Origin of the sequence: Agrobacterium sp. NPDC089420, from assembly GCF_044900305.1 — a bacterium.
Classification (GTDB): domain Bacteria; phylum Pseudomonadota; class Alphaproteobacteria; order Rhizobiales; family Rhizobiaceae; genus Agrobacterium.
Genome location: NZ_JBJDMY010000001.1, coordinates 394,463 through 452,133 on the forward strand (window position 1 = coordinate 394,463; position 57,671 = coordinate 452,133).

At 57.9% G+C, this 57,671-nt stretch carries 52 protein-coding genes and 1 tRNA gene (2 of these 53 running past the window's edge); 21 read left to right on the top strand and 32 right to left on the bottom strand.

Going from position 1 to position 57,671, the window contains the following annotated elements:
* The 3 genes in view from ACI2KA_RS01955 to tssI are tightly spaced (at most 14 nt apart) and all read right to left on the bottom strand, a layout consistent with a single transcriptional unit that may run on beyond the window.
* Positions 1-977 carry the 5' portion of a polymorphic toxin type 15 domain-containing protein gene (locus ACI2KA_RS01955; protein WP_404498711.1) on the bottom strand. 604 nt of this gene lie to the left of the window's left edge, so only the first 977 of its 1,581 coding nucleotides appear in the window; its start codon is at positions 975-977; the stop codon falls past the left edge of the window.
* The gene (locus ACI2KA_RS01960) at positions 974-2,083 is read right to left on the bottom strand and encodes a DUF2169 domain-containing protein (RefSeq protein ID WP_404498713.1); all 1,110 of its coding nucleotides are present in this window, start codon (positions 2,081-2,083) and stop codon (positions 974-976) included. Before ACI2KA_RS01960 ends, ACI2KA_RS01955 begins: the two co-directional genes overlap by 4 nt.
* 14 nt (positions 2,084-2,097) lie before the next feature.
* Positions 2,098-4,365, bottom strand: coding sequence for a type VI secretion system tip protein TssI/VgrG (gene tssI / locus ACI2KA_RS01965; protein WP_404498715.1), 2,268 nt, complete (start codon positions 4,363-4,365; stop codon positions 2,098-2,100).
* A gap of 154 nt (positions 4,366-4,519) precedes the next feature.
* Here tssI and ACI2KA_RS01970 point away from each other — a divergent pair, with 154 nt between their 5' ends.
* Both ACI2KA_RS01970 and ACI2KA_RS01975 read left to right on the top strand, forming a co-directional pair.
* Positions 4,520-5,464, top strand: coding sequence for a hypothetical protein (locus ACI2KA_RS01970; RefSeq protein ID WP_404498717.1), 945 nt, complete (start codon positions 4,520-4,522; stop codon positions 5,462-5,464).
* A gap of 278 nt (positions 5,465-5,742) precedes the next feature.
* Positions 5,743-5,919, top strand: coding sequence for a YegP family protein (locus ACI2KA_RS01975; protein ID WP_080707349.1), 177 nt, complete (start codon positions 5,743-5,745; stop codon positions 5,917-5,919).
* A 1,094-nt stretch (positions 5,920-7,013) separates the two neighbouring features.
* Here ACI2KA_RS01975 and ACI2KA_RS01980 read toward each other — a convergent pair.
* From ACI2KA_RS01980 to ACI2KA_RS01990, 3 genes are all read right to left on the bottom strand, one after another.
* Entirely contained in the window at positions 7,014-7,265 is a 252-nt protein-coding gene (locus tag ACI2KA_RS01980; protein ID WP_404498719.1) for a hypothetical protein, read from the bottom strand.
* Between the two features lie 929 nt (positions 7,266-8,194).
* On the bottom strand, positions 8,195-8,863 hold the full coding sequence (locus tag ACI2KA_RS01985; RefSeq protein WP_404498721.1) for a hypothetical protein: 669 nt from the start codon (positions 8,861-8,863) through the stop codon (positions 8,195-8,197).
* 107 nt (positions 8,864-8,970) lie between these two features.
* Positions 8,971-9,621: a LysE family translocator gene (locus ACI2KA_RS01990; protein ID WP_404498722.1), complete on the bottom strand. Its 651-nt coding sequence runs from the start codon at positions 9,619-9,621 to the stop codon at positions 8,971-8,973.
* Between the two features lie 382 nt (positions 9,622-10,003).
* Here ACI2KA_RS01990 and ACI2KA_RS01995 point away from each other — a divergent pair, with 382 nt between their 5' ends.
* Positions 10,004-10,486, top strand: coding sequence for a hypothetical protein (locus ACI2KA_RS01995; protein WP_404498724.1), 483 nt, complete (start codon positions 10,004-10,006; stop codon positions 10,484-10,486).
* A 35-nt stretch (positions 10,487-10,521) separates the two neighbouring features.
* Here the strand turns inward: ACI2KA_RS01995 and ACI2KA_RS02000 are convergent, their stop codons facing one another.
* On the bottom strand, positions 10,522-11,100 hold the full coding sequence (locus tag ACI2KA_RS02000) for a recombinase family protein (RefSeq protein WP_404498726.1): 579 nt from the start codon (positions 11,098-11,100) through the stop codon (positions 10,522-10,524).
* A gap of 170 nt (positions 11,101-11,270) precedes the next feature.
* On the opposite strand from ACI2KA_RS02000, the gene ACI2KA_RS02005 reads away from it, so the two are divergent.
* On the top strand, positions 11,271-11,927 hold the full coding sequence (locus ACI2KA_RS02005) for an AsnC family protein (RefSeq protein ID WP_404498728.1): 657 nt from the start codon (positions 11,271-11,273) through the stop codon (positions 11,925-11,927).
* Between the two features lie 48 nt (positions 11,928-11,975).
* Here the strand turns inward: ACI2KA_RS02005 and ACI2KA_RS02010 are convergent, their stop codons facing one another.
* From ACI2KA_RS02010 to ACI2KA_RS02030, 5 genes are all read right to left on the bottom strand, one after another.
* Entirely contained in the window at positions 11,976-12,239 is a 264-nt protein-coding gene (locus ACI2KA_RS02010) for a hypothetical protein (protein WP_404498730.1), read from the bottom strand.
* A gap of 148 nt (positions 12,240-12,387) precedes the next feature.
* Positions 12,388-12,834, bottom strand: a complete 447-nt coding sequence (locus ACI2KA_RS02015; RefSeq protein ID WP_404498732.1) for a hypothetical protein — start codon at positions 12,832-12,834, stop codon at positions 12,388-12,390.
* Between the two features lie 84 nt (positions 12,835-12,918).
* Positions 12,919-13,677, bottom strand: a complete 759-nt coding sequence (locus ACI2KA_RS02020; protein ID WP_404498734.1) for a hypothetical protein — start codon at positions 13,675-13,677, stop codon at positions 12,919-12,921.
* 103 nt (positions 13,678-13,780) lie between these two features.
* Complete coding sequence (locus ACI2KA_RS02025) at positions 13,781-14,602, bottom strand: hypothetical protein (RefSeq protein ID WP_404498736.1); 822 nt, start codon at positions 14,600-14,602, stop codon at positions 13,781-13,783.
* Positions 14,572-15,060 carry a hypothetical protein gene (locus ACI2KA_RS02030; RefSeq protein WP_404498738.1) on the bottom strand — a complete coding sequence of 163 codons (489 nt, stop codon included), beginning with the start codon at positions 15,058-15,060 and terminating at the stop codon, positions 14,572-14,574. The genes ACI2KA_RS02025 and ACI2KA_RS02030 overlap by 31 nt, the downstream gene beginning before the upstream one ends.
* A 240-nt stretch (positions 15,061-15,300) precedes the next feature.
* On the opposite strand from ACI2KA_RS02030, the gene ACI2KA_RS02035 reads away from it, so the two are divergent.
* Entirely contained in the window at positions 15,301-15,981 is a 681-nt protein-coding gene (locus ACI2KA_RS02035) for a helix-turn-helix transcriptional regulator (RefSeq protein WP_404498740.1), read from the top strand.
* 113 nt (positions 15,982-16,094) lie between these two features.
* Here the strand turns inward: ACI2KA_RS02035 and ACI2KA_RS02040 are convergent, their stop codons facing one another.
* The 4 genes from ACI2KA_RS02040 to ACI2KA_RS02055 form a co-directional block, all read right to left on the bottom strand.
* Positions 16,095-17,936: a DUF3732 domain-containing protein gene (locus tag ACI2KA_RS02040; protein ID WP_404498742.1), complete on the bottom strand. Its 1,842-nt coding sequence runs from the start codon at positions 17,934-17,936 to the stop codon at positions 16,095-16,097.
* On the bottom strand, positions 17,933-18,379 hold the full coding sequence (locus ACI2KA_RS02045) for a three component ABC system middle component (RefSeq protein WP_404498744.1): 447 nt from the start codon (positions 18,377-18,379) through the stop codon (positions 17,933-17,935). Before ACI2KA_RS02045 ends, ACI2KA_RS02040 begins: the two co-directional genes overlap by 4 nt.
* The gene (locus ACI2KA_RS02050; RefSeq protein WP_404498746.1) at positions 18,376-19,590 is read right to left on the bottom strand and encodes a hypothetical protein; all 1,215 of its coding nucleotides are present in this window, start codon (positions 19,588-19,590) and stop codon (positions 18,376-18,378) included. The genes ACI2KA_RS02045 and ACI2KA_RS02050 overlap by 4 nt, the downstream gene beginning before the upstream one ends.
* Positions 19,591-20,294: 704 nt before the next feature.
* Positions 20,295-20,370 (bottom strand) — tRNA-Ile (locus ACI2KA_RS02055).
* 180 nt (positions 20,371-20,550) lie between these two features.
* Between ACI2KA_RS02055 and ACI2KA_RS02060 the strand changes: the two genes are divergently transcribed.
* Positions 20,551-21,294, top strand: coding sequence for an SIMPL domain-containing protein (locus tag ACI2KA_RS02060; RefSeq protein WP_404498748.1), 744 nt, complete (start codon positions 20,551-20,553; stop codon positions 21,292-21,294).
* A 170-nt stretch (positions 21,295-21,464) separates the two neighbouring features.
* On the opposite strand, the gene ACI2KA_RS02065 is transcribed toward ACI2KA_RS02060, so the two are convergent.
* Together ACI2KA_RS02065 and ACI2KA_RS02070 are read right to left on the bottom strand one after the other, a co-directional pair.
* On the bottom strand, positions 21,465-21,806 hold the full coding sequence (locus ACI2KA_RS02065; RefSeq protein WP_404498750.1) for a hypothetical protein: 342 nt from the start codon (positions 21,804-21,806) through the stop codon (positions 21,465-21,467).
* A gap of 147 nt (positions 21,807-21,953) precedes the next feature.
* A complete protein-coding gene (locus ACI2KA_RS02070) occupies positions 21,954-22,376 on the bottom strand; it encodes a secondary thiamine-phosphate synthase enzyme YjbQ (RefSeq protein ID WP_404498752.1) in 423 nt (140 codons plus the stop codon).
* A gap of 255 nt (positions 22,377-22,631) precedes the next feature.
* Here ACI2KA_RS02070 and ACI2KA_RS02075 point away from each other — a divergent pair, with 255 nt between their 5' ends.
* Positions 22,632-25,184, top strand: coding sequence for an HWE histidine kinase domain-containing protein (locus ACI2KA_RS02075; protein ID WP_404498754.1), 2,553 nt, complete (start codon positions 22,632-22,634; stop codon positions 25,182-25,184).
* A gap of 131 nt (positions 25,185-25,315) precedes the next feature.
* Here the strand turns inward: ACI2KA_RS02075 and ACI2KA_RS02080 are convergent, their stop codons facing one another.
* The 3 genes from ACI2KA_RS02080 to dnaG form a co-directional block, all read right to left on the bottom strand.
* Positions 25,316-26,233: a DUF930 domain-containing protein gene (locus ACI2KA_RS02080; RefSeq protein WP_404498756.1), complete on the bottom strand. Its 918-nt coding sequence runs from the start codon at positions 26,231-26,233 to the stop codon at positions 25,316-25,318.
* Between the two features lie 186 nt (positions 26,234-26,419).
* Positions 26,420-28,474: an RNA polymerase sigma factor RpoD gene (gene rpoD / locus ACI2KA_RS02085; protein WP_404498758.1), complete on the bottom strand. Its 2,055-nt coding sequence runs from the start codon at positions 28,472-28,474 to the stop codon at positions 26,420-26,422.
* Between the two features lie 393 nt (positions 28,475-28,867).
* Complete coding sequence (gene dnaG, locus ACI2KA_RS02090) at positions 28,868-30,853, bottom strand: DNA primase (protein ID WP_404498760.1); 1,986 nt, start codon at positions 30,851-30,853, stop codon at positions 28,868-28,870.
* Positions 30,854-31,026: 173 nt separating this feature from the next.
* Between dnaG and ACI2KA_RS02095 the strand changes: the two genes are divergently transcribed.
* Both ACI2KA_RS02095 and ACI2KA_RS02100 read left to right on the top strand, forming a co-directional pair.
* On the top strand, positions 31,027-31,320 hold the full coding sequence (locus ACI2KA_RS02095) for a BrnT family toxin (protein WP_404498761.1): 294 nt from the start codon (positions 31,027-31,029) through the stop codon (positions 31,318-31,320).
* Complete coding sequence (locus tag ACI2KA_RS02100) at positions 31,283-31,612, top strand: BrnA antitoxin family protein (protein WP_404498763.1); 330 nt, start codon at positions 31,283-31,285, stop codon at positions 31,610-31,612. The genes ACI2KA_RS02095 and ACI2KA_RS02100 overlap by 38 nt, the downstream gene beginning before the upstream one ends.
* A 346-nt stretch (positions 31,613-31,958) precedes the next feature.
* On the opposite strand, the gene ACI2KA_RS02105 is transcribed toward ACI2KA_RS02100, so the two are convergent.
* A complete protein-coding gene (locus ACI2KA_RS02105; protein ID WP_404498764.1) occupies positions 31,959-32,411 on the bottom strand; it encodes a GatB/YqeY domain-containing protein in 453 nt (150 codons plus the stop codon).
* A gap of 323 nt (positions 32,412-32,734) precedes the next feature.
* Between ACI2KA_RS02105 and carA the strand changes: the two genes are divergently transcribed.
* Positions 32,735-33,940: a glutamine-hydrolyzing carbamoyl-phosphate synthase small subunit gene (gene carA / locus ACI2KA_RS02110; RefSeq protein WP_404498766.1), complete on the top strand. Its 1,206-nt coding sequence runs from the start codon at positions 32,735-32,737 to the stop codon at positions 33,938-33,940.
* A gap of 134 nt (positions 33,941-34,074) precedes the next feature.
* Here carA and ACI2KA_RS02115 read toward each other — a convergent pair whose 3' ends face one another.
* Positions 34,075-35,472, bottom strand: a complete 1,398-nt coding sequence (locus tag ACI2KA_RS02115) for an MATE family efflux transporter (protein ID WP_404498768.1) — start codon at positions 35,470-35,472, stop codon at positions 34,075-34,077.
* Positions 35,473-35,629: 157 nt separating this feature from the next.
* Positions 35,630-36,040 (bottom strand): GNAT family N-acetyltransferase, encoded by a 411-nt coding sequence (locus ACI2KA_RS02120; RefSeq protein ID WP_404498770.1) that lies wholly within the window; start codon positions 36,038-36,040, stop codon positions 35,630-35,632.
* Positions 36,041-36,313: 273 nt separating this feature from the next.
* Here ACI2KA_RS02120 and ACI2KA_RS02125 point away from each other — a divergent pair, with 273 nt between their 5' ends.
* Together ACI2KA_RS02125 and ACI2KA_RS02130 are read left to right on the top strand one after the other, a co-directional pair.
* Positions 36,314-38,404: a methyl-accepting chemotaxis protein gene (locus ACI2KA_RS02125; protein ID WP_404498772.1), complete on the top strand. Its 2,091-nt coding sequence runs from the start codon at positions 36,314-36,316 to the stop codon at positions 38,402-38,404.
* Positions 38,405-38,687: 283 nt separating this feature from the next.
* Entirely contained in the window at positions 38,688-39,167 is a 480-nt protein-coding gene (locus tag ACI2KA_RS02130) for a DUF2938 domain-containing protein (protein WP_404498774.1), read from the top strand.
* 31 nt (positions 39,168-39,198) lie between these two features.
* Here ACI2KA_RS02130 and ACI2KA_RS02135 read toward each other — a convergent pair whose 3' ends face one another.
* Together ACI2KA_RS02135 and ACI2KA_RS02140 are read right to left on the bottom strand one after the other, a co-directional pair.
* The gene (locus ACI2KA_RS02135; protein ID WP_404498776.1) at positions 39,199-40,128 is read right to left on the bottom strand and encodes a neutral zinc metallopeptidase; all 930 of its coding nucleotides are present in this window, start codon (positions 40,126-40,128) and stop codon (positions 39,199-39,201) included.
* Positions 40,129-40,226: 98 nt separating this feature from the next.
* The gene (locus ACI2KA_RS02140; protein WP_404498777.1) at positions 40,227-40,715 is read right to left on the bottom strand and encodes a DUF2306 domain-containing protein; all 489 of its coding nucleotides are present in this window, start codon (positions 40,713-40,715) and stop codon (positions 40,227-40,229) included.
* An 85-nt stretch (positions 40,716-40,800) separates the two neighbouring features.
* Here ACI2KA_RS02140 and ACI2KA_RS02145 point away from each other — a divergent pair, with 85 nt between their 5' ends.
* The 3 genes from ACI2KA_RS02145 to ACI2KA_RS02155 all read left to right on the top strand — a co-directional run bounded on the left by ACI2KA_RS02145 (position 40,801) and on the right by ACI2KA_RS02155 (position 45,895).
* Entirely contained in the window at positions 40,801-41,619 is an 819-nt protein-coding gene (locus ACI2KA_RS02145) for a LytTR family DNA-binding domain-containing protein (protein ID WP_404498778.1), read from the top strand.
* A 157-nt stretch (positions 41,620-41,776) separates the two neighbouring features.
* On the top strand, positions 41,777-45,265 hold the full coding sequence (carB, locus tag ACI2KA_RS02150) for a carbamoyl-phosphate synthase large subunit (RefSeq protein ID WP_404498780.1): 3,489 nt from the start codon (positions 41,777-41,779) through the stop codon (positions 45,263-45,265).
* 165 nt (positions 45,266-45,430) lie between these two features.
* Positions 45,431-45,895, top strand: a complete 465-nt coding sequence (locus tag ACI2KA_RS02155) for a hypothetical protein (protein WP_404498782.1) — start codon at positions 45,431-45,433, stop codon at positions 45,893-45,895.
* A 99-nt stretch (positions 45,896-45,994) separates the two neighbouring features.
* Here ACI2KA_RS02155 and ACI2KA_RS02160 read toward each other — a convergent pair whose 3' ends face one another.
* From ACI2KA_RS02160 to ACI2KA_RS02170, 3 genes are all read right to left on the bottom strand, one after another.
* Positions 45,995-47,134: a GGDEF domain-containing protein gene (locus ACI2KA_RS02160; RefSeq protein ID WP_404498784.1), complete on the bottom strand. Its 1,140-nt coding sequence runs from the start codon at positions 47,132-47,134 to the stop codon at positions 45,995-45,997.
* A gap of 147 nt (positions 47,135-47,281) precedes the next feature.
* Entirely contained in the window at positions 47,282-48,733 is a 1,452-nt protein-coding gene (locus ACI2KA_RS02165) for a UdgX family uracil-DNA binding protein (protein ID WP_404498785.1), read from the bottom strand.
* Positions 48,733-49,965: a putative DNA modification/repair radical SAM protein gene (locus ACI2KA_RS02170; protein WP_404498787.1), complete on the bottom strand. Its 1,233-nt coding sequence runs from the start codon at positions 49,963-49,965 to the stop codon at positions 48,733-48,735. The genes ACI2KA_RS02165 and ACI2KA_RS02170 overlap by 1 nt, the downstream gene beginning before the upstream one ends.
* Before the next feature lie 221 nt (positions 49,966-50,186).
* Between ACI2KA_RS02170 and greA the strand changes: the two genes are divergently transcribed.
* Both greA and ACI2KA_RS02180 read left to right on the top strand, forming a co-directional pair.
* On the top strand, positions 50,187-50,663 hold the full coding sequence (gene greA, locus ACI2KA_RS02175; protein WP_003522847.1) for a transcription elongation factor GreA: 477 nt from the start codon (positions 50,187-50,189) through the stop codon (positions 50,661-50,663).
* A gap of 88 nt (positions 50,664-50,751) precedes the next feature.
* The gene (locus ACI2KA_RS02180; protein ID WP_404498789.1) at positions 50,752-51,807 is read left to right on the top strand and encodes a glycosyltransferase family 4 protein; all 1,056 of its coding nucleotides are present in this window, start codon (positions 50,752-50,754) and stop codon (positions 51,805-51,807) included.
* A 44-nt stretch (positions 51,808-51,851) separates the two neighbouring features.
* Here the strand turns inward: ACI2KA_RS02180 and ACI2KA_RS02185 are convergent, their stop codons facing one another.
* A complete protein-coding gene (locus ACI2KA_RS02185; protein ID WP_003494724.1) occupies positions 51,852-52,319 on the bottom strand; it encodes an Lrp/AsnC family transcriptional regulator in 468 nt (155 codons plus the stop codon).
* 250 nt (positions 52,320-52,569) lie between these two features.
* Here ACI2KA_RS02185 and trxB point away from each other — a divergent pair, with 250 nt between their 5' ends.
* The 4 genes from trxB to ACI2KA_RS02205 all read left to right on the top strand — a co-directional run bounded on the left by trxB (position 52,570) and on the right by ACI2KA_RS02205 (position 56,591).
* Positions 52,570-53,544: a thioredoxin-disulfide reductase gene (trxB, locus tag ACI2KA_RS02190; protein WP_404498791.1), complete on the top strand. Its 975-nt coding sequence runs from the start codon at positions 52,570-52,572 to the stop codon at positions 53,542-53,544.
* Between the two features lie 24 nt (positions 53,545-53,568).
* Positions 53,569-54,465, top strand: coding sequence for a LysR family transcriptional regulator VtlR (locus ACI2KA_RS02195; protein ID WP_020011327.1), 897 nt, complete (start codon positions 53,569-53,571; stop codon positions 54,463-54,465).
* Between the two features lie 597 nt (positions 54,466-55,062).
* Positions 55,063-55,353, top strand: a complete 291-nt coding sequence (locus ACI2KA_RS02200; RefSeq protein WP_404498930.1) for an ArsR/SmtB family transcription factor — start codon at positions 55,063-55,065, stop codon at positions 55,351-55,353.
* A gap of 125 nt (positions 55,354-55,478) precedes the next feature.
* Complete coding sequence (locus ACI2KA_RS02205) at positions 55,479-56,591, top strand: alkene reductase (protein ID WP_404498793.1); 1,113 nt, start codon at positions 55,479-55,481, stop codon at positions 56,589-56,591.
* Between the two features lie 52 nt (positions 56,592-56,643).
* On the opposite strand, the gene ACI2KA_RS02210 is transcribed toward ACI2KA_RS02205, so the two are convergent.
* Entirely contained in the window at positions 56,644-57,027 is a 384-nt protein-coding gene (locus ACI2KA_RS02210; RefSeq protein WP_404498795.1) for a DUF6220 domain-containing protein, read from the bottom strand.
* On the bottom strand, positions 57,027-57,671 hold the 3' portion of the coding sequence (locus ACI2KA_RS02215) for an NAD-dependent epimerase/dehydratase family protein (RefSeq protein WP_404498797.1). 393 nt of this gene lie beyond the right edge of the window; only the last 645 of its 1,038 coding nucleotides appear in the window; the start codon falls outside the window, past its right edge — the gene reads right to left on this strand; it ends in the stop codon at positions 57,027-57,029. Before ACI2KA_RS02215 ends, ACI2KA_RS02210 begins: the two co-directional genes overlap by 1 nt.

Here is a 57,671-nt window from a genome sequence, read left to right on the forward strand (position 1 = left end):
GATCCAGGTGGCGGCACCGGAACAGGCGTAGGCTCCGGGTCCTGCGTTGGTTTATTTTTCTTTCTGTGCTCCTGAATTTTCGCAAACGTCTCAGTTCGGATGTCAGCACCACTGTCCCAGAATGGAAGTTCGTTCATTCTGCGTTGCGCATCTAAAAGCAATTTCTGTTCAAAATCGTCCTGCGGGACGGTATCGGAAAAATTCATTTTGTTGGTCGGAATAAGCACACCGGCGGCGAATATTCCGATCCCCGCCAATATCGTTCCCAAACTGACACCTCCCGCGGCGGCGGCAGCCCCTCCAGCACCGGAAGTTGCTGCACCGGCAGCGGTACTTGCTCCTCCAGCCGCGGCTCCACCCGCACCTTGAACGAGTGGAGCAAATCCTGGCGTGACGAGGAAACCTAGAGCAGCGCCACCGGAAGGAGCAGCGTCAGATGAACGGTTCTGCTTTTCTGAAGCATCGGCGACTTCAATTGCACGAAGCGATCCTCGCACCGGATCATCGTCCTTGGGAGGGTTATATGTCTGCGTGCTGCGGACAAAGATCGCCTCACCCTCGGTATTCTTGCTGTTCATATGAAAACGGTCGAGGTGGCGGATGACGTGCGAACCCTCTGCACGCACCTGATCGGCATGGCCGATCGGTTCGCATACGCTCTCCACCGTTCCAGATTTCACACCTTTTCGGACACCGGGTGCATCGCCATGGACATGTGTTGTGCACGAACGCATGACCATGGCCTTCTTGCCCGTGAACCGGACGGTGGGCGTGTAGTTTTTGTCGTGGCCACAAAAATCCACGACCGGATAGGGAACGGGCACCACCGATGACCCAACAGGTGTCAGACACACGTCCGGTGCCAGGGAAACGATCCGCGCTTCATCGATATCTCTCAAGCCCTCGCGCGGCGTCTTCGTCGTCCATGTATCGGGATATTGTGGCTCGCCGATATAGTTGTCGCGAGGGATACTCATGCTGTCTCCCTTGCAGCCGCTTCGGTTTCAGGAGCCTTCAGGCGAACCCGGGTCAGGATAAGTTTTGTTTCACCAGCATCGGGAAGCGGAAACCTGACGCGCCAGGTCAGAAGCACCCGTCCGTCATCGCGCCAGTCGAATTGCACCCCATCGAGTTTCAACACATGCCACTCGTCGCGATCTTCGCGAGAGCAATGAACACCGAGGGTGAGGCCGGGCAACGAGCCTTTCGCGACTGGATGATCAGAACTCAGGTTAATAAGCTCGTAGCCCTCGTCACCCTTGAGGTGAGGCGTAGCGACGAGATCAGGATGGGCGGCCTGCCAGAAGCGCGGATCGAAATCGCGGGGTAAAAGCGGATGCCGTTCCTCAACCCAAGCATCGTCATAGGTTCCGGTATATTGCTGACGAGGCTGCCACCAGGGCGACACAAGGCCAAATCCCTGTGGCTCCGGCGTCTCCTTCCAGTCCAGTCGTTCGCCAGGCGACGTGATCTGGGGCGCGCGTACGGGAGGCGTGTCTGCGGCCATGTCGAGATTGACGATGCCGCACCCCAGAGGATTGCGGTACTCAACATCGGCAGGCGTGTCGGTTTCGGTATCACCTGTGCCTGGAATGATGCCACCAAAAGCATTCGTCCAGCAGACAGTGACCTGACGGGTCAGTTCGGGATCGCTCAGCACCCAATCGCTGATGACCCGCTTCGGCTCCCTTGCGGAGAAACCCGCCCACTTTTCCTTGATGACGGGTTTCCAGAATCGTTGACCGCATACTTCGATCTCCTTGGAAACATCCCCGACACGAATGGAGGCGCGCCAGGATTTCTGTGGCTCCTGCGACGGTGACCAGGCATCTCCCAGGAAGCTGATATCCGTGCCGGGCTTGTCAGGGGTCAGATCACTTTGGCGAAGAAGGATGGTCTGATGTGGATCGCCCTCATAGGCATCCTCCCACTGGAAACTCTCCTGCTCCCGAGCGATCTCCATTATTCCGTCCTGCACATGCGTGAAGGTGGCGCGTACGGAAACAATGCAGTCAAGCTCGCCTTCGGCATCGAATTGACGGAAAGCCATGGCAGGGAAAGGCAGGCGGTTCTCAAGCTTCAAGACCCGATCCTCCCTCAGTTCAGATCGATCGGCTTGCCACGAAGCTGGAAATGATCCGTTGCCACGAAGTTGAAGGTCTTGCCAAGAATGATGACCTCGCCATTCGCCTTCATGATGAATTTGGAATCGCCACACTCGATGACGAACTCTTCACCGACGGCAATTTTCTTGAACTTTCCGACGCTCTCCAGCGACGTCTGACCGACGTTGGTGACCTTGCTCACCCCGATCTGTTCAGCCCGCGCTACACCGACGCTGTCGGATTTGAACGTACTGACAATCGTGTTCATGATGCCCGGCAGCGGAAACAATCCCGAAGCATCGGAGCCGACACCCGTGCCCGATCCTGCGAGCGCCGTACCCGCATCCGCACGCGGGCTTGGACCGGAGACAACGCCCTCGCGCGATGAAAGACCGCCCGCACCGAGAAAGCCGAGTGCGGATGAAGCCAGCGTAGTGGCAAAGGCCGCGACACCCGGGCCACCACCGCCGGCGATCTGGGCGGCCTGCGAAAGCAGCCCTGCCGTCTGTCCGGATAGAGCCTGCACGCCTGCCATGGCCATCATCGCCATCGGTCCCGTGCCGCCAACGACGGTGTTTACCGAGCCGCCGATCTCGTGTTTCTGGTTACCGGAGACCTCAACGGCGCGGTTGCCGCCAACCGAGGCGACCTCGTGCCGGTCGATGCGCTTGGTGCGGTCATTCAACACCCGCGTCGTCTGATCCTTCTGGGCATGGAAGAACTGGTTCTCCTTGCCGGCCTCGTCCTCGAAGGTGATTTCGTTGAAACCGTCGCCCTTGTGACTGTTGGAGCGCAGCACCATGCGCGTCTTGTTGGCGGGCAGGTCGTAAGGCACGGAATTGGCCGGATTGTTGACCACGCCGATGACGAGCGGTTTGTCCGGGTCGCCATCGATAAAAGCAACCATCACCTCCATGCCGATGCGCGGGATTACCTGCGCACCCCATGTGCCGCCGCCCCATGCCTGGCTGACCCGCACCCAGCACGTATCGGTTCCATCCTTCTTCGCCTTGCGGTCCCATGGGAACCACAGCTTGATGCGGCCATATTGATCCGGATGGATTTCCTCACCTTCAGGGCCAGCGACGATTGCCACCTGCGTGCCCTCGATGCGCGGCCGCTTCGTCGCACGGTGCGGCGTCAGCGGCACCCGCGCAGGGATCGCCTCGAAACTGTTGCGATATTCCGGCTCGTTGCCATTCGTCTCATAGGAACGGTCGACGATGCTGTGGCTTGCCCTGATGATCACATGCTCCTCATAGGCATGTTCGGGATGGGCAACCTCATAGGGCGTGAAGCGGCGGCCGGCTTCCAGAATGCGCGAGGTGGACGAGCCGAACACACGGTCATGATCCGCTTCGATCGACTGGGTGCGCAGTTTCTGCGCCCGCTCGGCTTCTTCGACTGTCCTGATGCGGGCCGGATATTCGTAGAGCTCGCGTTTTGTCGCATCCGGCATCTGCACCAGCGACGGCGTCATCGTGCCCGGCACCATGCCCGGCGTCTCGAAGTTCCAGTCCGCGCCCGCCCGCTGGCCCGACACATAGGAAAAACGCCGTGCCCAGTCATTGATGTGGTTGCGGTCCGAAGACCCCTGCGCCAGACGCACCCTGCCTTCGCCCTGCGCCGAAGACGACGGGGCAAGCCAGCCGCTGGCGCTGTCGGCCACATGCAGCTTGTGGGAACCATCCTCATGGCTGAACCAGTAGAACAGCCCGTCCTCCTCGAAACGGCGCAGAAGATAGGAGAGGTCATCTTCATTCCATTGAACGCTGTAATGCTGCGCCGGCGGCGGCGAAATAATGCCTGACGTATCGGGGGCGGGAATGCCATGTTCGGAAAACAGCGTCTCGACGATCTCGACTGCCGTCTTGTCCATCCAGATGCGGCAATCGGAACGCCGCGACAGAAGCCACATCTGCGGGCGGATCGTCAGCGCATAGGAGCGCAGCCCGCGGGTGATCGGCGGGCCCTCATGCAGTTCCGTCACCAGACCATTGAAGGGGCGGCGGATGCCGCTACCTTCCTCGCCATCACCTTGCTCAACCTCGACGGAGACATCGATCAAGCGTCCGATCAGTTCCTCGGGCTTGACCGCGTCCTTCTTGGCCCGCACGTTCAGGTGAATCTCGAAGAGCCGCGAAACACCCTCGTCAACCGCAAGTCGTTCCGGCAGAAGCTGGTCTTCCCCTAACGGAGACTTGACCTTGAGCACACGGCTCGCCTGGAGAAAGTCCGAAGATGCAGGCTGGTCGGTCATGGCGAACCTCGATGGAAGATCGGAAAAATATCAATCAACTGCCAAAATCTCGACAGAATGCAATCAAACATTGTGGCGAAACCATGGACTCACCATGAATTCTGCAACCCGGATAGGGCAAAATACTACCCATTAAATTTGACAGGGGGTGGACGTGACGGTTGGAGCAAGGTCGAAACAGACAAAGCATGACGCCGATCACTATGGGCTGCGACGGGAAGAAGCCGCCGGGGCACACCGCGGTGCCGGCTGGTGGGTCAGCCTCAGACGGCGCGGCCACAGGATCGTCAGGCTGTTCAAGGACAGTGTCTACGGTTCGGGCGATGCAGCCTATCGTCAGGCGCGTGCCTACCGCGACGCCATCATTCTTGCCATTCCGCCCGCTACCAACCACGAGCAGGCCGTGCTTCTGCGCAAAAACAACCGAAGCGGCATTTCCGGTGTGAGGCGCGTCGAGACAGCGGATGGCGATGTCTGGCAGGCAACTTTGATGACCAAGGAGGGGCAAAAAAGAGAAAACTTCTCCATCGCCAAGCTAGGCGAGGAAGCGGCAAAATCGATGGCGATCACACAGCGCCGCAAATGGCTGAGAGCACTACCGGTGACGCATCTAGCTTATGCCCACCACGCTGCCGAGGTTGCGCGCGCGCAATTTGGTGACGGGCTTGCGCCGGCGGATGATGTTTTGCCAGAGGTGCGTCTGGCCGATGCTGACATCGAGGCGCGTATCAAAGAAATTAACGACCAGTTTGATGCGTCTCGCCCGAAGCGACTGCGGGTTCGGGTAAAAAGCTATTCAACAGACAGGGTATCCATCGCAGTTTCCGATGCAGAAAGCCCCGCGCAGAAAAAGCTCATGCATATAAACAGAAGGGGCAAGACAGGTATCGAAATCATAGACGCGATCAACAGATGTGTCCGGGAAACCGTAACGGCAATTCACGATGAGAGTATCGCGTGCTGGTTCACCTCTACCTATGGGAACAAACTGCTCAATCCGCAGACATTCAACATTGATGAGGGTTTCAACCTGCTTGTTATGGTGCCCCAGGAGTCGTCGATTTCTCCCGGAACACGCAGGCTCGACCGATCTCAGTAAGTTACCCCTCCAACTCCCGTAGGAAGAGCGCCGCCACGTTTCTCTTAGCCATCGCGAAAAGTCCGCCGAATATGATCGCGAAGTACGTCGAGAGTCATCCAGGATTAACCCCCAACATTACATCGCCCAAAAAGGACATAGGTAGTCGCAGTAATAAAACCTGACGAAATGTCCCGCAGCCTGCGTCGGAAAAGATTGCGCGCAATGAACTTGCGGCTGCGTTTTACGAATGGCACGCTTGAATTGTTCGAATCATTTCCAACACGGAGGAAAGCAAGATGGCGCATAAGTTTGAAATTTATAAAGATAAGGCTGGCGAATTCCGCGTTCGCTTCAAATATAACAGTGAAGTGATCTTTGCGACCGAAGGCTACTCCTCCAAGGCGAGTGCGCAGAACGCAATCGCCTCGATCAAGAAGTATGGCCCAGACGCACCTACCGAGGACAACAGCTAAGGCTGTACAGCGGCCTGCCCAATTGGGTGCGCCGCTTTTTCAATAAAACACAAACGCCCCACTCCCTGTTTCGGGGAGACGACTTTCTTTGCGGGAAAGGCGAATGGCGGAAAGTGGCGACCGGTCAGTTGGGATCATAACTGCCGAGGGTAATGCCCCCACCCTCCGCGATATATTAGTTATGCGTCATAATGTTAAATAGCAAGAATAAAAGCCCTGCCGTATGACTTGATCTGATTGACGCTCACGACCTGTCAGGAAATACCAAACTTCCTCTGCAGATAAGTGCCATCCGCATGGATGTGCTTGGGCAAACTCCTTTGCTGTCGGGCCGCTGTGGGGTATCGCAATCGCCTACGTCTTCCAACGCAATACTTCGCTTCATGCCGCTGCCGCACTCACGATCTCTGTCTTTGCATGGGCCGTTGCTTCGTATGCGCTGCTGGACGTTCTAGGCCTCGGCGTGTTGCCGACCGAACCAAGCTGGGGAAATATGTTCGTCGCTCAAAGTCAATCGTGGGGTGCCCTAGCTGCATCGGCTCTTAGTTTTTTGATGATTGCGACCTTCGCCTTCAGTTCCAGCGATATCATCTCGCGAAAAACTTGAAACCATTTACGCCTTGAGCTTTGAGGTGGTCTGTCGGGTTACGTGACAATTTACCCGAGGTATACACCACTACCTCACTGACTTGAGGCGATATTGATGACGGCGGACGAGCCGACCTGGACAAAAGAATACTCGACCGCACCTCGTTTCCACCAAGCTGTCGTACTTTCGATCGCGTCATTCTTGTCGAGATTATCCGGTGCACCAAGCCGCTCCGACAAGGCATCCAGAAAACCGGCAGGCCTTGCCGTGGAATAGGCGCATGCCTTGTGCCCGTTTGGACCAGTGGCAACTGCATGGTGGACTCTTCACAGATATTGAGAAGGCGTTCCGCCGTCATGTCTGCCGGCATTGCCGTGGCCACCCCGAAACTCAAAAATGCAGAACAAAAGCTGCCGATGGTCATACCGCAAGATACCGAAGCGGACTTGCTCGCTCTGCGTTCCTCATTTTCTTCTCCAGTTCGTCATCGTCTATAAAATTCTCGTCACACGCTACTTCGTTTCAGCCAACTCTTGGCAGAGGCTTTCAGAATTGCGCCGACCGCAATAGATGAGAGGATCAGGACGGTAAGGAACAAGAGCAGGCCGAAAGTCGCCGCCGCGTGTGTAACGGTTTCAAAAAGTAGCCATCCGACTAAAGATAGCCCCGCGACGATCAAAACGCCCCAGCGGAACATATCCAATCCATCCATTTCGCTTAGCTCTTCAATAACTCTCACTCTAAAAGACTTATGCATGGAAATCTCCTTCTTCGCTAACCTGAAAATGGTTCTCCGGATGCTTGCGTCTGTCAACAGCTTTTCATTCCGAGTAAGGGGCAACAGCAATAGGCTCCTCACCCGCCCTCAGAGGACACAGCTTTAGGGGAGAAAGGATCGCCCCATATCTCCTGTATACCACAACTGGTATGAGCCTGAGCGAACGGAATAAGTCATTAAAAACATTACGCAAGAATCTTGGAATCAATTATTCTATGCATGGATGCATCAAGGAAGGATGCCTCTTCCAACGCACCAGCCAATTTCGTTTGAGGCGCGGACTATACGCTCTATCGGGAGAACGGCTGACTAAGCCTTTGGACAGTTGTCCAGTCGAACTCTTATGGATTTTGGTGCCAGAATAGCTTGCTTTGCATAGCTTCATTGCTGTGCAAAACAGATTATAAAACTGCTGGGACAGCAATTTCTCGAATCTGCCAACAAGGTACGAGGTTCATGGGGAGCGGTGACTTTGAACGAACAGGATAGAGTGGATTTTCTGTCTGCTATGGGGCAGGAGTTTGGCGGAGCTCTATGTCCGCCCCTCCCAGTAGATGCGGCATCCCCTATGGAATGCTGCGAGGTGATTTTTAAGGTGTTCGGGGATCAAGTTGATCCCGGGATGCTGTCAGAAATCACAAGGGACGATATCAGCGCGCTAGCAACACATTTTGGCAGGTACTTCGAGTCAGATGCACCATCGGAGGAGCAGATAAATTCAGCTATTCAACGAACGTTGCTGCGGTGGCCTGTAGAGTGATTGTCATGATTTGTAATAGCTTGTCGCTGGCGTCGCTGCGGCTGCTTTCCTCATGTCGCCTCTCGTTTGTCGCCAATAGGTCAGGCCGCCGCGTCGGAGAAAAAACCTCGCGAGAAGCATACTTCCACAGAGTGTCATGTCCCGGCGTTCATATCGGGCGCAACAGGCTTCCTGTCGTTCGCAAACGCTCTTCCAGCAATTCCACAAGCTGCTCCTCTCGAATACGGCCCTGCCCCAAACCGAGCTTCATGGCCAACTCCCGCCAACCATATGTCGGCCGTATTTGGGGTGCGCCATAGGCGTTAGCAAACCAAGCGAGAGCGACTGCATACCCGTATCCGTATTCCATCTCGACGGAGCCACCGACAGATACCCAGATATCGGCACCGATAAAAATCGGTGCTCTGAAATCACCACCTACTACCATCGACGAGTCTTCCCTTGACGCGAAAACCCAATCTCTGACGATGGCATCTCCGGTCACGAAGATAATGCTGGCCCAGTCATTATCGATGCTGCCGCAGTTCAGATCGCCGAAAACAACGAGGGTAACATGTCCATCGCCGCCTTCGATGCGTGTTGAAACCTTGCCGCTGACATGCAGGTTTCCGTCGATCACAGTAATCCATGAAGATGGGGCGAAATCCCCGTCAATCTCCAGATCACCGCGATGAACGCACGCGTCCGCGGTTTCGTTTTGGGGCCCGCCGGGAACCAGCTGAAACCTCAACAGGGCCTCGGCCACGGCGGGGTCGGAAAGTTCTTTCGACCTGTTGGTTACAAATTCCTGCCACTCTGCTGACGTTACACTGTTCAAGGACGTCCATGCTCCTCATTTCGCTGAATACACCCGAACGGCAGAATGCCACCGGATTTGACCCAAGCGGAGTCCGGGGCGTGCGATTGCAGGGGAGAGATGGCGACCTACTTCTTCTGATTGCCCGCAAAAGCTGCCGTCAGGCCAAGGCCGATGTAAACGAAGCCGCTAACCCAGCGTTCGGCCTTCAGATAGGCGGGACTGCGCTTCAGCCAGTTGCCGACCGTGCCGGCAGCAAGTGCATAGGTGCAATCCGTCAGAACACCAATCACCGTGTAGAGAATTCCGAGAAAGGCGATCTGCATTGCCATATGGCCACGATCGACCTCAACGAACTGCGGCAGGAAAGCCAGAAAGAACAATGCGGTCTTCGGATTGAGGAGATTGACGATGAAGCCCTCACGAAAGATGCGCATGCTGCTTCGCTTCGGTAAACCGCCCTCGACGTCGGGAATGTCCGACGACCCGAGGAGCTTCTTGAGGCCAAGCCAGATCAGGTAGGCCGCGCCCGCATATTTCACCACGCTGAAGGCAAGCGCTGACGATGCCAAAAGCGCCGAGAGCCCAACAGCGGCGGCGACGACGTGAACAAGTGTGGCGGTATGAATGCCAAGGATTGAAACGAGGCCGGCAGAACGGCCCTGCTCGACCGAACGCGCAAAGATGTAAAGGACCGCCGGTCCTGGCACAAGAAGCAGCACCAGCGTGGCGCTGACGAACAGGCCGAGATTGGCTGCGCTGGGAATTACCAAATCCATGATTGTTTTGTCCCGGTTACCATCACAGCGACACTAGCATTGAGCTGCATCCAATGCGAAGTTTTCTTCTGCTGATACACGTGCTTTCTGATGTGAACCCAACAGTGAGTACGAAGTGGATACGGAATACCCCTCAAGCTACACCGTCAATCTCTCGGCAAACTGACATAGATGTCAATCAGAGCCTGATAGGCCCCTCAGAAAAATCGAAATGCACTTCGGCTAGATCAAAAATTTCGAGAAACCGAATTTCCCGCCTTCGCCCGGATTGAAGTCCTTCACTACGGAATAGCTAACCTTGTGACGCAATCGTCAAAAAGAAAACGCTAATGCAACCATATGATGATTTTATCTCCATCACATGTCAGATGTGAGGTCATCCATGAAGCCAGGAATGGTTACATCATACGAATTGAAATGCGCTTTCGCCTTATGCACAGTGCCCGTTGCAATCTGCTTATGGGTTGCGATCGGTGTCGATAGTTCCGCTAGGTTCTGGCACACAACCGCCGTCCCGGTCCTCGGATACGCAATCATATCGTTTGCCGCTGTCGGCCCTCTCATATCGGTGATTGCAATTTGGGGACGCAACCCGATCCTCCAATCGATCTTCGTCGCTTATTACGCCGTTCTTCTTGTGATTGTGGACTTCCAACCGAAACCCTTGAAAGATGCCTCATTCGGCGATCAGTTCGTCAATGTTTTTCGAACGGCATATTACAGCTTGCTGGTTCTCTTTTTGCTGGCTCTCTTCGTTGCTATCGCAAAAAGGTGGGGAGATAGGAGCGCAATGAAGTCGATCATTCTCGCTGTGTTTATTGTCCTATCATCTGCACTCGCGCTCGTATTGCCACAGGTGCTCTAATCCCGGAGAAATCAGACAGGAAGACTATCTCAGCTTCACGCCAACCGGCGTATCCCCCGGACGACCGTCCGAGGATGAACGTTGTACTTTCGAGCGACCTCCAGCACCGATGCGCCTGCATTCAACACAATACGGATTTCCCTGCATTGCATCTCGGTCAGCGCAGGCCGCCGCCCAGGTAATTTACCTCGTGCTTTCGCGGCAGCAATGCCGGCGATGGTCCGCTCCCGGATTAACGACTTCTCGAATTCGGCAAGGGCTGCTAGAATATGGAATATCAATTGGCCACCTGCCGATGACGTATCAATGCTTTCCGTCAGCGATATGAAGCCTATCCCCCGGCGCTTCAGGTTTTCAACTAGGGAAATCAGATGAACGATCGATCTTCCGAGACGATCAAGTCTCCAGACAACCAGAATATCGCCGCGTCGAAGAGCCTTTAGCATCGTAGACAAGCCACCCCTTTGCTGGTGGCTTCCTGAGACGCCATGGTCTTCGAATACACGTTCGCACCCCGCCTGACGGAGGGCATTTCTCTGCAAATCGAGATGTTGGTCGACTGTCGAAACACGTGCGTAACCGATCCTCGCCATGGTGCCGATAAAGCCTCTCATTTCACTCCCTGCAATCACGACTTGACAGAAACGAACGGTTTCGCGGGAGGGGCATTCAGTCTCTCGTTCAAGTCTTAAATTCAACAATGAGAGGCAATTACGCGTAGAACGACAACCTCCGGTCCGTCGTGACAAAACCGTTCGTTTCTGTCCGTTTTGACGGACATCCATTGAAGCCGAATATCTCATTTCCCGATCTGGTGAGGCGATTGACCGATGCATGGCTGGAGAATTCTGGCCAATCGGTCACTCCAGACATAATCTTCCGTTCGGTGAAAGACCTCCTCAAAATCAACATGGTATTGACTATCGTTGACATGGCGAACGCGCCGCCCGACTGGCGCATGGATTTCGTCCACCAATATGGGATTCCCACGAGCCTGATAGACTCCAAAGGCCTTCAAAAGATCGGCAGCCTCCGTAATTTTTCGAGGGGAGCGCTCCCTGAGCAGCACATCATCGAAGTCTGCCAAAAAGCGATTGCCGACGGCCGCCCGATCATCGGCAAAATCGATCAGGTCATTCAGAATGCGAGGGTCGTCATCAGCGGCATTGTTGTACCCGATCCGTCAGCAAGAAAGACCTGGTGCGTCATTCTCGGCGAGGTGCATTCTATCTCGGCCGTCGTTCGTGACGTCCGTTTCGACGACATCGATCTGTCTATTGTGCAGCTACTGCGTGAGGGATTGTTCGCGCGCGAAATCGGCCACGTGATCGAACTCTCACCGCGAACGGTGGAACACCGCATTGAGAAGATGAAGGCGCGTGCTGGCGTAAAATCGATAGTTCCGCTGTTGATCGCCAAAAACCTAGACTCGGCTTCGTAGGTCACTCAACTTGGGAAGCCCACAATTCCGTATCCGGGATGTTGCAGGCTAATGTAACGAAGAGGGCGGCAATGGAATGGCGTCATGAGTTTCCAGAGGAACGACGCGTCCGAGCGTATTCAGGTATGCAATTATATCGCCGAAGAGATGATCACGCGGTCCGAAATCCTCCAGAATGGCGTGGACACGAGCCGACACCTCTTCGTCATCCAGCGGATCAACCAATGTATAGCCGACAGTGCCGATCGCACGAATGTCACAACCGACCTCGATCAGTTTGTCCACCAGCTCAGCGACAGGGTTCCTGTTCATAGTCGTCTCCTTCTGTAGAGCAGGACGGAGTATAGCTGCCGCATCAAGACGAGAGAAGACCGATTTATCGCTACGCCTACCTCCGACAAACAGTACGTTGCGATCGTGGATGCCCGAGCCAGCCAAGGGCAGTTCATGGTAGATGCAATCACGTGGCTGGCGACAGACGGTAGATGCCGTAGCTGCTGCCCTCAAACTCAATCTTCGCATAAAGGCTCAGTACAACAGTCGAGGGGCCTTCGCCGTCGGTAACCGCTGACACATCAATCGTATGGCCGTCACCAAGCGTCGTCGAGAGCGACATGGCACCCACGGCAGTCAAAAGCGTCCGCGCGATGTCCAGCTCGAAATGACCGTCAGTCATAAGCTCGTAGCGCTGCAGGCCTTCCGCGCTGATCATTTGTTCCGGATACATCGCGAGTTCGCTTGTGACGCAAATCTTGTTTTGTGCGGCAGTGCGGAGGGCGATTGGCCCTCCGACCTCGAAGCCGATGATAGCGGTCAAGGTCTCTGGATCGAACTTGACGGCGGCTTTTTGTTCGACGATTTGAAAAAGCGTTTCATAGAAGTGGTTTGGGCTGCGAGAATCAATCATCTGAACGGTTTACCTGCGTGCCGGCGTAAAATCGATAGTTCCACTGCTGACCATGGGAACGTGTTACCTCCATCTTGCAACAGATCAGTCGCCCCAACTACTGAACTTGAGTGTGGAGTTTCCAGTTTCCTTGTAGTCGACAATTCTACACCCGCTTTTCTCCCGCACAGGGGTCGCCCCTTTTAAAACAAGGGTATGCCATCCTTCCTGGTGTCCAGAAACCCTATATGGGGCGGGATCGCAGCCATTCTTGAAGACATAAGCGGTTCCGCGGATCACGGCACTATCATTGTACGGGTCCCAAGGCGCGTTGGCTTTGAAGAGCAAAGTACCTGACTTGACGGTGTCAGCGATCGATTTCTTGGGATCGCGATAGATGATGGTGCCCTTACTGGGTGACACGATCATTGCCGATCCGTTGTGATCGAAAATTTCACGGTTATCGACCAAGGTTTGCGCGTCGGGGGTAAAATACTGATCGGTCGGTTGGGGACCGCAATTCGGCAACATCGTGCCGGATGAATAGAGGCGGCCGTCTTCTTGCCGCGTCAGATAGAAATAGTAATTGCCGTTAGGGTCTCGCGCCACAGGGCCACCGAACCCTTTGTCAAAGATCGCATCGACCGACCAGCTACACGCAATGCCTTTTCCTTCCATGGAAAAGGTGATCTCCACTTTCGTCTTCGATTTCATGTCATCGATATCAAGATGACAAGTTTGGCCATCGCCGCAGTCGCGCGACCAGCGCCCATGGAATTCCTCGCGGCTGGCTGCCGCCGATACGGTGCTCGCCGATGCGGTAACGAAAGCCAATGCCATGGATGTCGCAACAAGCGGTTTCATGAAATAGAACCTCATTTATGTCATGTCCTACGGTCGTTCTTCGAGTAAGCGGAAAACACGGAACCACTCGATCCGCGCCTGTCTGCCGATCCATCGCTTGCCGCTAGAGTTCCGGAGCGGGAGCCGCCTTGCTCGTGTTTTTTGTCTTGGCCGCGTCGATCCTCTTCCTCGCATCTTGATTGTCGGTATCGAAATCCTGAGCCAGGTCGAGATAATTGATCATGGCCATATCGAGCCCCGTCGCGAGGCCCGTCTGGTTGCCTTTGACCGAAAACTCGATGTAAAGGCCGCAGACATCCATCGCTTTCTTGGCCTTTCCGACGGTGTGCTCGTCCAGCCCCACAGGGAAGTCGCTCTTCGTGATGCAGTCCAGCGAGGAATCGAGTTTCTCTGCATGGGCACCAACGGAGCTGAACTTCCACGCGGCCCAAACGCTGGTGCCGTCGTTGCTCAGATATGACGGCTCGCCATATTTCTTCACGGCAGCGGCGTAGACGGATTCCGTAGAAGGCCGCGCTGACGGTTTGAATTGTAATTTTCGGCGCGTAGCGAACAACTTGTTGCCGCTTCCCAGTCCCGTGAACGCAAATTCGTAACGCTCGTGTTCCATGTCATCGGGATTTGCCAGATCATTGTAAAGCGTTCGGCCGTTGGCGACCCATTCCGAGCCGTCAGGAAGGCTCCATTTCGTGAAGAGGTGTTGTCCTTCGGGACGTAGCGCCTGATACCGGGCGAGAACCTGATCGGCGTTTATGCCCAGTTTCATGCCGTTGATGTCGAATTCCGCAGCCTGTGCCGTTGCGGTTGCCGTGCAAAGTAATACGGCCGAGATGATGGAAATTTTCAATTGAGTCTCCGGGATTTTTATGAACTGAGAGCTTCCGGCCAGTGAAATCAGCGGCTGCGTCCGGACCAGACCTGCCATGCACTGCCGACCAAGAGCAGGCTGAGTGCGAATGCGCCGCTTGCTACGGAGAGGCCACCCATCGACGAGAACTGCCGGGCATTCGCAGAGCCGAGCATCTGCGTCATCTGCCTGTTCGCGTTATTCATCTCGTTCATGCCATTCAGCAACGTCACGATGGCGTAGAGTACAATTCCTCCAACGATGACCAATCCGACGATTTCGACGATGCGAACATAGGGCTGCGCCTGAGGCGCAAACCGCGCGGCAAGTCTGGCCAGAAATACGAGCGGCAGGAGATATGCAATGCCGCCGAGAAGATGCGGCGAAACAAGCGTCAGGCCACCACTGAAACCCATTGCCTTGATATTGATGATCGGCAGCGCGATCGCGGCGACCGAGAGCGCCGCCAAGACTGCCGAAAGTGCAACTTTGTTCCTGCCTGCGGACGGAATCGGGTTTTCATGAGTATGTGTCAAAGCCAGCCCCTATGTAGATAATACGATGGGGCCGAAATCGCCCCGTGGCTGACAATCGGAGAACTGTCTTACCTGTGGGAGAATTTCGGAGGGGGAATTTACCCTGCCGTGGAATTCAGGACCTCGTTTTACGGCGCATCGTCAACAACAGCCTGATGGCACAGGGTAAAAATACCCTGTGCCAGACCCTGGAATCCTACTATTGGCAGACATCAATTGCTGGATTTCATATTTTCGACAATGGCAAAAGAGACACCGTTCAGTGCGGTTACGCGCACGATGATAGACAACTGGCTGCAGACTAGCCCTGAAGATGCCGCCAAACCCCAGACGGTCTACAACGACATCCTCGGCCATCTTTCGATAAAGATGCGGCTGACGTTGTTTACGGTAACAAGCGACAATCCCAAGAAATGGCACATGAAAGCCATCAGGCATTCAGGCTTCACGTCTCGTATTCTGAACATCAACAAGATTTTCGCCGACTGTTATGTCGAGGATTTCAAAGACCAGAAATACATGGAGGACGCGGTCATTCCGAGACTTCGCCAGGTCATGGAATCGCAGCAGCCATTCATGGAACTGGTGAAAACACGGCTATTCGGTGTGAACCTCGGTTATGATCGCATTCTGATACCGCAGAAAAACACGAGGAGGCCGCAATGGGTCATCTCATCGTCCTACGCCCAGTTCCTGCTGAGCCCGCCTCAACAACACGAGAAGCTGGATGTCGCCGACGAAGCCATAGTTCAATTGCTGATAGAAGGCGCGACGGCCAAGGAAATCGCGGAAACGCTCGGCGTATCACCGCGAACGGTAGAGCACCGTATTGAACGTTTGAAGATCAGGTATGGTGCCCGAAATACCGTGCATCTGATTGCGATGCTTGTGACGTCGCATGCGGAGAAGATGGCGGAGTGAATAGCCACATATGCCAGTCCTCTGTCGTTTTTTGCTTAAAGCCTAGAGCGGTTATTTATCACGCATGCAATCAAAATGGTGAATACGCTTAATCCTCCAACGGACAGGTAGAGCTATTCCCCCGTCACTCCTGGAATTAAGGCATTCCCGTCCCGGAAGGTTTCGACGAGATGAACATTTTTGAGCCCTTCCCAATACGGAGGGTTGATGTGCTCGAAAAGAATGATCTGGAACTCCTTGCCCATATCCGTCGCCGTGGTGATGAACTGATTGAGGAGCTTCAAGGCGAGCTTCACTTTGGTCGCGTCGCTTTGGTTGATTTCCTGCTGGACACCGTCATCGCCCCAGTACGGGCGCGAAAATTGATCGATGATTAGGAACGGAGCAACATGGATGCCCTCGTTGCGCATGATCACGTCATGAAGTCCCAGAAACATGAAGAGATGGAGGAACATGTGGTTCGAGCTGCTACCGACATTCTCGACCAGGGAAGACTTGGGCTTCCGCAGATGGGGTTTTTTCTCCGAGTAGCTGAAAGCCGAACGATATTCGCCGTAGTTGCCAAGGGCAACCTTGGTTAGAGCGATGTAGTCTTGGATAGTCTCATCCAAAACCTTAGTAAATTGCTCCTGTCGCTCATTCGCCGGCGGGACAGTTAGATCAGCGATCTGGTTTTCCAGTGTAGCGATCTCTGAACTGTAATCAGTAATTTCTCCTTTTTCGGTATTGGTGAACAGCTCCAGCTTTGCTTTTGTTTCACCGACGAAAATGTATTTTTCTTTATTGGTCTCAAAGCTATCGGCTTCAGACGGGAGTGATTCGAGCTCGCCCTGTAGCTTCTGTCGATCCGCTTCGAGGCTCTTTACGAGTTCTGCGACATTGCTGTCCAGCGGCGTCATTTTCGCGGTCGCCGACTTGATCTGACTGAGCCCGTCGGACAGGTTTCTGACGATATCTTCGAAGACAGATGTCCGTACGGTTTCCTCGTAGTTCGCCAGTAGGTAATCGATTGGCTTCAGACTGTCTGCAGTTGTCGAGAGATTGGCCTTGTGGCTCGCGTACTCCGAGGTGAATCGCTTGAGGCCCCTGATCTTCCGAGAAATCTGGTACAATTCGGATGAAATCTCATCATGTCTCGTCGCAACGTTCGCGTCGGACGGGCCTTGCTGCTCAGCCACCATCCGTTTCAGCGCATCGAGAAACGCTCCATCATCCAGCCCCTCCGGCACAAGGCCATATGCTTGGGCTTGTGTAAGGGTATCTGTCAGCTGCGAGTGAAACTCCTCCCGCTTCTCCTGCGTTTTGGCTGAAAGTTTCTCAAGCCTGCTGAGACGTCTTTCCAGCTCCGCCTGCTTTTCTCGCTTTAAGATATTTTCAACGGTGTCAATTCCGACAGCGATGTCGAATATCCGAGGTAAGGCTTCTCGGTAACGGGCCTTGTTCTGCTTGTCGAAAAACTGGTCGCTATGCTGGATTATGTTCTGCGAGATCGTGTTGAAAAGCAGGAAGTATCGCAGGGAAATCCGGGACCCGGCGCGTAAAACGTCGCCGCCGAAGGGGATTTTCACATCTTGGTCAATGCCGAAATCCGCGCTCAGGAGCTTTTTTAGGCTACCTTCCTGGATGTTGGCAGTGGGCACGTTGGGAACATCACCGACAGCAGAAAAAAAATACTCCTGCGAAACGTTTGTGCCGGTGGGAGAGCGTCGCGCAAGCGTATAAAATTTGTCGTTCACTTGGATACGCAAGCCGTACCAGTGCACATTCTCGTTGATGATGCTTTCCGATATACTGTGTTCGCTGGCAAAGAGGCAGTAGTCGACAATGTCGAGAATCGCTGTCTTGCCCGTGTGACTGTCACCAGTGATGATGTTCACCTTGTTCGGGAGAAAGGTCAGCGACCGTGTCTGCCCGTTGCTAAGCCACAGGTGGAGGCTGTCGATATAAAATTTCAAAGGTCGATCCTCGCATTGAGGTAGAAGATTTCGGCGCTCCCGGATACCAGTGCCGCAATGTTGGTCGAGGCACGGTTTATCCGCTCAGCGCGTTTACCCATGGCCTTGTTGAACGCCAGTTCAGACAAGATGACCGCACCGTCGTCCTTCAATTGGATGACGCCAAGTTCAATCAAAAACTGGAGCGAGTTGACGGTAGCAGTGATGGACGCAGTGTAACGGTCATTGAAATTCGAGAAGAACCCAATGTTATCGATGAGGTACTGTTCGAAGCTGACAACCCGAAATTTGGCGTGAGCCAACTGCCTCACCATTTGACCGTGAGCGACTACCGGGAGGATCAACGCGATCTGGGCCTGCGATAGGAAAACGGCCTTGTTCAGGACCGACGAGATCGCGAAGGCGTTTATGCCGAGGTTGTTGTAAAATGCGCTATACTTCAATTGTATCGATCTTTCCAATCGCTCAGCCAACCGATTATCGGTCGGTCAGACAGATCGTAGAAACCACCATTGCTGACGGAGATCGGTAGCTCGACGGAAGCGAGCGTGAGTTTCTTCTGCCGCAAGTCGGCAACAATCTCTCTGGCGGACGCCGTCTCGTCGGAAGATGAATGCTCGTTTGGATAGGCTGCGAGGAATTTGCTCTCCCAAAGCGTTTCGGCTTCCTCTTCGAGGTCGTCAATGTCGGATTGGGTGATATCCCCATCCTGCGTCCACTGGTCGACGTTGTTGCGAAATTGCAAACGTTTGGTCGTGAATTTTGTCAGGAAATCGATGCGTTCCTGCGAAATGTCATTGATATCTAGCAATTGTCTGATGAACGTCTGATCTAGCAGCTTGCTTGGCATAGGGGCAGGAAACTTCCTGATGACAAGTCTCTCACTCCGCACTCGATCGAAAAACCTCCGATACCGCCGATTGAATTCGTCAAAACTGATCGTGATTTTCTGTCGGGCCTTCACGGTTTGAAACACGTCGGACCGAAGTTCCGAATCGACATCACGGAATACGTCATCGATTCTTGTTACCTCGATTTGCTTTTCAGCGATTGACGTCTTACAGCGAGCGATAATTGCGTCGAGGCCCAGAGAAAACGACAGCCGCTCGAAGAATTTCTCCGATACAGAAGGGTCGAGCGCAAGCACGTCGGTGATGTAGCCCCGGATTGTGCTGTCGGCGCTTCCGAGTTTAATTGCACCCATATCGGCGACTAGGCCAGCATGATCCTTGTCGCCTGCCTTCAATGCCGCGATAGACGAAAGAAGCGCGTTCGTCTGGCTATCGGACTTGTTAGAGGCCAGGACGAAGCTGGTCTTGTTGAGGAAAATTAGCTGCGACGGGACGTCTCCCCGTGCCTCAGCGGGGTCGGATATCACCTTTGCCCAATTGGAAAGGGACTTCCACAAATCTCCGTCAGTGGTGGTGAGGTTCTTAGGAAGGCCGGCGGCGTTGGTTTGAACGGTGTGCTTCAGCTGAACGAGCAACTGGGTGCCATCAGGGAGTTCGATGTGGACATCGTCCAGTACTTCCAATCCGACGACCTGACCGCTTTTGATATTCAAAAGTTCATTCAAGAAGTAGTAATACTGGTAGTCAAACCCAATTGACTTGTCTTCGGCGCTAGTCGTGTCAACGCGCGACCTATCGCTCATGCTTCCCTCTCAACGTAGACGAAATATACCCAGAGTTGTTGCGTTGAGTGATAGCATCCTCATACGACCAGTTCAATCCACATTGCTGGTCATGTGCGACCATACTGCCCTGACGTTGGTAGAACGTATCGACCCACGTTACGTAGGGGCAACGACCGCTTGGTTCATGGCCCTCAGAGCACACTTTGGTGTCGACTGAAACGGAACATGGCACTGAGAACGCCAGTGTCTTCAATTGTACACAGGTATGACTGGGAGGAAGCTGAAACCGTTTATTAAAAGCTCCAAAATAGAGGGAGGCTTTCGCATCAAGGAAGATACTATGGCCCCGGTTGATATCGTCTCCCTCGGTGGCAATGACCCAGGAAAGTCGTACTATAGAAGTGTTATTACAGGGGCGGTTTACAGCGATGTTTTGCCAACGGTTAAAGAGATGCGGCGGTAATTCAGGATCGAAAAAGCGCGCCAGATTATTTTTGCTTTGCGATGGGAGGCTTTTGTTAGTTCTCGCTCGTAAGCTGCCGCCATTTCCTCTGTCAAAATGGGTGGCCCTGCATCGCACCCCACTAAAAAGCGACTAAGCGTTATCTAGGACCTCGATTCCATAGGGAATGCAGACCCAAGTATTTAGAATCCTGACTTATGTGGCGATGAGTCCAGACTTGTGTGACGACAGTCCGGGTTGATGTGGCGATGAACAAAAATGGTGGGCCCGGAGAGACTCGAACTCCCAACCAAGCGGTTATGAGCCGCCGGCTCTAACCATTGAGCTACAGGCCCTTCTCGGAACAGCTGCTCCGAAATCCCGGCTTCGCAATGGTTCGAATCCGGTGGGTCACGCTCTAACGTAATTTTTTGAGCCCGACAAGCCATTGATGCTTTCGCAAAGCAGCCTCGCCGTATTAGCTACACAATCTAAGGCAATACCCTTCAAAGGGACACAATCAACGAGGAAACACCATGACGACAAAAAAGGCCCGCCTTTTCGCGCTCACCGCAATGAGCGCAGCAGCCATGATGCCGCTCTCCGGCCAGGCGCTGGCACAGGAAGCCACCCCGCGTGAAGCCACCATCAGTGTTTCCGGTGAAGGCCAGGCGGCCATCGCGCCCGATATGGCGATCCTGTCCTTCAGCGTCGTCAAACAGGCGGAAACGGCGGCCGCAGCGCTTACGGAAAACTCCAAGGCGCTCGCCGATGTTCTCAAGGCGCTGAAAGAAGCTGCCATCGAAGACCGCGACCTGCAGACCAGCAATTTCTCGGTCCAGCCGCTCTACAAGCATTATGAACCCAAGGACGGTGTTTATGTCGCGCCCGAGATCACCGGCTATCAGGTCTCCAACGGCCTGACCGTGCGGGTGCGCGACCTGAAGAAGCTCGGGGCGATCCTCGATACGTCCGTCAAGCTCGGCATCAATCAGGGTGGCGATATCAGCTTCACCAATGACAAGCCCGAAGCCACGGTGACCGAGGCCCGCAAGCAGGCCGTCGCCGATGCGATCGCCAAGGCGAAGACGCTCACCGAAGCAGCCGGCGTGAAGCTCGGCCGCGTCATCCAGATCAGCGAGAACATGCAGCGGCCGATGCCGGCGCCGCAGGGCATGGTGCGCGCCGCGATGATGAAGGAAGCCGACAGCGTTCCGATCGCTTCGGGTGAAAACAGCTATAGCGTGGTGGTCAACGTCACCTTCGCTCTCGACCAATAGGGTCCGGCAGAAGGCGGCGCCTCCGTGCCGCCTTCACCCTCTTCCGCGGTTTTTTCGCCGCCGGCGTTCAAGGCAAAAAATGAAATGCCCCCCGCCTGTCTTTGCTGACGGGCGAGGGGCATTTTACCATCCGGCGGACGGGGACGTCACCGGATCGACTATTGTCCGCTTTAGCGGCGGATGACAGGGCAGCCGCGCTCATTGGCGAAGACGATGCGGTCGCGACCGTGGCGGTCGAAGCCGGCAACCACGACGCGGCGCGGCGACACATCCACCACGCGGGCGCGGCGCAGACCCATGCGGCTTGCCTTTTCTTCCGCAAATTGCGGCGAACAACCGAAACGCGGACGATCCGGACGTCCCCAGCCGCGGCCCCTGTCATGGCCGTATCCATCCTGAACCTGCACCCTGAACTGAACATCCGAGCCGGCGGAAGCGGTGACGGCGGTGGCGGAAATTCCACCGAGAGCGATGAGGGCAGCCAGGCCGGCTTTTGCGAAGGTGTTGAACATGAACTCACTCCGTTTGTTTCTTCGCCGGCAGGGACTATCCCCGGCGATTGACGAAACCCTATTCCCGCCCGCCTGAACACCGACCGAACCGCATGTTCAGCAGAGGTTCATGGATATTAACGGCAAGCCCCCGTCCCTGACGGACGATCAGGCCGATATATGCAGCACGATTTCGCGGCGGTGCGGCCGGTCGCGATGCTCGAACAGATAAAGCCCCTGCCACGTGCCGAGCGCAAGCCTGCCGTCGCCGATCGGCACGCCGAGCGAAACCGTCGTCAGCGCCGACTTGATGTGGGCAGGCATATCGTCAGGGCCTTCGAGCGTGTGCATGACCCAGCGCATCGAGGCGTCGTCGGAGGGCGGCACAAGACGGGAGAAAAACGTCATGAGATCGCGGCGCACATCCGGATCGGCATTCTCCTGGATAAGCAGGGAGCAGGATGTGTGACGGACAAAGACCGTGAGCAGGCCCTCCTCCACGCCCGCCTGCCTCACGAAGCCCGCTGCTTCGGAGGTGAATTCGTAAAGCCCCTGCCCGTTTGTGGCGATGATTATTTTTTTCTGCGGCACAGTTTTTCTTTCAGATAATCCGGAACAAAATCGGCGCAGCGATCGTTACATCGTGTCAAATTCTATCCGATGACGGTAGAGATAAGACAATAACGTGACGGCGGCCCATAACAAGCAAACGGAAAAACCGGCGTCCCGGTTGCAAAAAACGGGGAAGGATTGGCAATCTCAGAATGAATTATTCAGGTTTTCCCGTCCCCCGACAAACAGAATATTTTCAGCGCAGGACAGGCACAGGGTGCGAAAGACTGATTCATGGCATCCACTGACTATAACGTCGACCTGACCAATTGCGATCGCGAACCCATCCACATCCCAGGTTATGTCCAACCGCATGGCTGTCTCATCGCCTGCGATAATGCCATGCGCATGGTCCTCAGGCATTCGCAGAACTGCGGCGACCTGCTGGGCATCGAAGGTGACATCAACGGCAGGACGGCCGAAGACGTGCTCGGCAAGGATCTCGTCCACGACCTGCGCAATGCCCTGACCGTGACCGGCCGGACCATGCGCCCGGCCATGCTGCCCGGCATGGAAATGCGCGATGGCCGCAAGGTTGATATTTCGCTCCACCGCTACAAATCCACCACGATCATCGAATTCGAACCGTCGCGAAGCGAAACGCAGCCGCTTGGCACCGCGCGCAAGATGGTGGACCGCATCCGCGAGGCGGACAGCGTCGAAAGCCTGATTTCAAGAACGACCCGGCTGATAAAGGCGACCTTGGGCTACGACCGGGTCATGATCTACCGTTTCGAGGAGGACGGTGCCGGCAAGGTCGTGTCGGAAGCAAAGCAGCCGGAGCTGGAAAGTTTTCTCGGGCAATATTTCCCGGCCAGCGACATCCCCCAGCAGGCCCGTGCGCTCTATCTGCGCAATACGCTGCGCATCATCTCCGATGCCAGCGGCGCGCGTGTTCCCGTGCTGCCTGCCCTCGATGCTTCCGGCGAACCGCTCGATCTGTCCTTCGCGCATCTGCGCAGCGTCTCGCCCATCCATTGCGAATATCTTCGCAACATGGGGGTCGCCGCGTCGATGTCGATTTCGGTGATTGTCGATGGCGCCCTGTGGGGGCTGATCGCCTGTCACCATTATTCCCCGCGCATCCTGACGATGCCGGTCAGGATCGCCGCTGAAATGTTCGGGGAATTTTTCTCCATGCATTTGCAGGTTCTCAAGCAGAAACGCCGGCTCGATACCGTCAATCAGGCCCATGCCGCCCTCGACCGCTTCCTGCGGCTTGCCGCCCATCATGCCAACATCGAGGAACTGCTGATCGACAGCTTCCAGGATTTTGCCGATCTCATGCCCTGCGACGGCGTCGGCCTCTGGGTCGGAGACAATTGGCACAGCCATGGGGCAACGCCGCCGCATGACGCCATTCCACGGCTGGCGCGTTTCGTCGCCTCGGCTTCGGAAGGAAAGGTCTGGGCCACCCATGCCCTTTCGCAGGCCATACCGGAAGCGGAGATCTACGCCGGCACCGCGGCCGGCATGCTCGCCATTCCACTGTCCCAGGTCAAGAACGACTATCTCCTGTTTTTCCGCAAGGAAATCGTGCAGAACCTGAACTGGGCCGGCAATCCGGAAAAATCCTATGAGACCGGCCCGCTCGGCGACCGTCTCACCCCGCGCAAGAGCTTTGCGATCTGGAAGGAAACCGTTCGTCTGCAGGCACAGCCCTGGTCGGAAGCCGACAGGGAAATTGCCGAAGCGGCCAGAATTGCGCTGGTTGAGGTGGCGTTCCACCACAGCGAACTGATGGCCGGTGAAAGAGAGCGCGCCGAAGTGCGCCAGCGCATGCTGAACGAGGAACTCAACCACCGCGTCAAGAACGTTCTCGCCATCATCAAATCGCTGGTCGGCAATCCCTCGCAGGAAGGCAAGACCCTGCAGGAATATGTCACCGCATTGAAAGGCCGCATTCAGGCCCTGTCCTTTGCCCACGACCAGATCATTCGCGGCGAGGGCGGCGGCGCGCTGCGTGATCTTCTGGACGCCGAATTGTCGCCGCATCGCTCGCCGGAAACGGTGGTGAAGCTTGAAGGCCCTCAGGTGACGCTCGATTCACGCGCCTTCTCCGTCATGGCGCTGGTTCTGCATGAGCTGGCGACCAACGCGGCAAAGTATGGCGCGCTTTCCCAGACCGGCGGGCAATTGCACGTGCGTTGGAACGTCAATGAAAATCGCGATTGCGAAATCGGCTGGCGCGAAATCCTGCCTGCCAAGCTGCCGACGCCATCACGCGCCGGTTTCGGCACGGCGCTCATCAGCCGCAGCATTCCCTATGATCTTGGCGGGCGCAGCACGCTGCGCTATCTGCCCGACGGGCTGGAAGCGGAGATCCTCCTTCCCTCCCGCCACATCTCATCGGCCGTGTCGACATCCGCCGTAAAGGCGGAGGAGGAAGCCATACCGCAGGCAAAACGATACAACCGGGAGGAACCGTTGAAGATATTGCTTGTCGAAGACCAGATGCTGATCGCCATGGATGTCGAGAACATGCTGGAGGACAATGGCATCAGGATAATCGAAACGGCCACGTCCTCGGCCATGGCGATCGAAAAACTCAAGAACTATGTGCCGGATGTGGCCATCCTCGATATCAATCTCGGCTCCGACACCTCGATCCCCGTCGCACGGGAACTTCACCGCCGCGGCATCCCTTTCCTTTTCGCCACCGGTTATGCCGATGGCAGCATGGTCCCGGACGAATTCGGCGCCGTGCCTGTCATCAGGAAGCCCTATGACGAGGATGCGCTGATGGCAGGCATCGGGATTTTGGTGGGGGACAAGGAGCGGGTGTAAAGTCGCGGGCGAAGCTGGGAAACTTTCTCCATCTGCCTTCCCAAGGCTCCTGTTTCTTACTCGGGTTCAACCGAGGATGACGCAGCAAAGGTTGAAAGCTCCCACCGGCGACGCCAGAGCGCGACAATCGCTCATTGGAATCGTGTGAAACCCCGTTTTTTCGCCTCTTCCGGCGCTATGGCGTTCCCGATTTTGATCCTGAATTCGGTCACGGCATAATTGTCGAGATCGACCTCACACTGGAACGATACGTCGTGCCAGCCATTGCCCGTGTTGAATGCGCCGCCGGAAGCATCAATCGAATTTCCGGAGATTCTGCCACCGGTGTCCGAAAAGGGTATCATGCCTCTGGCGGCAAATCCCGCGCTCTGAATTTGGGCTAGGGCTTCCGTGCTGCAAAGCTGCACGACACGACGGCGCGGCGGTAGATCACCGAACATCTGGCGTCTCTGGGCAGAAGAAAGCAGCGCCGAAGACAATAGGCTTTTGGCGGCCGGAAGTTTGGCAGGCTTTGCTTCCGCCACTTCAGCAGGCTTTTCCTCCATTGGTTTTGCTTGCGGCACGGGCGCCTGTTCCGGCTCCGCCTTTTCCTTGACGGGTGAAACCGCAATTTCCCCCTGATCGGCGGAAGCCTGGAGGTCGCTATTGGCGGCGGCCGGCGCAGGCTTTTCCTCCGTCGTTTTTTCAGGCTGAGCTTGAGGCTGTCCCGGAGCTTCGCTCTTTTCCGCCTCTTCCATCTTCCCCGGCTTGTCCTCGGGGTCCGCCTGCTTTTCCTCCGGTCGCATGGCGATGGCGGGCAGCGTGGCCTGCGGCGGCAGGGGTTTTGCGTCTTCCACCGGAGGAGTGGACGGTGGCGGTGGAGGTTGCGGCTTTTCCTCCTTCGCCTCCTCCGCAGCGGGCGGCTTTCCTTCCTCCGCCTTTTTCTCCTCGGGCGGCGGCACCAGATCGACGCTGATGCTTTCCGGCTCCTGCGGTTCGGCTATACGTTCCGGCAATTCGAAGAAGAACAGCCCGACGACGACAAGATGCAGCAGCACGGAGACGGGCACAGCCCATCCTCCCCGCCGCCATCTGCCTGCCGAAACCTGTTGCATCTCATCGAACCCGAGCATTTCCCGTAAAAGCGCAGTGCTTTGTTTTCACACATAAGGCTTGTCGCAGAGTTCGCCAGTGCCGGAAACAAAAAACCCGGCCAGCGCGGACTGACCGGGTTCAATTTTAAACGAACAAACAGCTTAGCTGTCGAGGAAGCTTCTGAGCTTTCTCGAGCGGCTGGGATGCTTCAGCTTGCGCAGCGCCTTTGCCTCGATCTGGCGGATACGTTCGCGCGTGACCGAGAACTGCTGGCCGACTTCTTCCAGCGTATGGTCGGTGTTCATGCCGATGCCGAAGCGCATGCGCAAAACGCGCTCTTCACGCGGCGTCAGCGACGCCAGCACACGTGTGGTCGTCTCGCGCAGGTTCGCCTGGATGGCGGCGTCGATCGGCAACAGCGCGTTCTTGTCCTCGATGAAATCGCCGAGATGCGAATCCTCTTCGTCACCCACGGGGGTTTCGAGCGAGATCGGCTCCTTGGCGATCTTCAGGACCTTGCGCACCTTTTCAAGCGGCATGGCGAGCTTTTCGGCCAGCTCTTCCGGAGTCGGCTCGCGGCCGATCTCGTGCAGCATCTGGCGCGAGGTGCGAACGATCTTGTTGATCGTTTCGATCATATGCACCGGAATACGGATCGTGCGGGCCTGGTCGGCGATCGAACGGGTGATCGCCTGCCGGATCCACCAGGTCGCATAGGTCGAGAACTTGTAACCGCGGCGATATTCGAACTTGTCGACCGCCTTCATCAGGCCGATATTGCCTTCCTGAATGAGATCGAGGAACTGCAGACCACGGTTGGTGTATTTCTTCGCGATCGAGATCACGAGACGCAGGTTGGCCTCGACCATCTCCTTCTTGGCGATACGCGCTTCGCGCTCGCCCTTCTGCACCATCGAGACGATGCGGCGGAATTCGGCGATGGAAATGCCGGTTTCCGTGGAGAGGTTCTGGATTTCCTGACGGATTTCGCGGATCGTGTTGCTTTCCTCGCGGGCGAATTCCTTCCAGCCGCGGGCGGCCAGATTGGCAATCGACTTCATCCAGTTCGGATCGAGTTCCGCGCCGTGATACTGCTCGAGGAAGCTGTCGCGCTTGACGCCATAGGATTCGGCAAGGCGCAGCAACCGGCCTTCATTCTGCATCAGGCGCTTCGAAATATCGTAGAGCTGCTCGACGAGGCTGTCGATACGGTTCTGGTTCAGCGACAGCGACTTGACGGCCGTGATCAGCTGATCCTTCAATTCCTTGTAACGGCGCTCCTGGCCGGAGGACAGCGTGCCGGTGCAGGCGAGACGCGCTTCCACCTGCTGGTCCTGAAGCTTGCGCAGCTTCTTGTAGGTGTCGGCAATGGTGTCGAGCGTTTCCATGACCTGCGGGCGCAGTTCGGCTTCCATGGCCGCCAGCGAAAGATTGGACTCGTCGTCGTCCTCTTCTTCCTCTTCCGGCGGCAGGCCGTCGCCGCCTACATCGGTGACATCCTCGTCACCGGTCGGCGCACGCAGCTTGCGGGTCTTTTCCTTCTCTTCGGCGGCCTTGCGGTCGGCCTCGATCTTTTCCGGGCTCTGGAATTGCGGGGCAGCCTTGGCTTCCGGTCCGGAATAGGTGGTTTCGAGATCGATGATCTCACGCAGCAGCGTCGTGCCTTCGTTCAGCTCGTCGCGCCAGATGATCAGCGCCTGGAAGGTCAGCGGGCTTTCGCACAGGCCCGAAATCATCGTTTCGCGGCCGGCCTCGATGCGCTTGGCAATGGCGATTTCGCCTTCGCGCGACAGAAGCTCGACGGACCCCATTTCGCGCAGATACATGCGCACGGGGTCGTCTGTCCGGTCGGTCGGCTCCTTCTTCTTGGCGGTCGCAAGCGCGGTGCCGCCGGAAGGGGCAAGTTCGCCGCCCTCGGAATCGTCGCCGTCGGAATCGCTGTCATCCTCGCTGGCGGCAGCCTCCTCGGCGTCCTCGTCCTCGATCACGTTGATGCCCATATCGGACAGCATCGCCATCGTGTCTTCGATCTGCTCGGACGTCACCTCTTCGGACGGCAGGACGGAATTCAGCTCGTCCATCGTCACATAGCCGCGCTTCTTGGCGGCCTTGATCATTTTCTTGACCGCGTCATCCGAAAGGTCGAGAAGCGGGCCGTCCGTCGCACCGTCGCGTTCGTTTTCTGCTTCTTCGTTTTCTTTGACTTTGGTTGCCATCTATCTCGTCGCTTTCCCTGACGCTAACACCTGTTCCGCCGCATCGCCGTCCGCCCGTTGAGCATCCGGCGCCTTGCCGCGAATCACTGTCAGACACCTAACGGAGTGATCTTTAATTGCCGATTAACCACGGCAGCCTCAGGCAGAATGCAAAGACAGTGCACCCGGAAATGCTTGCTCATGCAATTTCTATCCGCCAAGGCCCATTCCACCTTACTTTTCCTGAAATGGTGATTCCCGCTATTTCCCGCCCCGTCAAGCCTTTGAGAGCGAGACAGCCACGGAAATTCTTAAAAAGAGCCGCATTTTGCGGGTTATCACCAGACTATCCCCTATTTAGGACGCCTGCCGCAAAAGGCAACCCCACATGCCTTTCAATTCTCGTCGAGGGCCTCAGCCATGGCCGACTGCCGGCCCCTTCACCCGGCCGGACATGACCCCGAAACCATCGATAATCGCCTCCTGATTTTCCATACGGCCGATTTCCAGCTGCACTTCCGCCAGCGCCCGCACCAGAAGCGTGCCACGCTCATCGTCCGTCGCTTCGGCAATTTCCCGCTCGAGTTCCTTTTTCTGCCAGAGCAGGGACTTTGTCCTCTTGTGCAGGGAAAGCGCCTGCACATAGCCTTCCCGCGCATCCTCCATCGCGGCCTCGCCGGTCGCGGTCCACAGGCGGGCATTGCGTATCTGCTGGTCCATGGTCTTCAGCAGCGCCTCGAAACCGTGCTGGGACAGCCGCTCGATCAGTCCTGTCCGCGATATCTCGGCCGCATTTTCCGCCGCATAGGTCAGCACCGTCGACCATAGGCGCTGCAAATCGCGGTTCTCGTAATCGATGGCGGCGATCTCGTCATATTCCTCGAGCAGCAATTCGGGGTGGTTGACGATGGTGATGGCGAGAACGCTTTCCCGAAGCGACGGTTTGGTCTGATAGCCCCGGACAAGGCCCGATTGCACCAGCCGGTCCGAAATGCTGCTGGCCGGCGCGGCCATAACCCCGCCCCGCCCCGGCGCATTGCGCTGAAAACCGCGACCCGCCGGCTGCCCGCCATTGCGGCGGAAATTGCCGCCCTGCGATCCGCTTTGCTGAAAACGTGGCTGGAAAAAGCCGTTCAGCCTGTCGCGCATATCCTGCTGGTAAAATCGTCGCACCGTCTCGTCGCCGATCACGGCAACGATCTGCCGCAGCCGGCTTTCAAGCTGCGCGCGTTTTTCCGGCGTATCGAAGGTGACGCCGGAGGTCTCGCGGCTCCAGATCATCGCCGCAAGCGGCTTGGCTTCCGCAAGCACCCGGTCGAAAGGCGCGCGCCCGTCCAGCCGCACGAGATCGTCCGGATCCTTGCCGTCAGGCAAAAGCGCGAAGCTGACGGAGCGATCCGGCTTGATATGCGGCAGGGCAAGATCGGCCGCGCGGTTGGCGGCGCGAATACCTGCGCCATCGCCATCGAAGCAGAGGATCGGCTGCGGCGACATCTTCCAGAGGAGATCGAGCTGGCTTTCCGTCAGCGCAGTGCCAAGCGGCGCGACGGCATTTTCGACACCCGCCTGATAGAGCGCGATGACATCCATATAACCTTCGACGGCGATGACAGAGCCGCCGGCCGCCTGCGAGGCGCGACGCGCCCGGGCGAAATTGTAAAGAACGTTGCCCTTGTGAAAAAGCTCGGTTTCGTTGGAATTCAGATATTTCGCCACCGCATCCGCCGCCATGGCGCGGCCGCCAAAGGCGATCACCTTTTCCCGCGACGACAGGATCGGGAACATGATGCGGTCGCGGAACCGGTCATAGGAAACCGGCACGTTTTCATGCACCACCAGCCCGCAGGCTTCCATCTGTTCCTTGGACACACCCTTGCTTGCCAGATGCTCCTTCAGCGCGTTGCGGCTGTCAGGCGCATAACCCAGCCGGAAGGTCTCGATGGTGCGTCCGGTCAGCCCGCGATCCCGCAGATAGGCCCGCGCCCGCGCGCCGAGCGCCGTCTGCAACTGATCCTGAAAGAACAGCGTCGCCATTTCCATGACGTCCTGAAGCGAGGTGCGCTCGCGTTCCCGCTTTTCCGCCTGCGGATCGGGCTGCGGCATGGAGATGCCGGCCATGTCGGCGACCTGCTGCACGGCCTCCGGGAAACTTAAGCCCTCAAGCTCCGTCAGAAAGCGGAAATGATCGCCAGAAACGCCGCAGCCAAAGCAATGATACCGCCCCTTGCGGTCCTCGCAGTGAAAGCTCGGGCTTTTCTCGCCATGGAACGGACAGCAGGCCCAATAATCCCCGCGCGACGTATTGGTCTTTTTCTTGTCCCAGGACACACGCCGGCCGATCACATCGGAGATGTGCACGCGGTCGCGTATCTCATCGAGGAAAGAATTGGAAAAGCGCATGGGTTACCTATTCGAGGCCAGTCGTTCATATAAGCGCATAACAGCCGCAATACAAAACACTCCGCAAAGAATACCCGATATTCACAGGCGGCATTGACATCAGTGTATATACAGATGAATATACAAGTGTGGCGCATGAGTGCCCGCAAACTGGAAACAGTCTTGGGTGACTCATGGACATCGTGATGAAAGAGTTCATCTCCTTTGAGTGGGATGAGCGCAAGCGGCTGATTAACATCGAGAAACACGGGATCGACTTTCCGAGAGCAGCCAAGGCGCTTTCGCAACCCCATCTGGAAAGTCGCTCCGATCAAAACGGGGAGTGCCGTATTCTGGCGATATGCCCGGAAACAGACGATCTCATCGCGATCGTTTATACGATGCGGGGAGAGGTTTGCAGGATTATATCGGCGAGGGCGACAAGGAAAAATGAGCGAAGAACGTATCGTCAGATATTCCCTGGATGAAATCCGGGAGAAGATTGCCAAAGGTGAGGATCGGACTAACTGGGCGCGTGTCGATGCCATGACCGATGAGGACATCGACCGTGCCACGCGCGACGATCCGGATTGGGCGGGCTTTGAGGATGTCGACTGGTCGAAGGCCCAGGTCGTGTTCCCCACCGCCAAAACATCCATTTCCATTCGGGTTGATCAGGATGTCGTGGACTTCTTCAAGTCCACCGGCAAAGGTTATCAGACCCGGATGAATGCGGTCCTGCGCCACTATGTGCATGAACAGAAAAAACGGCAGGGTTGACATGCTGCGGTGGACGTTGTCCGGCCAGGCATAAAGACGCCGTCAGCGCTTTTGAACGAGTGGAAGACGGCAAATCGCCGGTTGCGCCCGCTTCAGGCAAATTTATGGCGGCGCAGCATCACCAAAAATTATGTTTTTGTAATTTGAGCCGCCCGTTGGCGGGGTGTAAAAACATAGTCATAGAAAGCGAAATAAACAGTCGCTCAATCTGCCGACGCCCGCAGGCACGTCCCCCGAAAAAAGCCTGCGAAGGACCGCATTTTGATCCGCCGGAATGCGTTTTCGTCGACAGAAAAAAGGCAGGGCAGCCCACATCTGCCCTGCCTTTACCGTTCCGGAACAGCAATTACTTCAGCAGATCCTTGACGACGCCGGAGGCCTTTGCGAAGTCGATCTGGCCGGGATAACGCTCTTTCAGCGCGTTCATGCATTTGCCCATGTCGCGCAGGCCGGAAGCGCCGGTCTCGGCGATGACGGCCTGACACAGTTCGCGCACCTTCTCGGCCGGAATTTCTTCCGGCATGAATTCCTTGATGATGACGATTTCCTCGCGCTCCTGCGCGGCAAGCTCGGGACGGCCGGCACCTTCATAGATGGTGGCGGATTCTTCCCGCTGCTTCACCATCTTCGTCAGGATCTGCATGATATCTTCGTCGCTGACGGGGTCCTTGCCCACGCCGCGATTGGCGATATCGCGGTCCTTGATGGCCGTCTGGATGAGGCGCACGGTCGAGGTGCGGCGTGCATCGCGAGCCTTCAGCGCGTCTTTCAAAGTGTTAGCGAACGTGTCGCGCAGCATTTTTCTTCTCCTTGGGAAAGCGTCTCGATATGGAAACTTTCCACCTCATTTTGCGAAACGACATAAACGAGCAGACACACTCAAGCAAATCAAATGCATAAGGTCTTGAATATACGATGGTTTAAATCCACGTAAATCTTGAGCCTGCGGTTGACCGCTTGGGTTGCTTTCGTTATTTTCCGGCACCTGCACGAGATTTTAACGAAGGGTCGGAACGCGAGCTTTATCGCGCGCCCCTTTATGTCACGAAGCCTGCGACAAAAATGGCCCCTTACCCCCTGCCTTTCAAGAGGCGGGGTGCGAAGCGGCAGAAACGGAACGAGATGACCGCGACAGCGCCCTGGACTACCCGCAAACCGACCGCAATGCTTGTTCTTGCCGATGGCACAGTGATCGAGGGAACCGGCATCGGCGCAACCGGCAAGGTTCAGGCCGAAGTCTGCTTCAACACGGCGCTGACGGGTTACGAGGAAATCCTCACCGACCCCTCCTATCTCGGCCAGATCGTCACCTTCACCTTCCCGCATATCGGCAATGTCGGCACCAATGAGGAAGACATCGAAGACCTGACACCCGCCGCCCGCCGCGGCGCCGTCGGCGTCATCTTCAAGGCCGACATCACCGACCCCTCGAACTTCCGCGCAGCCAAGCATCTGGATGCCTGGCTGAAGGCGCGCGGCGTCATCGGTCTCTGCGGCATCGATACCCGCGCGCTGACGGCATGGATCCGCGAAAACGGCGCGCCGAATGCGGTGATCGCCCACGACCCGAACGGCGTCTTCGACATCGAGGCGCTGAAGGCGGAAGCCAAGGCCTGGAGCGGTCTCGTCGGCCTCGATCTCGCCATCGAAGCCACCTCCGGCCAGTCCTCCACCTGGGCTGAAACGCCGTGGGTCTGGAACAAGGGTTACGGCACGCTCGGTGAAGCCGATGCGAAATATCATGTCGTCTGCGTGGATTTTGGCGTCAAGCGCAACATCCTGCGCCTCTTCGCCGGTCTCGACTGCAAGGTCACGGTCGTTCCGGCGCAAACGTCGGCGGAAGACATTCTGGCGCTGAAGCCGGATGGCGTGTTCCTGTCCAACGGTCCGGGAGACCCGGCCGCGACCGGCGACTATGCCGTGCCGGTCATCCAGAACCTCATCAAGAGCGAGCTGCCGATCTTCGGCATCTGCCTCGGCCACCAGATGCTCGGCCTCGCCGTCGGCGCAAAGACCGAAAAGATGCACCAGGGCCATCACGGCGCCAACCACCCGGTCAAGGACTTCACCACCGGCAAGGTGGAAATCGTCTCGATGAACCACGGTTTTGCGGTCGATACCAAATCGCTGCCCGAGGGCGTCGAAGAGACCCATATCTCGCTGTTCGACGGCACCAATTGCGGCCTGCGCATCGTCGGCAAGCCGGTCTTCTCCGTCCAGCACCACCCGGAAGCATCGCCCGGCCCGCAGGACAGCCACTACCTCTTCCGCCGCTTCGTCAACCTGCTGCGCGAAAGACAAGGCGAGGCAGCGCTCGCCGAGCGCTGATAGACCATCCCCATACTCCGCGTCATCCTCGGGCTTGACCCGAGGATCCATCGGGACCTGGTGGAATGGATCCTCGCCTCAAGGGCGAGGATGACGACACAGAGTTACATGCCAGAACGATCACGGCCCGCTTTTCAGCGGGCCGTTTGCATTTCGCGCTTCACCAGAATGACGAAACGCACGGTCAGCAGAACGGCCGCCGTCGAAAGGCCGATCACGAAACCGAACCAGACGCCGCGCCCGCCAAAACCGAGCGGAAAGGCCATGGTCCAGGCAAGCGCCAGCCCGATCGGCCAATAGGAGATCAGCGCCAGCATCGCCGGAATGCGCGCATCCTTCAATCCGCGCAGCAGGCCCGCCGTCACGGCCTGAATGCCATCGACCAGCTGGAAGATGCCGGCAATCACCACGAGGCTGCTGGCATAAGCAAGCACTTCCGCAGCCTCCGGCAATTTCGGATCGAGGAACCATTTCGCCAGAAATTCCGGGACCGCCGCAAACAGGATGCCGCCGCAAATGGCGATGCCGCAGGCAATGGCATAAATCATGATCGAGGCGCGGATGAGATTTTTGAAATCCCCCTGCCCCCGCGCCACGCCCACGCGAACCGTCGCCGCCTGGGAAAGACCCAGCGGGATCATGAAGGCGATGGAGGCCAGCTGCAGGGCAATGCCGTGGGCGGCAAGCTGCACCGTGCCGATCTGCCCCATCAGGATCGAGGCGGCGGCAAACAACGTCACTTCGGCGAGAATGGTGATGCTGATCGGCAAGCCGAGGCGCAGCACTTCGAAAAGCGCATGCCAGTCCGGCCGCCAGAAGCGCACGAACAGCTCGTATTTCCTCGTTTCCTCCCGCGTCTGCACATAAGCGACGATGAAGATGAAGCTGAAGGCATTGACGATGACGGCGACGACGGCCGCACCGTTCATGCCCATCGCCGGCAATCCGAAATGGCCGAACACCAGCGCATAGGCAAGCACGCCATTCATCAACAGCATGATGATGGTGACATAAAGAATGATGCCCGCCCGCCCGATGGCGCTGACAAGCCCGCGCAGGACATAAAACAGCAGCGCCGGCAAAAGGCCGAACTTGGCGATGGCGAGATAATGGCCGGTCAGAGCCGCCACATTCGGGTTCTGCCCGAGGGCAATGAGAATACGTTCGGCATTAAAGAAGATCGGCAAGGCGAGCAGCCAATAGGCGATCGCCACCCACATGCCCATGCGCAGCGAACGACGGGCCGCCGTCGCATCGCCCTGCCCGTAAGCCTGCGCCACCATCGGCACGACGGCCACGGAAAATCCGGAACCAAAAATGAAGACGACAAAGAAGAACTGCCCGGCCAGCACCATGGCCGCCAGCTTTTCAGCCCCCAGCTGGCCGACGATGACCATATCAGTGGTATGGATGCCAAGCTGTGCGAGCTGTGCGCCGATAAGCGGAATTCCCAGCACAAGCGTAGCCTTGAAATGCGAAAACCACGACCCCGATCCGGAAGGAACGGTTCCTGCAACAACCGACGAAGACATTGTAATTCACCTGAACCTTGGCCGTTGCCCGCGAATTGCGCAACGGCAGCATGGTGATAAATAAAATATTCCCTTCCTGCACGCAACCTTTGCGGACGAGTGATCAAAATTTACGCAGGATGATAGTGGGCTCCGGTTCAATGCAAACGGCATGTCACTATAAAATCTTTTGTAGCCAGATGCGATGAAGCGGTTGGCCGCCGTTTTCGCCGCACACCCGTGCAAACTCCTCATAACCCAGCTTGGCGTAGAAGTCCGGAGCCTGACTTGAGAGGGTATCGACACAGGCAATTTTAGCACCTCTCCTACGGCCTTCATCCTCCGCCGCAAACATTAGCCTTCGCCCCTCGCCGGACCGGCGGTGCGCTTCTGCAACCCATAGATTGTTGATAAAGAGGACTGCAAACGAAACCGACGCGGTGACACCGCCACCAAAGACTTCATCGTCCATGCCGAGGACAATGGCGAAGTTTTCTCGATGAACGGCGCAGGCCTCATTGCTGCGCGCAATACCCAGTGAAATCCGCTGAGCTACATGGTCGGGGATCGGTTCCAGTATTTCAAGCATGCAGCATCTCCCGCGTCGTGCGGAAAACACAATACGGCCTGGATGGTGACCCCAACATGACGGCCAAGCGACGACACCGATTCCGACTTATCTCCCATGGCGTTAGGACAGATTTAGTCGAACTTTACCATTTCTCTTTATTAATTAGAGCATTGAATAGTTCTTTTAAATCATAAGCTGCATGACGCAGAATGTTCCCGCCTTTGAGGCATGTTTTCCCCACCATTGTCAAAGATGACCTGAACGGTACATCCGGCTCAAAGGATCTGTAGCTTGTCCAAGAAAACCAATCTCATGACCCGCATCCTGTTTGCGGCGTCATCACTTGTCGTCGCCGCCTTTGCGGGCTTTTCTTTCTACATCGACAGCCTTCAGCACCGTGTCACGACGGAAGCCGTGGCGGAAAATATCGGTTCTTCCGGCAAACAGGCCGCGCAGAGCATCGCCAACTGGCTGAACGGCCGCATCATGCTGACCGACACGGTGGCGAAAACGCTCGCCAAGCTTTCCGATGACGATGCCAAGGTACATTTCCTGCAGAACGACGTGCTGACGGCGCAGTTCATGTCCACCTATTTCGGCAATGCCGACACCGGCAGCTTCACGACCTTCCCGAAACTGCCGCTGCCGGAGGGATATGATCCGCGCAAGCGCCCATGGTATCTGGATGCCGTCAAGGCCGGCAAGCCGGTTCTGACCGAACCCTACAGCGATGCATCGACCGGCGGTCTCATCATCACCGCCGCCATTCCGGTTTCCGTCGACGGCAAGCTGGCCGGTGTCACGGGAAGCGACTTCTCGCTCGATTCACTGGTCACCATGATCAAGTCCGTGGATGCCGGCCAGGACGGATATGCCTTCCTCGTCAGCAAGGATGGCAAGATCCTCATCCATCCCGATCCGAAATTCGTCGACAAGCCGCTGACCGATCTCTTCAAGGTCAACACACCGGCGATTTCCTCGGCAATTTCGCAGACAGAAATCGACGGCAAGGGCAAGATCACCAGCTTCATCCCGGTTGCCGGCCTGCCCTCGGTTGACTGGTATCTCGGCTTCGTTGTCGATTCCGGCGTCGCCTACAGCGCAATCGGCCAGTTCCGCCTGGCGGCGACCATCGCCACGGTTCTTGCCGCCGCAATCATGATCGCCCTGCTCGCAACCGTTCTCTCGCGCTTCATCGTCCGCCCCGTCACCCAGATGACGTCGGCCATGGAAGGCCTTGCGGCCGGCAACCTCGATGTCGCCATTCCCGGCCAGGAGCGTACCGACCAGATCGGCTCGATGGCCGCGGCGGTTGCCGTGTTCCGGTCGAACGCCATGGAACGCCTGCGCCTTGAAGGAGACGCCGAAGAAAACCGCACGCTGTCGGAGCGGGAGCGCAACGAGCGTGAAAGACTGGCGGCGAAAGACGCGGCGGATATCCAGTTCGCGGTCGATTCGCTTGCCCGGGGACTGGCGCATCTTTCGGAAGGCGATCTCAACTACCGCATCGACACCCCCTTCGTCACCCGCATCGACCGCCTGCGCGACGACTTCAACAATTCCGTCACCAAGCTGAATGCCGCCCTCAGCACCGTCGGCCAGAACGCCCGCGCCATCGACGCCGGCGCCGGCGAAATCCGTCAGTCCGCCGACGATCTGGCGCGACGCACCGAGCAGCAGGCAGCCTCCGTGGAAGAGACCGCCGCGGCGCTTGAGGAAATCACCACCACGGTCAAGGATTCCGCCCGCCGTGCCGAAGAGGTCGGCCGTCTGGTCGACCGCGCCCGCGGCAATGCCGAACAGTCCGGCGTCATCGTCGAAGATGCCGTTCGCGCCATGGAAGGCATCGAAAAATCATCGTCGGAGATCAGCAACATCATCGGCGTGATCGACGAGATCGCCTTCCAGACCAATCTTCTGGCACTGAACGCCGGTGTGGAAGCCGCCCGCGCCGGTGAAGCCGGCAAGGGTTTTGCCGTGGTCGCACAGGAAGTGCGCGAGCTTGCCCAGCGCTCCGCCAATGCGGCAAAGGAGATCAAGACGCTGATCAACGCCTCGACATCGCAGGTACAGTCCGGCGTCGATCTCGTCGGTAATGCCGGCAAGGCGCTGGAAACCATCGTCCGCGAAGTTCAGGAGATCAACCGCCATATCGACGCCATCGTGACCTCGTCGCGCGAACAGTCGACCGGGCTTCAGGAAATCAACACCGCCATCAACACCATCGATCAGGGCACACAGCAGAATGCCGCCATGGTCGAGGAACAGACGGCGGCGAGCCACGGACTGGCCTCGGAAGCGGCGGCGCTCAACGAGTTGCTGGCGCAGTTCCAGCTGGCGGCGGCCACGCGGCGGCAGACGGAATATGGGCGGGCGGCCTAGCCATCAAAGATAGGATTGACGGTGCACACCGGCCATTCCTCAATTGCCCGGTCTCAACACACTCAAGGTCATCCTCGGGTTTGACCCGAGGATACAGGGTGCGCATACAGGGCGCGCGGGGATGGATAATCGGGGCAAGCCCGATGATGACGCTGAAGCGTTTTCATATAAGCAATGGCCGGAGCGATCCGGCCATTTTTCTTGGCCGCCCCGGCAATAGCCGGTTCCCGCCATCGACCCAATCCGCTAGAGCTTGATCGATCATGATCATGCGGAGGGATTCATGCTGGAACTGATTTGGCGCGGCGTTGCCATGGGCATTGGCGGCACAGTGTTTATGGATATATGGGCAATCATATTGCACCGCTTTTTCGGCCAGTCCGCACCCAACTGGGCGCCGGTCGGCCGCTGGTTCTGGCATGTGCCGAAGGGCCGGATATTTCACGACAGCATCGCGACGGCGACGCCCTATGAGCACGAACTGGCGCTTGGCTGGATTTCACATTACGCCGTCGGAATCCTCTATGGCATCATTCTGGCGCTGGTGGTTCCGGCCGCATGGTTTGCCAATCCGTCTTTCATCCAGCCGTGGATCGTCGGCATCGTCACCGTTGGCGCAGGCTGGTTCCTGCTGCAGCCGGGGCTGGGCATCGGCTGGGCGGCGGCAAAGACGCCCAATCCGAACAAGGTTCGATTTCTCAACCTTGTTGCACACACGGTTTTCGCCCTTGGCATGTATGCCGTCGCGCTTTTGATGCGTTGAATGAAAAAGGGGGCTTCAAAGCCCCCTGTCCTCAGATATTGGCCGAAAAAGTGTCGCAGTCCTCGACCCGCCCGCTCTGGAAGCCGCGCTTGAACCATTCCATGCGCTGCGCCGAAGTGCCGTGGTTGAAGCTGTCAGGCACCACATAGCCCTGTGTCTGCTTCTGCAGCGTGTCGTCGCCGATCTGGTGGGCGGCATTCAAAGCCTCCTCGAGATCGCCGGTTTCGAGAATGCCCTTCTGCTCGGTGAACTTGCCCCAGATGCCGGCATAACAATCCGCCTGAAGCTCGACCCGTACCGACATCTTGTTGGCATCCACCTGGCTCATCGACTGGCGGCGGCGATTGAACTCCGGCAGGACGCCGGTCAGGTTCTGCACATGGTGGCCGACCTCATGCGCGATGACGTAAGCCTGGGCGAAATCGCCGGCTGCGCCGAAACGCTGGTCCAGCTCCTTGAAGAAGCTGGTGTCGAGATAGACCTTGCGGTCACCCGGGCAATAGAACGGGCCGCTGGCAGCGGACGCATAACCGCAGGCGGACGACACCTGGCCGGAGAAAAGCACCAGCGTCGGCTTCTGATAGGTCTCGCCGGCGGACTGGAAAATGCCGCTCCAGGTATCCTCGGTCTCGGCCAGCACGGTGCGGACGAAGGCCGTCGTATCATCCGACGAATCGCCCTGCGGGCGCGTGCCGGATTGCTGGGTGCCCGATTGTGTCGTGCCGCCGCCATCCAGCGAGATGTCGCCGCCCGAAAGCAGTGTCAGAGGGTTGATGCCCAGCACCCAGCTTATCAGCAGAATGACCAGAAGGCCGCCGATCCCTATTCCGCCGCCGCGACGTCCGACAGGGATGCGCATCCCGCCGCGCGAAAAGGGATCGTTGCCAGAAGGCCCCGATCCCGCCGACATGCCGCGCCGGTCCTCGATATTGTCCGACTGGCGACGCCCTCTCCATTCCATGCTCTTCTCCCGGCGGATACCGCCTCAACAAGCTGCCTTATAACGGCACTATAATACATCTTGTTCCGGAAGAAAGCAGACGCGGCCGACGGAGCCCCTCAAGCGGGTCTGCGCCTTAGTCTCAATACGGTCAGGAACAGGAAAACGAAAATGGTTCCCATGACTGACAATGTCGTAAAATCCGCCGGCCCATTGCCGAAAACGACCGCATGCATGATCCGGCCCGGAAGGAAGGTAAACCCGCCGGCGATGACGATGCCGCCGAGATAGATGCCCTGCATGATGCGCATATGATGTCTTATCTGGCCGCGCCGCGCCAAATAGACCGATTGCAGACAGCCATAGATGGTGAAGGTGGACAGGATATGGATCGGGCTGAATCCGTGAAACACGTTCAGCTCATGGATGAAGAACGTCGAAAATGACGTGACGATCATCAGCACGACCCAGACCCTGCCCAGCAGGCGGTGACGGGGTGTGCCCTTTGGAAAAAACAAAATGACGGCGCCGAGAATGGCGGCGGGCACGACGGTCGCCACATGCAGCTGGACGGCAAAAGGCGCTTCAAGAAGCGGTTGAAGGAACATCTTTCTCACCCGGTTGAACTCTGCGGCAATTTCAGTCAAACAGGCTGCGGCTCAAGCACTATGGCGCAAATGGCGGGAGAATTTCGTGAACGACACCGTGGTGCAATCCACGCTTCGCCAATTGCAGTCCATGGCGCGCTCCCGCGCGCTCTGGAGCACCTTTCTCGCCATTCTCGCCCTCTTCGTCCTGACAGGCCCTTACGGCACCGGCGAGAAGATGAGTTTCTGGCCGCGCCTCGTTTACTGGACGCTGCTGCAGGGAGCAGGCTGGATCATCACCACCTGCCTTTCCGCCTTCGCCAATGCCGCATTGGCAAGGTTTTTTTCCGCCCCGCTCATCCGCATGATGGTTGGATCGGTTTTCGCCGCCCTGCCCATCGGCGCGGTCATCAGCCTTGCAAACGGCCTGTTCTTCACAAAGCCGGTCGACGCCGCCTCGGTGACCGCGGACGCTTTGGCCGCCCTGCCGCTCTGCATCATTTTCTGTTTTCTCAGCTTTCTGACAAGTAGCTCTTCACGCGCCGCCGATGTCGCGGGGCCACGGCCGGGCGATGAACCGCCCGCCTCCATTGACGAGCCGCCGCCGATATTAAACAGGCTGCCGCCGCAAAAGCGCGGCGAGGTGCTGCGGCTCTCGGTGCAGGACCATTACACCGAAATCGTCACCACCCGCGGGCGTCAGCTCGTGCTGCTGCGCTTTGCCGATGCGCTGCGCGAAATCGGCGACACGCCCGGCCTGCAGGTGCACCGCTCCCATTGGGTCGCCGACGTCAATGTAATCTCATTGCGAAAAGCGGCGGGCCGTTTTTATATCGTGACCCGTGACGGCATGGAAATTCCCGTCAGCCGTTCACACAGCGTCGCGGCGCAGGGCCGTTTCGCCACGCATGCTCCCGCCCGTTAAGAGTTTCTGTCGATTCCGGAATTTATGGGGTTCCGTTCTCAAAAACATTTGCCTATAAGCCGCTTCTAGCCTGAAAACATTTGAATTGCGCTCCCCGGCCGGTGATCTTCCACCCTGGCCGGTGTTTTGCGCAACCAAAAAGCGGAACGAGAGAGCCATGCCGAAGCGCCAAGATATCAAGTCCATCCTCATCATCGGCGCGGGACCGATCGTCATCGGCCAGGCATGTGAATTCGACTATTCCGGCACGCAGGCTTGCAAGGCGCTGAAGGAAGAGGGTTACCGGGTCATCCTGGTCAACTCCAACCCCGCGACGATCATGACCGATCCGGGCCTTGCCGACGCCACTTACGTCGAGCCGATCACCCCGGAAGTCGTGGCCAAGATCATCGCCAAGGAGCGCCCGGATGCGCTGCTGCCGACCATGGGCGGCCAGACCGCGCTCAACACCGCGCTCTCTCTCAAGCGCATGGGCGTTCTCGACCGCTACAATGTCGAAATGATCGGCGCCAAGCCCGAAGCCATCGACATGGCCGAAGACCGCGCCCTCTTCCGCGAGGCCATGGCCCGCATCGGCCTTGAAACCCCGAAGTCGATGCTCGCCAACGCCACCGAAATCAAGGACGCCGACCGCAAGAAGCACGAAGCCGCCCGCACCGAACTGAAGGGCAAGCTTTCCGGTCCCGATCTCGACAAGGCGCTGGACGACCTCGAAAACCAGTGGAACCTCGGCGAGACCGACCGCAAGCAGCGCTACATGGCCCATGCCATGGCGATTGCCGCCCAGGCCATCGATCATGTCGGCCTGCCGGCCATCATCCGCCCGTCGTTTACGCTTGGCGGCACCGGCGGCGGCATTGCCTATAACCGCTCGGAATTTTTCGATATCGTCTCGGGCGGCCTCGACGCCTCGCCGACCACCGAAGTTCTGGTCGAAGAGTCTGTTCTCGGCTGGAAGGAATATGAGATGGAAGTCGTCCGCGACAAGGCGGACAATTGCATCATCATCTGCTCCATCGAAAATATCGACCCGATGGGTGTCCACACGGGTGACTCGATCACCGTCGCGCCGGCGCTGACGCTGACGGACAAGGAATACCAGATCATGCGCAACGCCTCGATTGCGGTGCTGCGCGAGATCGGCGTGGAGACCGGCGGCTCGAACGTGCAGTTCGCCGTCAATCCGAAGGATGGCCGCCTCGTCGTCATCGAAATGAACCCGCGCGTCTCGCGCTCGTCCGCTCTGGCTTCCAAGGCAACGGGCTTCCCGATCGCCAAGATCGCCGCCAAGCTCGCCATCGGTTATACGCTGGACGAACTGGAAAACGACATCACCGGCGGCGCGACCCCTGCGTCCTTCGAGCCCTCCATCGACTACGTCGTCACCAAGATCCCGCGTTTCGCCTTCGAGAAATTCCCGGGCGCGTCGCCGATCCTCACCACCGCCATGAAATCGGTCGGCGAAGTCATGGCCATCGGCCGCACCTTCGCGGAATCGCTGCAGAAGGCGTTGCGCGGCATGGAAACCGGCCTCACCGGTCTCGATGAAATCGAAATCCCCGGTTACGAGGAAGGCGAAGGTTCCAAGAACGCCATCCGCGCCGCCATCGGCACACCGACGCCGGACCGCCTGCGCATGGTCGCCCAGGCGCTGCGCATGGGCATGAGCGAAGAGGAAGTCCACGAAAACTCGAAGATCGATCCGTGGTTCATCGCCCAGTTCAAAGCCATCGTCGACATGGAAGCCCGCATCCGCGAGCACGGCCTGCCGCAGGATGCCGAAAACCTGCGCATGCTCAAAGCCATGGGTTTCTCCGACGCCCGCCTCGCCAGCCTGACGTCCAAGCGTCCGAAGGAAGTGGCCGAGCTGCGCAACAGCCTGAACGTCCGCCCGGTCTTCAAGCGCATCGACACCTGCGCCGCCGAATTCGCCTCGCCGACCGCCTACATGTATTCGACCTATGAAATTCCCTTCGTCGGCGCCGCCCGCTCGGAAGCGCAGGTTTCCGACCGCAGGAAGGTCGTCATCCTCGGCGGCGGTCCGAACCGTATCGGCCAGGGCATCGAGTTCGATTATTGCTGCTGCCACGCCGCCTTCGCCCTGAAGGATGCCGGCTTCGAAGCGATCATGATCAACTGCAACCCGGAAACGGTTTCCACCGACTACGACACTTCCGACCGCCTCTATTTCGAGCCGCTGACGGCCGAAGACGTGATCGAGATCATGCGTGCGGAACAGGAAAAGGGCGAGCTGGTCGGCGTCATCGTGCAGTTCGGCGGCCAGACGCCGCTGAAGCTCGCCGAAGCACTGGAAAAGAACGGTATCCCGATCCTCGGCACCGCGCCGGACATGATCGACCTTGCCGAAGACCGCGACCGCTTCCAGAAACTGCTGATGAAGCTCGATCTTGCCCAGCCGAACAATGGCATCGCCTATTCGGTCGAGCAGGCCCGCCTCGTCGCCTCGGAAATCGGCTTCCCGCTGGTCGTTCGCCCGTCCTACGTTCTGGGCGGCCGCGCCATGCAGATCATCCATTCGGAAGGCCAGCTGCAGACCTATCTGCTCGACACCGTTCCCGGTCTCGTGCCCGAAGACATCAAGCAGCGTTACCCCAACGACAAGACCGGCCAGATCAACACCCTGCTCGGCAAGAACCCGCTGCTGTTCGACAGCTACCTGACCAACGCCGTCGAAGTGGACGTCGATGCGCTGTGCGACGGCGAAAGCGTCTTTGTCTCCGGCATCATGGAACATATCGAGGAAGCCGGCATCCATTCGGGCGACTCGGCCTGCTCGCTGCCGGTCCGGTCGCTGTCGAAGGAGATCGTCGACGAGCTGGAACGCCAGACGACCGCGCTTGCCAAGGCGCTCCATGTCGGCGGCCTGATGAACGTGCAATACGCCATCAAGGACGGCACGATCTACGTTCTCGAAGTCAATCCGCGCGCATCGCGTACCGTGCCTTTCGTAGCGAAGACCATCGGCGCGCCGATCGCCAAGATCGCCGCCCGCGTCATGGCCGGCGAAAAGCTCGATCCGGCGATTGCCGCCTATGGCGAGAAGCCCGATCCGCGCAACCTGAAACACATCGCCGTCAAGGAAGCCGTCTTCCCCTTCGCGCGTTTCCCCGGCGTCGACATCCTGCTCGGACCGGAAATGCGCTCGACCGGCGAAGTCATCGGCCTCGACACGGATTTTGCGCTGGCCTTCGCCAAGAGCCAGCTCGGCGCCGGCGTCGACCTGCCGCGCTCCGGCACGGTCTTCGTTTCGGTGCGTGACGAGGACAAGGAGGGTGTGCTGTCCGCCATCCGCATTCTCGTGGAAAGCGGCTTCAAGGTGCTGGCCACCGGCGGCACCCAGCGTTTCCTCGCCGAACAGGGCATCAACGCCGAAAAGATCAACAAGGTGCAGGAAGGCCGTCCGCATATCGAGGACGCCATCCGCAACCGTCAGGTCCAGCTGGTCATCAACACCACCGACAGCAACAAGGCGATTTCCGACTCGAAGTCGCTGCGCCGCGCGACGCTGATGCAGAAGGTGCCCTACTACACGACGATGGCCGGCGCGGAAGCAGCAGCCCTTGCCATCAAGGCGCTGAAGGCCGGCAATCTGGAAGTGAAGCCGCTGCAGAGCTACTTCCAGTAAGCGTGCCGCGGAAATCCGCACCATCATGTGCTGACTGAAAACGAAACGCCGCGGGTTGCCATGCCCGCGGCGTTTTGCGTGGCGTAATACTGAAAGCTCTTCCAAGCTGAACGAACAGATGTTGTAAATAAAACAGCCCATCGTCGATGCATAAGGGACATTCGAGTGACGAACAGACTCTGGATACTTCTTGTTCTGGTGCTCTTTCCAGGCAATGCACACGCTTGCCAACCAGCCATGTCGCAAACCCGGATGAACACCGTTATGGAGAAGCTGTTCCAGCTGTCCGCGAAAGGAACCGTGAAGGACGAGGATCTATCGTTCCTGCGGGCCGACAAGCAGATCGACTCGAACGTGTACGTCCAGAAGGCAAGTGTCGGGATCGTCGAGGGCGACACCTTCATCGTCTTCAATTCGGACAGAAACAAGCTCCAGATCCGGGATGACATCTGGACCGGCAAGGAAAAATCCGAACCCGAAATCCTCTTCTACAAGAACTCGAAGCTGCTGATCCCGGCCAGCCCATCGGAAGCCAAACGGTCCGGAGCCATCGTCTTCTCAAAAGACAATGTCTGGGTCATCCAGCCTGCCGAAAACTGCGCCGGCAGATACGCGAGGACGCCGATGTAGCGGTTTGAGACCGAACGCGCGTCTCGACGATGCACTGTACAATGTTCGGAAGGATGAAACATCAACGCTTCAACCGCCATCCGTTTATGAGTTCACGGCCTAGGCCGCCAGCGCCTCGCGAACGCAGTTGCGGCCTTCGGTTTTGGCGCGGTAAAGCGCGCGATCCGCCATTTCCGCCAGGGTCTGGAGATCGCAACGGCGGTCGCCGGTCGCCGCGACGCCGATACTGATCGTCACACCGACGCGCAGACCGCCACAATCGACCTCGGTGACCGCAACCGCATCACGGATGCGCTCTCCGATCATGCAGGCCTTCTGCACCCCGGCGCCCGGCAGGAAGATGATGAATTCCTCGCCGCCGTAACGCGCCAATATATCGCCGCCGCGTATGCTGCCGCCGATACGTTTCGCCACTTCCTGAAGGACGCTGTCACCGACGGCGTGGCCGAAACGGTCATTGATCGACTTGAAATGATCGATATCCAGCAACATGGCCGCATCGGCGGGATCGGGCGTTGCCGGCATGGTCTGGAAGAAGAAGCGCCGGTTTTTGACGCCGGTCAGCGGATCGGTATTGGCAAGAACCAGCAGTTTCCGTTCGGAGCGCTCAGCCACCAGCATCATCACGAAAAGGGCGATCGCGAAGTTCAGCATGATGATGAAGAAAAACGCATTGACCAGATTGATGGTGGCATATGCGGGGAAAAGCATGCTCTTCATCACCGAAAGCGAAATCAGGCCGGAAACGCCGGTGATCGCAGCGAGCGCCAGGCGCGACAGCAGCGGCTCCCGACGCCAACCGGCTAGAAGCCCTGCCGCACCGGCAAGATAGGCCAGAGCCGCGCAGCTGTTGAACAAGGCAGCGCGATAGGCATTGTTGTCCGCAACCTGCTGCGCAAGCACAATCGCCGCAAGCGTGACCATACCGACAAAAAATACGGTTCGCCCGCCTGGCGACCGTTCGTCGCTGAGGGTTTTCAGGCCGAGCCAGATCAGCGCATAGCCGGCAATACCAAACACGACGCTGCCGAACTGCCACAGGGCCGGCGACACTATTCCCCATTCGCCATAACCCGCCAGCGTGGAGCCGATCGTCATGGCCGCAAAACCCGCAGCAAGAACCGACGGACCGCGCAAGCCGCGATTCGTGATTTTCAAATAGATAAAGCTCAGCAAACCGACGATATAAGAACACTTTTGCATCAGTATGACTGTTGCAAGATCGAGCTCACCCAACATAATATGTCCGCACAATAAATAAATACAACAGAGTCAATTATAATAATAAATATAAATTTTCAATAAAGATAGAGCGCGCAAATTTCAAATTGACCGCACAAAAAGTAAAATGAAAATATTCTATAATACACACATTCGAAATGAAATTTATTCGAATAGTTTTATAAAACCGATGTCCTTTTCGAATTGACGAATTTCCGCCTCTTTCGCCGGCGCATCCGGCAGGCGCAGCAGATAGGATGGATGCACCGTGACAAAAAGCGTCCGCCCGTCCCGCATGGGAAGAGGACGCCCCCGGAGCGTGGTGATTTTTTCCTTGCCGCCGGTCAGCGCATAAAGCGCCGTCGCCCCCATGGCGACGATGAGTTTCGGTTGGACCAGTGCGATTTCCTGATTGAGCCACCAGCGGCATTGCTGCACCTCACCCGCATCCGGCCGCTGGTGGATGCGCCGCTTGCCACGTGTCTCATATTTGAAATGCTTGACGGCATTGGTGACGTAAAGCCGACCGCGATCCACACCCGCCTCGCCAAGCGCCCGGTCAAACAGCCGGCCTGCGGGACCGATAAAGGGTTTTCCGGCAAGATCCTCTTGATCACCGGGCTGTTCGCCAACGATCATGACATCCGCTTTTTCCGGCCCCTCGCCAAAAACCGTCTGCGTCGCCCGGCAATGCAAGGGACATCGCGTGCATTGGTCAGCCTGCCGCTTCAATGACGAAAGCCCGTCGGTCGGCGTCGGCGGCGGGACTTCCCGCGCCGCGGCCGCCACGGCCTGCAAACGATGGTGAAACGGCTGCGGCTGGCTTGCCTGCCTGGCCGCCATGTCGAGCACCCGTGCTTCCGCGCCGAGAACGAGGCCGGGAATGAGCTCCGCTTCCGGCAGGTTCTTCCAGTATTTCTTCGGCATCTCCGCCGTCATCGCCTTGATCTTCAGACGTGCCGGGTTGAAAATATTGGCATAATAGGTCCGCCACAGATCGTCCGTTTCATCCTTCAGATCGGGTTTGACCGCCGCCTCCCGCGCCGTCTGCAACACGTTTCCGTCCCATTGCGCGGACCCTTTCGGTGTCGCGATCAACCAGTCCATGTCGGTGAATCGCCGCTGGAAAAACGACGCCGTGCGCTCGACGATGAAATGATCCGGCTCGAACCAGGCGACAAAGCGCCGTCGCCCGCCTTGCCCCTGCGGCAATAGCAATTCCTTGAAGCGGACGAAGGCCGTCATCTTGTGACAATCGCGACGAACGGATTTTTCAAGCAGCCGTGCCTGCGAAACATCCGCATCGGACTTGAATTGCAGCAGGGCACGATCCTGCCCCAGCCGCCACAACAGCCGGTAAAGCAGCGCGAAACGCCCCCTGTCGCCGTGACAGATCACAGCCTGCGCCAGCGCCACGAAAGCGGCAGGAACGGAAACCCGGGCAGCCTGCGCCGCCGCAACCGGCAAGGGTTCGCCGGCGCAGTCCAGAAGCCCGGCTCCGTCGTCGCGCAACCGCCAGTCAATTGCCTCGGGCGGAATGCCGGCGGCAAGCGCCGAGCGCGCGGCATCGCGCCACTCACCGAAATCACCCCGCCCTTCGAGAACCGGGCCATACATCACAACAGCGACAATTGCTCGGGCTGCGGGGCAAACATCGCCCGCAGATCCGGCCGTTCGGTCAGCTTGCCGGGTGTCCAGCCCTCCGCCACAACAAAGGCTTTCACTTTCTTCAGGGACACGCCGAAGCGGGCGATGTCCTCGAGCCGCAACCGGCGGAAGCGCCGCGACGACAGGATGGAAGCGACCGTCTTTGTGCCGAAGCCCGGCACCCGCAGCAGCATTTCCCGATCCGCCACATTGACATCCACCGGGAAACGCTCGCGATGTTTCAGTGCCCAGGCCAACTTCGGATCGATATCGAGATCGAGCATGCCATCCCCGCCGATCGCGGTTATCTCGCCAATGTCGAAACCGTAAAACCGATAAAGCCAATCCGCCTGATAAAGCCTGTGTTCACGCATCAAAGGCGGCTTGATCAGCGGCAGGTTTTTCGAGGAATCCGGAATGGGGCTGAAGGCCGAATAATAGACGCGCCGCAGGCCATAACTGCCGTAAAGCCGGGCGCTGGTGGAGAGGATGGTGCTGTCATTCGCACCATCTGCGCCAACGATCATCTGCGTGCTCTGTCCGGCGGGCGCAAAGCGCCTGGTCCGGCGCGTCCGCACGGTCGGCTCCCCCGCCTCCTCGATCTTCAGGCGGATATCGGCCATGGAGCGGCGAATATTGGCGGGCTGCTTTTCCGGCGCGAAACGGCCGATGCCGCTATCGGTCGGCAATTCGATGTTGATCGACAGACGGTCCGCATAAAGCCCCGCCTCCTCTATGAGCTTGGGCGAGGCTTCGGGAATGGATTTCAGGTGGATATAACCCCGAAAACCATGCGTAACGCGCAACTCCCGCGCCACCCGCACCATCTCCTCCATCGTGTGATCGGAGGAGCGGATGATGCCGGAAGACAAAAACAGCCCCTCAATATAGTTGCGCCGATAAAATTCCAGCGTCAGCCACACCACTTCTTCCGGCGTGAAGCGCGCCCGTTCGACATTGCTGGAAGAGCGGTTGATGCAATAGGCGCAATCATAGATGCAGAAATTGGTGAGCAGGATTTTCAGCAGCGAGATGCAGCGCCCGTCCGGCGCATAGGCATGGCAGATGCCCGACCCTTCCGTGGAGCCCAGACCGCCTGACGCCGCGGAGTTACGTTTCACCGTGCCGCTCGACGCACAGGACGCATCGTATTTCGCCGCATCGGAGAGAATGGCCAGCCGTTGCCTGATTGACTTCTTCATGATTATGTTCACTATATGTTCCATTGAAAAATGTCAATCGCCTTGGTTAAGCCCATGAATATATATGAAAATACGCCGCCCTCAAATTTGCTGGCATTTCGCTGTCGTCTTCTGATATAGTCGGCTCAGTTATGATTTTGGCATGGTTCCGGAGTTCCTCTCCGGAACCTGTTTCTTTTTGTGTCTGCAAGTAAAGCGACCGGAATGCGAAGGATAAAAAAATGGTAGAAAAAGTACCGATGACTCAGGGTGGATTCGTCAAGCTGCAGGAGGAGCTGCGTTGGCGCCAGCAGGAGGAACGCCCCCGTATCATCGAGGCGATTGCCGAAGCGCGCGCCCATGGCGACCTTTCGGAAAACGCCGAATACCATGCTGCCAAGGAAGCCCAGAGCCATAACGAAGGCCGCATCACCGAACTGGAAGATCTGACGGCGCGCGCCGAAGTCATCGATCTGTCCAAGATGTCCGGTTCCAAGATCAAGTTCGGCGCCACCGTCAAGCTGGTGGACGAAGACAGCGACGAGGAAAAGACCTATCAGATCGTCGGTGACCAGGAAGCCGATGTGAAGGCCGGCCGCATTTCCATTTCTTCGCCCATTGCCCGCGCCCTCATCGGCAAGGAAGTCGGCGACAGCATCGAAGTCAACGCCCCGGGCGGCGCCAAGGGTTACGAGATTCTCGCGGTACAGTGGGGCTGATTGCCCTTGCCAGCAATGCGCCCCCCAAGCGGGCGCATTGCGCTGCCCCATAGAACCGCCCATCCAGCCGCAGAGACGGAAGCCCATCTTGTCCCACGTCAGTCTGAAAGATGTGCAGGTGCTTGCGCCGAACTTCAAGCGCAGGCTCTCCGGCGTCACCTCCACCATCGTTCAGCTCATTCCGGTGCAGAACCGGCTGGGGCAGAAGGTGGCGGTCATCGGCCCCGGCCTGCCGCCGCATCTGCCGCATGGGCGTTTGCGCGATCTGTGGCGCCTCTGGCAGAACGGCCCGCTCGGCGGCCCGCGCATCTGGCATGCCCGCCGCAATCTGGAAATGTTGCCGGGCATTCTCATGCGCGACGTGCTGCGCATGAAGGTGAAGCTGCTCTTCACCTCGGCCGCGCAACGGCGGCATTCCGCCTATACCCGTTTTCTGATTTCGAGGATGGATGCGGTGGTGGCAACCAGCACCCGCTCCGGCTCGTTTCTGGAGGTCCCCCATCGCGTCGTCATGCATGGCGTCGATACCGACCTGTTTCACCCGGCGAGCGGCCCCGAGGATACCATCGCCACGACGGGCCTGCCGGGCCAATATCTGATCGGCTGCTTTGGCCGGGTGCGCCACCAGAAGGGCACCGATCTCTTCGTGCGCGCCATGATCGAGCTTCTGCCCCACCACCCGCAATGGACGGCCGTGGTTTCCGGCCGCGTCACGGCGGAACACAAGGCCTTTGGTGACGCGCTGAAGGCCGATGTCGCCGCCGCCGGCCTTGCCGACCGTATCGTGTTTCAGGGCGAAGTCGATGACATCAAACCCTGGTATCGGCGGCTGACGCTTTACGTCGCGCCGTCGCGCAACGAAGGCTTCGGCCTGACCCCGCTTGAGGCCATGGCCTCGGAAACGGCTGTCGTCGCCAGCACTGCCGGCGCTTACGAAGAGATGATCGTCAAGGGCGAGACCGGCATGGTGGTCGCGGCAGGCGACTATGCATCGCTCAGAGATGCGATAAAGATCTATCTTGCCGATCCTGCCCTGGCCAAAACCCATGCGCGTGCCGGACTTGCGCATGTACGCAGCGCATTTCCGCTGGAAAAAGAGGCGGCAAGTCTCGGCGAAGTCTATGACGCGCTAAGGCGTGGCTAAACCGCGTCACATTTGATCGGATTGAGGCGGCGACGAAACCCGGGTCAGATTTCCACCAGGCCGACGCGCTTGACCTGGCGGATGGTCAGCATCGTACGCACCGTATCGACATTTTCATCCGCCGTCAGAACCTCGATGACGAAATCCTGAAACTCGGTGAGGTTTCTGGCGACGCAATGCAGCAGGAAATCGCTTTCGCCCGATACCATCCAGGCCTGCCGCACCAGCGACCAGCCGGCCGTCGCCGCTGCGAAGGCCTTCAGATTGCTGTCCGACTGGCGTTTCAAACCGACCATGCAGAAGGCGACGAGGTCGAAACCGAGCTTGGGCGCGTTCAACATGGCGTGATACCCCTCGATCACACCCGCCTCTTCCAGCTTGCGGACGCGCCTCAGGCACGGCGGAGCGGAAATACCGACCCTTTCGGCCAGTTCCACATTGGTCATGCGCCCGTCGCGCTGCAATTCGCGCAGTATTTTCAGATCGATGGCATCGAGTTCGACGCTGGTCACGGAGAGGTTCCTCGTTAAGCCGTAGAAGTTCCTTGTACTATTCGGCACGGGATTCGCAACAATATGCCGCCGATGGGTCACAAAATTGCGCACACATCCACAACTGCCTTGTTGGTAACGCAAGGCTGCCCTTGAATAAAGACACTAGACAACCTTAAATACCGGGCAATGAAGGGGTTGTGGCCCGTCCGCCATCCAGCGGCTGGAAGGCCCCCGACCGAAGACCCCGCTATTGAGAAGGAATATTTCCATGTCTGCCCGCCACACCAAGGTATTGATTATAGGCTCTGGTCCCGCCGGCTATACGGCGGCGATCTACGCAGCCCGCGCAATGCTGAAACCCGTGCTGATCGCCGGCATGGAACAGGGTGGCCAGCTGATGATCACCACCGACGTCGAGAACTATCCGGGCTTTGCCGATCCGATCCAGGGTCCCTGGCTGATGGACCAGATGCTGAAGCAGGCGACCCATGTGGGTGCGGAAATCGTCAGCGACCTCGTCACCGAAGTTGAAACCAATGCACGGCCTTTCGTGGTCAGGACCGATTCCGGCCAGGTCTGGACGGCCGACACGCTGATCATCGCCACCGGCGCCAAGGCCAAGTGGCTGGGCATCGAAAGCGAGCAACATTTCCAGGGCTTCGGCGTTTCCGCCTGCGCCACCTGCGACGGTTTCTTCTATCGCAACAAGGATGTGATCGTGGTCGGCGGCGGCAACTCCGCCGTGGAAGAGGCACTTTATCTCGCCCATATCGCCAAATCGGTCACCGTCGTGCACCGCCGCGACAGCTTCCGTTCGGAAAAAATCCTGCAGGAACGGCTGTTTGCCAAGGAAAACGTCAAGATTCTCTGGAACACGGAAGTCGCCGAAATCACCGGCGCGCCGGCAAAGCCGCCAATGCCGCCTTCCGTCTCCGGCGTGAAATTGCGCGACACCAAGACGGGCGCGATCAGCGACATGCCGATCGACGGCGTCTTCGTCGCCATCGGCCATGCGCCGGCGGTCGAACTGTTCAAGGGCAAGGTGAAGCTCAAGGATAACGGCTACATGTGGACCGCCCCCGATTCCACGGCCACGGACGTGGAAGGCATCTTTGCGGCCGGCGACGTCACCGACGACATCTACCGCCAGGCAATCACCGCCGCCGGCATGGGCTGCATGGCCGCCCTCGAAGCAGAACGCTATCTGACCGCGCATCAACCGCTTGCCGTCGCAGCGGAATAACCGAAAGGCAGGGTAGGCATGGCAATGCCATTGGACTGGGATAAACTGCGCATTTTCCATGCGGCTGCCGAAGCTGGGTCTTTCACCCACGCTGCCGACAAGCTGCATTTGTCCCAGTCGGCCATCAGCCGTCAGGTCAGCGCGCTGGAGCAGGATGTCGGCGTGAAGCTGTTCCACCGCCACGCCCGCGGCCTGATCCTCACCGAACAGGGCGAGCTGCTGTATCGCACCGCCCATGACGTGCTGCTGAAGCTCGAAACCGTCAAGATGCAGCTCACCGAAACGACGGAAAAGCCGAGCGGCAAGCTGCGCGTCACGACGACCGTCGGTCTCGGCCAGGGCTGGTTGACGGACAAGGTGCAGGAATTCCTCCAACTCTACCCGGAAATGTCAATCCAGCTCATCCTCGACAATGAGGAGCTGGACGTGAACATGCGCCACGCCGATTGCGCCATCCGCCTGCGCCAGCCGCAGCAGTCGGACCTCATCCAGCGCAAGCTGTTCACGGTGCATATGCATGTCTATGCCGCACCGTCCTACATCAACCGCCATGGCGAGCCGCAGTCGATCGAGGATCTCGACAATCACCGCATCATTTCGTTCGGTGAACCGGCGCCCAACTATCTGCTGGACGTCAACTGGCTGGAAAATGCCGGACGCTCTTCCGACAATACCCGCACGCCGCATCTGCAGATCAACAGCCAGACCTCGATCAAGCGCGCCTGCCTGCTGGGAATCGGGATCGCCTGCTTGCCGGATTATATCGTCGGACGCGATCCCGGCCTTATCCAGCTGTCGCTTGCCGCAGATATTCCGTCATTCGATACCTATTTCTGCTATCCGGACGAAATGAAAAACGCTGCAAAGCTGAAAGCCTTCCGCGACTTCATCGTTGCCAAGGCGCGAAACTGGAACTTCTGACGCAAAAATAATCGACACACAAAGATAAGCCATTAAATTCAATGGCTTATCAAGCAATTGGCACGAGCAGCCGAAAGCCGCGTTTCTCCAGCATTGCACATAAAATATACCGGAAATATCGAGGCCTGCGCCGCTTGCATGCCTGACCTGCACAAAAAAGAGTTGTTTCGTGCACAAAAAAGCACCATATCGCTCTCAGCTGATGCACACGGTGGCTTTTCCTCCCAGTTCCACCGCATCAGCTGTTCCCCTCTGGAGGTTTTTGACCTTCACACTTAAAGGGCCCTGGATTTTTCCGGCGGCCCTCTTTTTTTACCCGCAAGAATTTTCCCCAAATTGGCGAAATATCGCATGATGCAACCTTGTTTTGCATTGTTGCAGCGCCCATATTTTAGTTGGCTGTCACGCTCGCCCAAGGCACGCGACAGCTGTTCCCCTCTGGAGGTTTTGACCTTCAAACTTATCAGGCCGCGGAAATATCCAGCGGCCTTTTTTTTGGACCCTCGTTCCGTACTCGACCGCCTCACGGAGACGTGACTTGTATATCGAAAATTATCGATATAAATATCGGATATGCCAGATATTGAAGAAACGCCGATGAATCCGGAGGAAATCCTCAAGGCCCTTTCGCACCCCGCAAGGCTGAAGTTTCTGGAATGGCTGAAAAGTCCCGAAAGCCACTTCTGCCAGGACCATCCGTTGAGCATGGGCGTGTGCGCCAACCAGTTCCAGATCAGCGGCCTGTCGCAATCCACCGTCTCGTCGCATCTGGCGGTATTGCAGGCAGCAGGTCTGATACGGTCCAGGAAGGTCGGACAATGGGTATTTTTCGAGCGCAACGAGGAAACCATCGACGCTTTCCGCAATTATCTGCAAGCCAATCTCTGAGCCTCCCAAGCTTTGAGCCTCGGGGTGCCGGACGGGCGACCGCAAGGCGGTTTTCCCGCCGGCACCCGCAAAAGGACAGCGCGCCTGCCGCGCAATTTCGCCAACCGACCAGAAAGTGAAGTCGCATGACCAGTCTTTTCGAACCGGCACAGGCCGGCGATATCGCACTCGCCAACCGTATCGTCATGGCTCCCCTCACCCGCAACCGTTCACCGGGGGCAATTCCCAACAACCTCAACGCCACCTATTACGAGCAGCGCGCCACCGCCGGGCTGATCGTCACCGAAGGCACGCCGATTTCCCAGCAGGGTCAGGGTTATGCGGATGTTCCGGGCCTTTACAAACAGGAAGCGGTGGCGGGCTGGAAACAGGTCACCGACGGCGTTCATTCGGCGGGCGGCAAGATCGTCGCGCAGATCTGGCATGTGGGCCGCATTTCCCACACCTCGCTCCAGCCGCATGGCGGCCAGCCGGTTGCTCCTTCCGCCATCCCCGCCAAGTCTAAGACCTATATCATCAATGATGACGGCACCGGCGCCTTTGCGGAAACCTCCGAACCGCGTGCGCTCACCATCGACGATATCGGCCTCATCCTCGAGGATTATCGCAGCGGTGCACGCGCGGCACTTGAGGCCGGTTTCGACGGCGTGGAAATCCACGCCGCCAATGGTTATCTGATCGAGCAATTCCTGAAATCCAGCACCAACCAGCGCACTGACGATTACGGCGGCTCGATCGAAAACCGCGCCCGCTTCCTGCTGGACGTCGTTGATGCGGTGGCGGAAGAGATCGGCTCCGGCCGCACCGGCATTCGCCTCTCGCCGGTTACCCCCGCCAACGATATTTTCGAGGCCGATCCCCAGCCGCTCTACAATTACGTGGCCGAACAGCTCGGCACGCGCAATCTCGCCTTCATCCACGTGGTGGAAGGCGCGACAGGCGGCCCGCGTGATTTCAAGCAGGGCGACAAGCCATTCGACTACGCCGCCTTCAAGGGCGCCTATCGCAACGCCGGCGGCAAGGGTCTGTGGATCGCCAACAATGGCTACGACCGTAAGAGCGCCATCGAGGCCGTGGAAAGCGGCAAGGTCGATGCCGTGGCCTTCGGCAAGGCTTTCATCGCCAATCCGGATCTGGTGCGCCGCCTGAAAAACGATGCGCCGCTGAACGAGCCGAACCAGCCGACTTTTTATGGCGGCGGCGCCGAAGGTTATACCGATTATCCGGCGCTTGGCTGATCGTTGATAGATCAACCGCCGCACTGCCTCCGCGCAGTGCGGCGTTTCCGTTTCAAGAAAGGGCACGCGCCTGCCGCGCGGCAAAATCGGAAAACGCGCCCATGATGAAGGCATTGGCCACATGCAGCGCCTGCAGAAAGCCGTTGCCCGTCTCCCGGCCGATGCTCATCAGCGCCACCTGCAGACAATAGAGGGCGAGCAGCGCGAGCGCCCGGCCAAGGTTCGGCCGAAGATCGTCATATAGCAGCGCAAGAACCGCCAGCACCACAATGGGAACGGCTATGAAGATGCCAAGTCCCTTATGTACCGAAAGCAGCGACCCATCGTAATAGATCGACAGCCCGGCCAGCAGCACCTGGGCGAAAATCAGGACCGGGACGCCCGCTGAAACCACGGCAAAGACGCGCCGCCGTGGAGACCGCCCGCCCGTCGCCATCACACCCTGCCCCCGGCATCGGCCGGGTGATGAAGACCGGCCTCTCCCCGCGTCGGCTCAAGGCAGCCGAGGCTTGCCATTGTCGCCGAGACCGCGATATCGATCGGCGTTTTCGGCTCCGTGCCCAGGAAATCGGTAAGCTTGCGGTTGCTCATGCGGATCGGCATCTTCCAGAGATAGTGCATCTCCAGCACTTCGCGAAACAGCGGAACGAAGGGGGCGGCAAGCCCTATGGCCAGCCACGACAATCGCCGCTTCCTGATCGGATGACCGGCAGCCCGCTCGATCGCCGCGACCAGTTGCAGCCCGTCGAAATCCCAGAAACCCTCCATGTGATAAACGGCGAAAGCGGCAAGTTCATCCGAACGATCAAGTAGCTGCCCGATCGTCTCGGCCACATCCGGCAGATAGGCCCATTGATGCCCGGCATGGGGTGCGGCGGGATTCTGGACGCTGCGGACCGGCTTTCCCGGCCGTACCAGCATTTGTGAAAACCAGTTGTTTTTCGCATCCGGCCCGAAAAAATCGCCGGCGCGGACGATCAGCACCGGCACGCCGCGCATCGACGCCATCTTCAGCCGCTGTTCCATTTCCACGCGCAGGGCTCCCTTGCGGGTAAACGGCTTTTGCGGGCTATCCTCCGT

Excerpts from the sequence above, each read along its gene's own strand:
- tssI (WP_404498715.1), bottom strand. The coding sequence starts at position 4,365 with ATGACCGACCAGCCTGCATCTTCGGACTTTCTCCAGGCGAGCCGTGTG.
- ACI2KA_RS01975 (WP_080707349.1), top strand. The coding sequence starts at position 5,743 with ATGGCGCATAAGTTTGAAATTTATAAAGATAAGGCTGGCGAATTCCGC.
- ACI2KA_RS01980 (WP_404498719.1), bottom strand. The coding sequence starts at position 7,265 with ATGCATAAGTCTTTTAGAGTGAGAGTTATTGAAGAGCTAAGCGAAATG.
- ACI2KA_RS01990 (WP_404498722.1), bottom strand. The coding sequence starts at position 9,621 with ATGGATTTGGTAATTCCCAGCGCAGCCAATCTCGGCCTGTTCGTCAGC.
- ACI2KA_RS01995 (WP_404498724.1), top strand. The coding sequence starts at position 10,004 with ATGAAGCCAGGAATGGTTACATCATACGAATTGAAATGCGCTTTCGCC.
- ACI2KA_RS02000 (WP_404498726.1), bottom strand. The coding sequence starts at position 11,100 with ATGAGAGGCTTTATCGGCACCATGGCGAGGATCGGTTACGCACGTGTT.
- ACI2KA_RS02010 (WP_404498730.1), bottom strand. The coding sequence starts at position 12,239 with ATGAACAGGAACCCTGTCGCTGAGCTGGTGGACAAACTGATCGAGGTC.
- ACI2KA_RS02015 (WP_404498732.1), bottom strand. The coding sequence starts at position 12,834 with ATGATTGATTCTCGCAGCCCAAACCACTTCTATGAAACGCTTTTTCAA.
- ACI2KA_RS02020 (WP_404498734.1), bottom strand. The coding sequence starts at position 13,677 with ATGAAACCGCTTGTTGCGACATCCATGGCATTGGCTTTCGTTACCGCA.
- ACI2KA_RS02025 (WP_404498736.1), bottom strand. The coding sequence starts at position 14,602 with ATGGCAGGTCTGGTCCGGACGCAGCCGCTGATTTCACTGGCCGGAAGC.
- ACI2KA_RS02035 (WP_404498740.1), top strand. The coding sequence starts at position 15,301 with ATGGCAAAAGAGACACCGTTCAGTGCGGTTACGCGCACGATGATAGAC.
- ACI2KA_RS02050 (WP_404498746.1), bottom strand. The coding sequence starts at position 19,590 with ATGAGCGATAGGTCGCGCGTTGACACGACTAGCGCCGAAGACAAGTCA.
- ACI2KA_RS02060 (WP_404498748.1), top strand. The coding sequence starts at position 20,551 with ATGACGACAAAAAAGGCCCGCCTTTTCGCGCTCACCGCAATGAGCGCA.
- ACI2KA_RS02065 (WP_404498750.1), bottom strand. The coding sequence starts at position 21,806 with ATGTTCAACACCTTCGCAAAAGCCGGCCTGGCTGCCCTCATCGCTCTC.
- ACI2KA_RS02075 (WP_404498754.1), top strand. The coding sequence starts at position 22,632 with ATGGCATCCACTGACTATAACGTCGACCTGACCAATTGCGATCGCGAA.
- rpoD (WP_404498758.1), bottom strand. The coding sequence starts at position 28,474 with ATGGCAACCAAAGTCAAAGAAAACGAAGAAGCAGAAAACGAACGCGAC.
- dnaG (WP_404498760.1), bottom strand. The coding sequence starts at position 30,853 with ATGCGCTTTTCCAATTCTTTCCTCGATGAGATACGCGACCGCGTGCAC.
- ACI2KA_RS02095 (WP_404498761.1), top strand. The coding sequence starts at position 31,027 with ATGGACATCGTGATGAAAGAGTTCATCTCCTTTGAGTGGGATGAGCGC.
- ACI2KA_RS02100 (WP_404498763.1), top strand. The coding sequence starts at position 31,283 with ATGAGCGAAGAACGTATCGTCAGATATTCCCTGGATGAAATCCGGGAG.
- ACI2KA_RS02105 (WP_404498764.1), bottom strand. The coding sequence starts at position 32,411 with ATGCTGCGCGACACGTTCGCTAACACTTTGAAAGACGCGCTGAAGGCT.
- carA (WP_404498766.1), top strand. The coding sequence starts at position 32,735 with ATGACCGCGACAGCGCCCTGGACTACCCGCAAACCGACCGCAATGCTT.
- ACI2KA_RS02115 (WP_404498768.1), bottom strand. The coding sequence starts at position 35,472 with ATGTCTTCGTCGGTTGTTGCAGGAACCGTTCCTTCCGGATCGGGGTCG.
- ACI2KA_RS02120 (WP_404498770.1), bottom strand. The coding sequence starts at position 36,040 with ATGCTTGAAATACTGGAACCGATCCCCGACCATGTAGCTCAGCGGATT.
- ACI2KA_RS02130 (WP_404498774.1), top strand. The coding sequence starts at position 38,688 with ATGCTGGAACTGATTTGGCGCGGCGTTGCCATGGGCATTGGCGGCACA.
- ACI2KA_RS02135 (WP_404498776.1), bottom strand. The coding sequence starts at position 40,128 with ATGGAATGGAGAGGGCGTCGCCAGTCGGACAATATCGAGGACCGGCGC.
- ACI2KA_RS02140 (WP_404498777.1), bottom strand. The coding sequence starts at position 40,715 with ATGTTCCTTCAACCGCTTCTTGAAGCGCCTTTTGCCGTCCAGCTGCAT.
- carB (WP_404498780.1), top strand. The coding sequence starts at position 41,777 with ATGCCGAAGCGCCAAGATATCAAGTCCATCCTCATCATCGGCGCGGGA.
- ACI2KA_RS02160 (WP_404498784.1), bottom strand. The coding sequence starts at position 47,134 with ATGTTGGGTGAGCTCGATCTTGCAACAGTCATACTGATGCAAAAGTGT.
- ACI2KA_RS02165 (WP_404498785.1), bottom strand. The coding sequence starts at position 48,733 with ATGTATGGCCCGGTTCTCGAAGGGCGGGGTGATTTCGGTGAGTGGCGC.
- ACI2KA_RS02170 (WP_404498787.1), bottom strand. The coding sequence starts at position 49,965 with ATGAAGAAGTCAATCAGGCAACGGCTGGCCATTCTCTCCGATGCGGCG.
- greA (WP_003522847.1), top strand. The coding sequence starts at position 50,187 with ATGGTAGAAAAAGTACCGATGACTCAGGGTGGATTCGTCAAGCTGCAG.
- trxB (WP_404498791.1), top strand. The coding sequence starts at position 52,570 with ATGTCTGCCCGCCACACCAAGGTATTGATTATAGGCTCTGGTCCCGCC.
- ACI2KA_RS02195 (WP_020011327.1), top strand. The coding sequence starts at position 53,569 with ATGCCATTGGACTGGGATAAACTGCGCATTTTCCATGCGGCTGCCGAA.
- ACI2KA_RS02200 (WP_404498930.1), top strand. The coding sequence starts at position 55,063 with ATGAATCCGGAGGAAATCCTCAAGGCCCTTTCGCACCCCGCAAGGCTG.
- ACI2KA_RS02205 (WP_404498793.1), top strand. The coding sequence starts at position 55,479 with ATGACCAGTCTTTTCGAACCGGCACAGGCCGGCGATATCGCACTCGCC.
- ACI2KA_RS02210 (WP_404498795.1), bottom strand. The coding sequence starts at position 57,027 with ATGGCGACGGGCGGGCGGTCTCCACGGCGGCGCGTCTTTGCCGTGGTT.